Below are 55,605 nucleotides of genomic sequence, written 5' to 3'. Positions count from 1 at the left end.
GTTTTTCGCGCGTGTCGGCCGGCGGTAAGCTCCCAGGCTTCTCACATCAAGTGCCCAGGTCATTCCAGGTTCGGCCACTGTAGGCGTCGTGTCCGACGGAAGTGGCCGCGCCGGTCTTCCCATTTCAGTGTGGCCGGTTTAATATGCGAAGCGTGAGTACCTCAACGACCGAGTACGCCGTCCTGCTTTACAGCCATCGACCCGAAGTCATCGAACAGATGCGCTCGGCTATCGGTGATGAGCCGGTGGAGGGTGTGAAGATCGAGTATGCCGTCGCCGGCGAGTACGACGAGGCGGTGTCGCTGATCGACAAGTACGCCGTCGACCTCGTGCTCCTCGACGGGGAGGCGCAGCCCGCGGGCGGGCTGGGCATCGCCCGGCAGTTGCGCGACGAGTTCGACGAGCCGCCGACGCTGGCGGTCGTTGTGGCGCGGGCCGCCGACCGGTGGCTGGCGGCGTGGTCGCGGGCTGATGCGGTGCTGATGCACCCGCTTAACCCCGTGACAACGGGGAAGACGGTTGTAGACTTGCTGGTCAGCCGCGCAGAAGGCGTGGCGCCGGCGCAGCGCGCCGCCTGAACCTCCCCCAACAGGAGTCCTTATGTCTAGTGCGACCTGGCCTGACGTCCTCGGCCGCCTTTCGCAGGGCGACCATCTCGACGAGGCCAGCGCCGACTGGGCGATGGCTGAGATCATGGCGGGCAACGCCGATCCGGCGCAGTTGGCGGCGTTCGCGGTGCTGCTGCGTTCAAAGGGTGAGACGCCCGAGGAGATCGGCGCGATCGCGGGGCGGATGCTGGCCGAGACCACTCGTCTGGACCTGACGGACCTGGGTGTCGCGGTCGACATCGTGGGCACGGGCGGCGACGGCTCGAACTCGGTGAACATCTCGACGATGGCGGCGATCGTTGCGGCGGCCGCGGGCGTGCCGGTCATCAAACACGGCAACCGTTCCGCGTCTTCGAACGTCGGGTCGGCGGATCTGCTCGAGGCGCTGGGCGTGGATCTCGAGGCGACGGCCGAGCGGGTCGAGGCTTCGGTGCGGGAGATCGGCATCGGGTTCTGCTTCGCGCGGACGTTCCACCCCGGGATGCGCCATGCGGGTCCGGTGCGGGCGGCGCTGGGGATTCCGACGGTGTTCAACCTGTTGGGGCCGTTGACGAACCCGGGCCAACCGGCGGCGGGCCTGATCGGTTGCGCGGACCCGGTGAAGGCGCCCCTGATGGCGCAGGTCTTCGCGGCGCGCGGCGCTTCGGTGTTCGTGGTGCGCGGTGACGACGGACTGGACGAGATCTCGACGTCGTCGACGACGTCGGAGTGGATCGCCTCGGGTGGCCGGGTCTCGCAGGGTTCGATCGACATCGAGGAGTTCGGCCTGGTCAAGGCCGGTCCTGAGGCGCTCAAGGGCGGGGACATCGAGTTCAACACGCGGGTCGCTCGCGAGGTGTTCGCGGGTGGGAACCGGCCGGTTCGGGACGCGGTGCTCATCAACGCGGCCGCGGCGCTGGCGTCGAGGCAGGGCCTGATCGAGGGCGTGGACTTGCACGACGAGAAGATCCGTCGCGGCCTGCTGGAGTCGAACTTGATTCTGGCGGCGCAGGCCGTCGATGACGGCAAGGCGACGGAACTGGTCGAGCGCTGGGCCGCGTTCAGCAAGGCTTAGTGCGAGCGGGTTCCGCCCGAAAGCGTGAGCCGCAAGGGCTACAACCTGTCACACGCGCGACCTGGTTTTAAGCCCTGCAAGTTTACGGCTCGCAAGCTTCGCCGAGGCCGGATCCCCGGGCGGACATATCGCTTATTACGGACTTGAATGGAAAGGGGCGGAACGCTATGCGTTCCGCCCCTTTCATGTTCGTGGCCTAGGTGTACTTCTTGAGCTCGTCCTCAGACGGAAGCGTGGTCGGCTTCGATTGGGGCAGTTCGGTTCTGATGAGGATGCAGTTGCATTCCTCGCAGCGGATCACTTCGTCGATGGGGGCGGACTTGATCGGGATCATGTCGGCCGGGGACTTCTCGATCCGGCAGGAGCCGCAGCGGCGGCCGACGAGTTCGGCGGCGGCGATGGGCTGCTTGGCGTGGATGCGCTCGTAGAGCTCGACGAGCCGGTCGGGGATGTTGATGGCGAGCGCTTCGCGGGTGGAGGTCGCGTCGGCGGTCTCGGTCTCGATCACGCCGAGCTGGCGTCCGCGGTCGGCCTCGGCGTCGGCGAGGACCTGGCGCGATTCCTCGACCTGGCGGCGGGTCTCGTTGAGTTCGGCTTCGAGGCCTTCGCGACGCTCCATGAGCTCGAGCTCGTCGTCCTCGAGGCTGCCTTGGCGGCGGGCGAGGGATTCGAGCTCGCTCTGGAGCCCTTCGAGTTCCTTCGCGGTGGCGGAGCCGGAGGCCATGCGGGCGCGGTCGGCGTCGGCGCGCTTGGTGACGAGCTCGACCTCGCGTTCGACGCGTTCGATGTCGCGGTCGAGGTCGGCGAGGTCGCCGGTGAGGTTCGCGGCCTTGTCGGCGAGGGCTCGCTGGCGCTGGACCGCGGTCGCGTAGGCGGGGTCGGCGTCGAGCTTCTTGCGGCGCTGGCCCAGCTGGGTGAGCTGGGTGTCGACCGCCTGGAGTTCGAGCAGTCGGCGCTGATCGAAAAGGTCGGCTTTCAACCTAGTTCACCCCGGGTTTCTGGTGGATGGTCCACGGATCGGTGTCGAGGTCGGAGACGAGGACGTCGTCGACCAGACGGGACAGTTGCTCGGCAACGATATCGAGCCAGGGTCGCTCGGTCGCCCAGTGGGCGGCGTCGATGAGTGCCGGGCCGCTCCGGGCGAGGTGTTCGCTGGCGGGGTGGTGGCGCAGATCGGCGGTGAGGTACGCGTTCGCGCCGGCCGCGGTGGCCGCGGCGAGGTAGGAGTCGCCGGCGCCGCCGCAGACGGCGACGGTGCTGATCTGTCGGTCGGGGTCGCCGGCGGCGCGGAGGCCGCTGACGGTGGGCGGGAGGGCTTTCGCGGCGCGTTCGACCAGCGCGGTGAGCGTGAGCGGTGCGGGGAGGCGGCCGATGCGGCCGATGCCGCGGCCGGAGCCGTGGTGCTCGGGTTCGGTGAGGGGGCGCAGGGGCCTGAGGTCGACGAGGCCGAGCCGGTCGGCGAGGGCGTCGGAGACGCCGGGGTTGGCGACGTCGGCGTTGGTGTGGGCGATGTAGAGGCCCATGCCGGACTCGATGAGGGTGTGGACGAGGTCGCCCTTGTAGTCGGCGGCGGGGTCGAGGCTGGAGACGCCGCGCAGGAGGAGGGGATGGTGGGCGACGATGAGGTCGCAGTCGTTCTCGATGGCTTCGATGACGGTGGCGGGGACGACGTCGACGACGCAGAGGATCTTGCGGACGGAGTTGCCGCCGCGGCCGCAGACGAGGCCTACTCGGTCCCATTCCTCGGCCCAGTGGCGCGGGTACAGGTCGTCGAGTGCAGCGGTGATCTCGCTGAGCGTGCGCATCTTTGCAGTTTAGGGCTTGTCCTGCGGGTTCGGGAGTGGCGGTGTCCGAGTCGATTCGACTCGAAGGCGGTGTCCGGAGCTCGAGCAGCGTGGCTCCGGACACCGACCCGCGCTCGGCAATGCTGATTTACGGCTCGCAAGCCTCGCCGAGGCTGCTTGCGAGCCGCAAATTTGGCTAGCGGTTTGCCGGTGCTGCCGATGGCGGCTAGTTCAGAGCGCCCACTTCCTCCGCGAGGCGGCGCAGGTCTTGGGCGGGCTCGCCCTTGGTGCGGTGCAGGATCTGGTCGATGAGTTCGATGGCGATCGGGCGGCAGCGCACCTCGGCGGGCGCGTGGCGGTCGGCGGTCACGAGGTGCCGACCGGCGTTCGCCATGTCCCCCACCTGCACGCATGCCCGTGTCATGTCGAGGTGGTGGTGCGCGCGCCGCTCGGCGACGAGGTCGGCGAGCGCGACGGGCGAGATCCTGTCGTGGACGGCGAGTGCGTCGGCGCCTTCGCCGAGTTCGACGAAGGCGGCGGCGCGGTGCAGCATGACGTTGGTCGGGCCGAAGGACGTGTAGTAGTAGTTGGCGTCGCGTCCGAGGATGTTGGCGGCCCGGGAGGCGCTGTCGAGGAGGTCGCCGCTGGTGGTGCTGTCTCCGGCGAGCGCGGCGGCCATGGCGCCTTGGAGGAGGAGGGCGCCGTAGACGCTGATCTCCGCTGGGCTTGAGGTCTCTCCGCCGGTTTCGGAGATGAGGCCGTGGGCGACTTGGACGTTGAGGTCGAGTGCGGCCTGGTGGCGTCCGAGTGCTCTGAGCGCGTTGGCGACGCGGGTGGTGGCGATGCCGGCGAGGAGCGGGTCGTTGCCGCGGTTGGCGGCGGAGATGGCGCGGTCGGCGGCGAGCCAGGCGAGTTGGGCCTCACCGAGTTTGCGCAGGACCGTGGAGGCGATCTGGTAGACCTGCGTCATGAGTTCGGCGGCGTCGGCGCTGCTGCCGCCGACGGGTCGGTCCTCGGCGACGGGTGTGTCGCGCAGGAGTTGGATGAGGGAGCGGGCGACGACCGGGTAGTGCCCTTTCTCGAAGGCGAGCCAGCAGTAGTTGACGGCGCCGCGGAGTTCGGGGATCGGCGTGGATTCGATCGGGGCGGCTTCGAGGAAGCGCCCGAGGCGTTCGTAGCGCTCCAGGGATTGGCGGATGGATTCGACCTCGCCCTGGTCGAGGCAGCCGCCGAAGCCCGGGCGGCGTTTGGGTTCGCGGCCGAGCAGCTGCCCGGCGTCGATGCTGAGCGCTTCGGCCAGTTCGGTGATGACCGAGTACTTGTCGAGGCGGCGGACGCCGCGTTCGATCTTGTCCACCCAGCTCTTGGACTTGCCGATCCTGTCGGCGAAGACCTGCTGGGACATGCCGCGACGTTGTCGCCAATAGGCGACGCGCCGCCCCATCGGTTGTGCTTCGGACTCCATGTCAGACCCCACCGTCTATATAGGAGTAATTCGTGAACTTCGGGACGTGCTCTGATGCTCGGGCCGTTGACGGTTGCGGCGGCCGCTCCTCCGGCCATTGAGTCACGGCCGCCGCGTCGGAACGCCGGCAGTTGTCCGCTGTGCTCGGTTGTCTCGACCCGCACGAGGTCCGGCGCCCCTTGAGGACTCCGGGTTTGTCGCCTTTGGCGTTCCGACACTATGTGTTTACCGCCTTTTGCCTTCCCGCACAACGGCCACCAGCTGCCAATATCACGCAGCGCTTGAACCCGCTTACAGTGTTGCTCGGGCCCGGCGGGTGAAGGCCGGTTATCTGGGCTTATGCCAGGTTTCAGTCGCCCGAACGCGGGAAATCTGCACATGCAACGTGTCGATTCAAGCGCCTGCGTCGTTGTGTCAGATATGAGACACAACCGAGTCACCGCGTGCCGCGAACATCGGCGCGCCCTCCGCAGGGCCTTCACGACGGCGGCCGTCGCGACCGCGGCGGCGGCCGCACTGGGCTACGCGATCGCCTTCTCGCCGCTCGCCGGGCGGGTGATGATGGGCATCGCCGGTGCCGTGGTGGTCGCCTTGTGGCTGGAGTCGCGGGCCGGCCGCGCCGGATCGGCCCCGCCGGTCACCCGCGTCTACTTCCTCGGCCAGTCCGGCAACGACTGAGACCGCGGTCGAGGGAGGTCGTTGGCTCAGTTGAGGCGGACGACCAGGCACTTGCCGCCCTGGTACACGCCGCCGTCGATGTTGAGCACGAGGCCCTCGCAGTAGCGGCGGGCCTGCGTCACCTGGCCCGGCTCCAGCTCGGTCGTGTCGGGGATCGTGGAGTGGCCGTGGATGAGCTCCTCGCCGCCGAACGAGCGGAGCATCCCCTTGACCCGCGCCGGCCCGTCGCCGCCCATGAACTCGTGGCGGCGGGTCAGCTCGCGGAACAGCTGCCACCACTCCTCGGGCTCGTCGCCGGCCATGATCTTGCGGACCGCCGAGTTCACCGCCTCTTCGCTGCGGCCGTAGCCGAGGTACGACTCGGTGTCGGCGTGCACGAGGAGGGCGCTGCCGGCCACGTGCAGCACGCGCCGGGTCTCGAGCCACTTCACCTCGTCGTCGGTGAGGTCGCCGAGCTCGTCTTCGAAGCCGCCGTTGAGGACCCACCAGTGGAGGAACTGGCGGTCCTGGCCGTCGACGTCGGTGAAGGCCACGTCGCCGAAGCGCCGCGAGCCGAGCACGAGCACCTCGTGGTTGCCGATGAGCGTGTCCACGAGCCCGCCTTCGGCCGCGGCCTGCCCGGCGAGCCTGCGCAGCAGCCGCACGACCGCCACGCCCTCTTCGCCGCGGTCGAACAGGTCGCCGAGGATCCACAGGCGAGCGTCGCCGCCGGCCCATTTGGCGTCCCCGTCCACCAGTCCTCGACCCCGCAGCGCCTCGACGAGCGCATCATAGTGGCCGTGGATGTCGCTGGCCACGAACAGCGGACTGGTATCAGACATGGCCTCGATATTAATGCGGAGCGGACCCATTCGGTGAAGTTGTCGGCCCCTCTCCTTTACCGAGGTGCGGGCGGCGGGCCTGGCCCCCAAACCCACTTGCCGGACGGCAAGTGCCCGGAATAGGATTCGGCCACCGCCATATTCGGCGTGCCCTCCGTCGGGCCCGCCGGTTCGACCGCAGCGAGGAGCCTCTGTGACCGCGAACCCGTTCCTGTCCCCCTCTGAACTCCCCTACCAGCTCCCGCCGTTCGCGGCCGTCAAGACCGAGCACTACCTGCCCGCATTCGAGCAGGGCATGGCCGAGCAGCTCAAGGCCGTCGAGGCCATCGCCGCGGACCCCGAGGCGCCGACGTTCGCGAACACCGTGGTGGCCCTGGAGCGGTCCGGACTCGGCACGCTCAAGCGGGTCAGCATCGCGTTCTTCAACAAGAACTCCTCGGACACCGACGACGACATCAACGCCATCGAGACCGAGATCAGCCCCAAGCTCGCCGCGCACGCCGACAAGATCCTGCTGAACGCCGAGCTGTTCGCCCGCATCAAGGCGATCTGGGAGCAGCGCGACCAGCTGGGCCTGGACGAGCAGGACGAGCGGCTCCTCGAGCGCTACCGCACCGAGTTCGTGCGCGGCGGCGCCGCGCTCGACGAGGACGGCAAGGCGCGCCTGTCGCAGATCAACACCGAGCTGGCCGAGCTCGCCTCCAAGTTCAACCAGCAGATCCTCGCCGACATCAACGACGCGGCCGTCCACGTCACCGACCTCAGTGAGCTCGACGGGCTCGGCGAGGACCAGATCGGCGCCGCCGCGGCGGCCGCGAAGGACCGCGAGCTCGACGGCTGGCTCATCACGCAGTCGAACTTCTCGCGCCACCCGCTGCTGGAGGACCTGCGGCACCGCGGCCTGCGCGAGCGGCTCTACAAGGCCACGATCGGGCGCGGCGCCGGCAACGCCGAGACCCTGCTGCGGATGGTGCGGCTGCGCGCCGAGAAGGCCCGCCTGCTCGGTTACGAGCACTTCGCCGCGTACATCGCCGCCGACCAGACCGCCGGGAACGCCGGGATCATCGCCGAGCGCCTCGCCGGGCTCGCCGAGGCCTCGGTGCGCAACGCCCGCCGCGAGGCCGCCGAACTGCAGGCGGTCATCGACACCGACGGCGGCGACTTCCAGCTCGCGGCGTGGGACTGGTCGTTCTACGCGAAGCAGGTGCGCCAAGCCAAGTTCGGCTTCGACGCCGAAGCGCTCAAGCCGTACCTCGAACTCGACCGGGTCCTCGTCGACGGCGTCTTCCACGCCGCCGAGAAGGAGTTCGGCCTGACCTTCGAGGAGCGCAAGGACCTGGAGGGCTACCACCCCGAGGCCCGCGTGTGGGAGGTCTTCGACGACGGCGAGCCGCTCGGACTCTTCCTGGGCGACTTCTTCACCCGCGACTCGAAGAAGGGCGGCGCGTGGATGAACCCGCTCGTCGTCCAGTCCGACCTCACCGGCGACAAGCCCGTGGTGGTCAACAACCTCAACATCGTCAAGCCCTCCGAGGGGCAGCCCGCGCTCGTCACCGTCGACAACGTGACGACGCTGTTCCACGAGTTCGGGCACGCCCTCCACGGGCTGCTCTCGGCCTGCCGCTACCCCAAGACCTCGATGACCTCGACCCCCCGCGACTTCGTGGAGTACCCGTCGCAGGTCAACGAGATGTGGGAGGACTGGCCCGAGGTCACCGCCAACTACATGCGCCACTACGAGACCGGCGAGGCCGCCCCGGCCGAGCTGATCGCGCAGTGGAAGGCCGCCGCGAAGTTCGGCGAGGGCTTCGCCTCCACCGAATACCTCGGCGCGGCCCTGCTCGACCAGGCCTGGCACCGGCTCACCCCGGAGGAGGTCCCCGACGGCGGCGACGACCCGTACGCGGTCGTGGAGGCCTTCGAGCGCAAGGCCCTCGAGGACGCCGGGATCCACATGGCCGAGATCGCCCCGCGCTACCGCTCGGGGTACTTCGCGCACATCTCGATCGGCTACGCCGCCGGGTACTACTCGTACATCTGGTCGGAGATCCTCGACGCCGACACCGTCGAATGGTTCAAGGACAACGGCGGTCTCACCCGCGAGAACGGCGACCACTTCCGCGCCACGCTGCTGAGCAAGGGCGGCTCGATCGACCCGATGGAGTCCTTCCGCCGCTTCAGGGGCCGGGACGCCGAGATCGACCCGCTGCTGGAACGCCGCGGCTTGAAGTAGACAGCGAGAGACCCGCACGACCTCCCCCGAGGTCGTGCGGGTCTCTTCGTGTCTACAGCGCCATGGCCTTCTCCCACGGGGACCGCACGGGGAAGTACGACTCCAGGAAGCGCCGCATCATGCCCGAGCGCTCCTCCACGAGGTCCTCGGGGAGTCCGGCGTCGTTGATGCAGAACGTCTCCCGGTCGCGCAGCTCCAGCAGCAGCTCGAGGCGCTCTGCCACGTCCGGCATCCCCAGCTCCACATAGGCGTCCCGGGCCTCGCCCGTGACGGCGCGCCCCGTGAAGTGCGCGTAGTAGTGCTGCAGGGTCACCGTCGAGACGTCGGTGACGTTGCGGAACGCGCTCTGCGCCGTGCGCGCCAGGTCCTCGCCGAACTCCTTCTCGACCTCCGCGAGCACGCTGCGCTGCAACGGGTACGGCACGTGCTTCATCATCCGCGAGATCGTCCGCCCGAAGGCCCGCTCCAGCAGCGCCCGGTCGTTCTTGAACGCCGCGTTGGGAGGCGAGTCGGCGGTGCTCACCGGGTCCATCCCGATGAACGTCTGCGCCGGGAAGAACCGCGCGATCCCGCTGGGCTCGAAGAACATCTGCGGGCCGATGGGCGTGCCGACGAACATGTCGTCGTTGAAGTACAGGAAGTGCTCCGAGAGGCCCTCGATGCGGTGCAGCTGCGTCTCGATCGCGTGCGAGTTGAACGTGGGCAGGCAGTCCGGGTCGTCGAACAGGTCGCGGTGGTCGACCACCGTGATCCCCGGCGCGTCGGCGTCCAGCCACTGCGGCCGCTGCCGGTCGGTGACCAGGTAGATGTGGCGCACCCACGGCGCGTTCAAGTGCAGGGACCGCAGCGAGAACCGCAGTTCCTCGCGGTCGTGGAAGCGCGACGCGTTCGCCGATTCGGCGTGGTACGGCGACTGCTCGGCCTCCGCGCGGCGGCGCAGCCAAGCGTGGTCGGCGCCGTCGACCCACGTGTAGACCACGTCGATCGGGAAGTCCACGTGGTCGGGCCCGGGCCGGGCGAACTCGGGCCGGGTCGACACGCTCGGCAGCGACGAGCGCGGCCCGGCCGCCAGCGCCGTGAAGAGGCGCCCGGGGGCGGAGACCCGAGCGCCGTCGTTGCGGACGACGGGACTGATGCGGTTGTGCCTGGGAGCCAGGAGGTGGCCGTCGCCGGTGTCGGTCCAGAACTCGACGTCGCAGCCGTTGTCGGCGCCGAACAGGAGGTCGCGTCCGGCGTCGGTCCAGAGCCAGGAGGCGCGGACCAGCGGCACGTCGCCCATGTCGGCGCTGCGGGCCCACTTGGGGCGGTTGAGGCCGAGTTCGGATTCGCGGAAGGCCGGTTCGGGTACGGAGAGGCGGCCGCCGGTGGAGTCGCAGAGGATCGCGAGGGCGGTGCAGGCGCGCTGGCGGTCGGCGGCGTCGACGGCGAGGACGGGCCGGGTGAGGCTGAAGCCGGGCACGGCGAAGGAGTCGACGCCGGCGGCGGTGAGGATCGCGGTGACGATCTCGAGGTTGCGGCGCCAGACTTCGAGGGGCGTGGGTTCGGCCAGGGTGTAAGCGGGCCGGATTTCCCCGTCGTGGAGGAGGTGGGCTGCGGCGAGGTCGGTGAAGTAGCCGTAGGGTTCGGTGACCTCGGTGCGGGCCTTCGCAGGAGGCGGCTCGACGGGACGGGGATCGGTCAGTTCCACCGCTTCGTCAAACGGGGGAAGGAATTCCGTAGCTCGGGTTGCGATGCGACGGTCATTGTCTGCGAACAAATCGACACCTCCTGACACTGACGGCTTTCGCCGTTTCGGGGTGGACCGGACTGGTACCGGCAGGGAGAGGGCAGGTCGTCACTGACCACGCCTGAACGTCACGTGGCCGGACATTGACACTGTTACCAACAGTAGGCCACATGCCAGTGACAGAATGGTGTCAGATTCGCGTCCTGGGCGTCAACAGCAACGGGCGCCGCCTGAGGCGACGCCCGTTCACAGATTGAGTTCCCTACTCCCCCAAGGGGATTCGCGCAACGTGCTCCCAGGTGTAGGTGGACGCGTCCTCGGATTGGATGACTCGGACGAGATCCACTCCACTGACGGTGATTTCGGTCCTACCGGGTCGAACGTCGCGGAGCTTGTTCTGGATGGCGCCGCGGCGCGGGTGCGCGACGACGTCCGCCGAGCGGTAGGAGAGCGAGACGTGGCCGGCTCCGCCGCAGGGGCGGCCGTAGTCGCCTTCGACGACTTCGTTGACGGCGTCGACGCAGACGTTCACCAGGTTTCTGAAGCTGTTGTCCGGGAAGGTGTCGAGCATGATCGCGCCGGTCGCGGCGAGCGCGGGGCCGATGGTGAGCGGGAAGGCCTTGATCTCGGCGGCCTTCTCTTGGAGGCGCCCGATGAGCTTCTCGCGGGTGGAGTCGTCGATCGTTGCGGCGTCGCATTCGACGGACGCGACGGTGGCGTGAAGCCATTCGAGCGGCACGGGCCGGTCGCCGTCGGCGCGGTCGATGACCTCGCGGTAGGACTGGGCGACCGCCTTGACCTGGTCGAGGTCGGTCAGGTACACGTGGAGTTTGGTCCACCCCTCGGGCCAGCGCTGCCCCGAGTTCGGGGCCTTGGGTCCGGTAGCGGGTGCAGATGTGTTCACGCGATCCCCTGTGGAACCCCGCGGCCCTCAGACCGCCGCGTGAATCGGGTCGAGCAACGACCCCAAGGCTTACACATGAACGTCCTTTCTGAAGGATGCAAAGTGTGCGAACGGCGTACAGGTGCCGGGCTTACCCGGGCCACGAACAGGCGGGCATGCTGGCCCGCACGTTCGGCTGTGTGCGGCTGGTGTGGAACAAGACGCTGACAGAGCGCCACCACGCCTGGCATACGGACGGCAAACGCACCACCTATCGCGAAACCGATGCGGCATTGACCGCTTGGAAGAAGACCGAGGACCTCGCCTTCTTGAACGAGGTCTCCAGCGTGCCGTTGCAACAGGTCCTGCGCCACCAGCACAGCGCCTTCGCGAACTTCTTCGCTGGACGGGCCGAGTACCCGCGATTCAAGAACCGCGATGCGCGCCAGTCCGCGCACTACACGCGCTCGGCGTTTCGCATGAGCGAAGGCGAGCTGCGCCTGGCGAAGACCGCGACGCCACTGGCATTCGTGCGGTCCTTCGGCGAGGTCGACCTCGACCTGGGTGTCAAGGACTTCGCCGTCACCAGCGATGGGGGGCGCATCGCCGACCCGCGACATCTGGAGCGCAAGGCCCGCAACCTCGCCCGATACCAGCGGCGCATGGCCCGCTGCAAGAAGGACTCGGCCAACCGGCGCAAAGCCAAGGCCAAAGTCGCCCGCGCCCACCGCAAGATCCGCAATGCTCGCGCCGACTTCCTCCACAAGACCACCACCAGGATCATCCGCGGCCACGACTTGATCGCCGTCGAAGACCTCGCGGTTGCGAACATGGTGAGAAACCGCAGGCTCGCCCAACCGATCAGCGATGCGGCGTGGGGCGAGTTCCGGCGCATGCTCGAATACAAGTCCGAGCGAGCCGGACGCACCCTCGCGGTCATCGACCGCTGGTACCCGTCCTCGAAGACCTGCTCGCACTGCGGGCACCTGCTCGACAGGCTCGACCTGTCGACCCGGGCATGGCGATGCCCGACCTGCCGCACCCGGCACGACCGGGACCTCAACGCGGCCAAGAACATTCTTGCGGCTGCTCGAGTCGCAGCCGGGCAACCGCCCGGCGAGGCCTGCGGAGCTGATGTCAGACGGCAAGGGTCCTCCCTTCCGCAATCGGCGATGAAACAGGAACCACCCCGGGCGCGAGCCAGGAAATCCCCTCCCGCTAGGGAAGGGAAGGAAGTCGATGCTGCATCAATGCCTTAGCGCGAATCAGGTACGACGGGCGCCCAGACGGGCGTCGTCGTCGGTCGTGTCCACCAGTTGAACTTGGTAGCACCGTTCGGGGAGTCTACCCAGCAGGGGCGACGCCCAACAGTCGGTTGTCCGGTGCGTCACGTCGGGGAGTCGGGACCGGGGGTCGCAGGTGCACGATCCGGTCGACGACGCCGTCGGGGAGCGGCCGATGGGTGATGACGATGGTGGTCTTGCCTTCAAGAGCGGCGGCGGCCGTGCGGAGTACGCGTTCGGCGGTGGAGGCGTCGAGATGGGCGTCGGGTTCGTCGAGGACGAGCACTTCACGGTCGGCGAGGAGGCAGCGGGCGAGCGCGATGCGTCCCCGTTCGCCGCCGGAGACGGCGCGGCCGTGCTCGCCGAGGCGGGTCTGCAGGCCGTCCTCGAGGCTTTCGAGCCAGTCGCGCAGGCCGGCCCAGCGCAGGGAGCGGGCGAGGTCCTCGTCGCCGGCCGAGGGCCGGGCGAGGCGGAGGTTCTCGGCGAGGGTGGTGTCGAAGACGTGGGCGTCCTGGGAGCACAGGCCGACGGTGCGGCGGATGTCGTCACCGTCGTATTCGGCGAGTTCGACGCCGCCGAAGCGCAGGCTCCCCTCGTAGGGCAGGAAGCCCATGAGGGCGGCGGCGAGCGTGGACTTGCCGGAGCCGGACGGGCCCATGATGGCGACGCGTTCGCCGGGCTGGATCTTGAGGTCGAAGCCGTGCAGCGCGGGGGTGTCGCTGCCGGGCCAGGTCACCGAGAGCCGTTTGATCTCGATGAAGGGCGGCCCGCCGAGCGGGTTCGGTTCGTAGTCCATGGGCTCGACGGGGTCGGGGCGGGGCTCGGGGGCCTGGGTGATCTCCAGGAGGCGGCGGCCGCAGGCCTTGGCGAGGGCGGACTGCTGGGCGGCGGCGGGCAGCGTGAGCACGGGTTCGAACGCGGCGAGCGGGACGAGCGCGACGACGGCGAGCAGGACGCCGTCCAGGGTCCCGGCGGCGACGGCCGGTATGCCGATCCACAGTGCGCCGATGACGGCGGCGGCCATCGCGAGGAGGCCGGCGGCTTCGCCGAGCCCGGCGGTCCAGGCGATGCGGGCGTGGGCGCGTCGCAGGCGGTCGTCGCCTTCCAGGACCCGTTCGAGCGCGACGGCGTCGGTGCCGGCGGCCACGAGTTCTTCGCGGCCGTGCAGGCAGGCCCGGACGCCTTCGGTGAGGTCGCCGCGCTCGGATGCGGTGGCGCGCACGGCGACCCGTGACGACCATGTGGCGAGCGCGGGGCCGATGAGCGATGCCGCGAGCAGGCTGGCGCCGAGGATGGTCCCGGCGGCGGGCAGGAGCGTCACTTGGAGGGCGACGGCGCAGACCGCGATGATGACCGCGCTCGCGAGCGGGAGCGCGCCGCGCAGCCAGCGGTCGCCCACGCCGTCGACGTCGTCGACGAGCCGGGACTGGAGGTCGCCGGAGCGCCACACCGGGACCCCGGCGGGCGCGAGGCGGACGAGTTTGCGCCACACGGCGATGCGCAGGCGCTCGAGTCCGCGGAAGGCCGCGTCGTGCGAGACGAGCCGTTCGGCGTAGCGGAGGACGCCGCGGCTGATGCCGAACAGCCGCACCGAGGTGATCGCCACCATCAGGTACAGGATCGGCGGCTGCTCCCAGGCGCGCGAGATGAGGTAGCCGGAGACGGCCAGGAGCGCGAGCGCGCTCAGTTGCGCGAGCGCCCCGAGGATCGCGCCGAGGCCGAGCCGCAGGGCAATCGTGTTGCGCCAGTTCGAAGACTTCACCAGTCCACCTCTCGGTCGGCGATCGCGCGCACCGCGGGGCGGTGGGAGGCGATCAGGACGGTCCGCTGGTCGCGGTAGGGCGCGAGCGAGTCGAGCACGGCCTGCTCGGTGTCGGCGTCGAGATGCGCGGTGGGCTCGTCGAGCAGCAGGATCGGCGGATCGAGCAGGTCGACGCGCAGCAGGAACCGGGCCAGACCGACCCGCGCGGCCTCACCGGCGGAGAGACCCGAGCCGTCGGCGGCCACGGTGCGTGTCGCGGCGGGCGCGTGCGCCGCCACGATCGCCTTCGCCACAGCAGGATCCGAGGCGCCATCCGGGACGGCCAGGCGCACGTTCTCGGCGACCGTGCCGTCGATGAGGACCGGCCGCTGCGGCAGCCACGCGATCGAGCGGCGCACCGCGGCGAGGTCGAGATCGGACAGTTCGGTGTCGTCGAACGCGATCGAGCCGGACACGGGCCGGCGGAAACCGACCAGCGCGGCCATCAGCGTCGACTTCCCGGCCCCGGACCGCGCGGTGAGCACCGTGGTCTGCCCGGCCGGCACGGTCAGGCTCAGCTCCGGGAGCGGCTGGCGTCCAGGGTAGGCGAAGACGGTGCGGCGGAACATGATCGTGGGCGCGCGGCCGAGTGGGGTTCGCAGCAGCGGCGAAGCCGTGATCGCCGCGGCCCCCGGGCGCGGCTCGCCGGGAGCCGGGGTCGGCACGTGGGCCTCGGCGTGTTCGGGCGTCTCGGCGAGGACCGCGAAGACCTTCTCGGCGGCGGCGAGTCCCTCGGCGCTGGCGTGGTACTGCGCGCCGACGTTCCGCAGCGGCAGGTACGCCTCCGGCGCGAGGATCAGGACCAGCAGCGCGGTCTGGAGCCCGGCCTCGCCGCTCAAACCGCCCTCGATGAGCTGGACGCCCACGGTGACCGCCACGACCGCGACCGACAGGCTCGCGGCCAGTTCGAGCACCAGCGCGGAGCAGAACGCGACGCGCAGCAGCGACATCGACCGCCGCCGGTACGCGCCCGTGGTGACCTCGATGGCCCCGGTCTGCTTCGCGGCGCGGCCGAAGGCCTTCAGCGTCGGCAGGCCCGCCACGAGGTCCGCGAAGTGGTGCGCGAGCTGGGACGTCGCCTCCCACTGGCGTTCGGCGCGCGAGCGCGTGTACAGGCCGATGAGGACGCCGAACAGCGGGATCAGCGGGAGCGTGACGAGGACGATCAGCGCCGCGGGCGGGTAGGCGATGAGCATGACCACGAGGACGCCGACGGGGACGACGGCCGCGAGGACGAGCTGCGGCAGGTAGCGCGCGAAGTAGCCGTCCAGCGCGTCGATCCCGCGGACGAGGAGCTGGGCGGTCTCGCCGCTGTGGCGCTTGCCCGAGGGCAGGCGCATGAGCTGCTCGAGCGCCTGGCGTCGCAGCCCGGACTTCACGCCCGCGCTCGCGCGGTGCGCGGCGGCCTCCTGCACCGAGGCGAGGAGTGCCCGCGCGGCGAGCACCGCTGCGAGGCCGACCAGTTGCGGGGCAAGGGCATCGAGGCCGCGGCCTCCGGCGAACGCGCCCGCGATGAGGCTCGCGGTGAGCCAGGCGCCGGCGACCACGCACGCCGTGCGGGCGACGCCGAGCGCGGCGCACACGACGATGAAGGCCGTCGCGCCGCGGGCGCGGTGCAGGAGGCGCCGGTCGGCGCCCGTGGGTTTCGGAGCGAGTGCGGTCATGAGGCCGGGATGCTCTCTACGGTGACGCGCTTGCGGAAGACCCAGTACGTCCAGCCCTGATAGAGCAGGACCACCGGCAGGAACACCACCGCGGCCCAGGTCATGATCCCGAGCGTCTTATCGGTGGCGGCGGCGTTCTCGCGCGTGAGGCTGTTCGCCGCGTCCGGAGTGGACGGCAGCACGTCCGGCCACAGGGCGCAGAACAGCGCCGCCGAGGCCAGGCCGATCGTCAGCGCCGTGGCCGCGAAGGCCCAGCCGCTGCGGCCGGTGTAGTCGAGCGCCAGGCCCGCCACGAGCGCGAGCACCGCGAGGATGATGAGCGCCAAGGTGATCCCGTTCCCGTACGCGATCTGCGTCCAGATCAGGAACGCCAGCGCCGGGACGGCGGTCGCGGCCCCGAGCTTGAGACCGAGGGAGCGGGCGCGTTCGGAGAGCTCACCGCCGGTCTTGAGGTGCAGGAAGTACGCGCCGTGGGTCGAGAAGAGCAGCAGGGTGGTCAGGCCGCCGAGGAGCGCGTAGCCGTTGAGCAGGCCCCACACCGAGCCGGTGTAGTCGAAGTTCGCGTCCAGCGGCACGCCGCGCACGATGTTGGCGACCACGACGCCCCACAGGAACGCGGGCACGACCGAGCCGACGACGATGCAGGCGTCCCAGCGGCGCCGCCACATGTCGGTGTCGCCCTTGCCGCGGTACTCGAAGGCGACGCCCCGGACGATGAGCCCGATGAGGATCGCGAAGAGCAGCAGGTAGAAGCCGGAGAACAGGCTCGCGTACCAGTGCGGGAAGGCCGCGAACATGGCCCCGCCGGCGGTGATGATCCAGACTTCGTTGCCGTCCCAGACCGGGCCGATCGTGTTGATCAGCGCCCGGCGCTCGCGGTCGTCGCGACCGAGCACCGGCAGCAGGGCCCCCACGCCGAAGTCGAAGCCCTCCAGGATGAAGTACCCGGTGAACAGGACCGCGACGGCTGTGAACCAGATCGTCGTCAATTCCATGAGCGTCCTCGGTCGGTGGTGGTCAGTAGGCGAAGGCCATGGGCTTGTCGGTGTCGTCGGACGGGCCGGAGGACGCGAGGGCGGCCTCCTCGCTCGGCGGTCCCGCCTTGGCGTACTTCAGGAAGAGTTTGAGGGCGACGACGGCCAGCACCAGGTAGACGAGTGTGAAGCCGAGAAATGAGACGGCGACGGTGGGCACGCCGACGCGCGGCGAGACCGCCTCGCTGGTCTGGTACAGGCTGAACACCACCCACGGCTGGCGGCCCATCTCGGTGAAGATCCAGCCGGCGCTGTTGGCGAGGAACGGGGTCACGGCCATCCACATCGCGATGGGCCAGAACAGCCTGTGCTCGGGCAGGCGGCCGCGGCGGGTGAACCACCAGACGATGACGGCCATGGCGATCGCGAGCATCCCGAAGCCGATCATCGCCCGGAAGGACCAGTAGGTGAGCGGGATGTACGGCGAGTAGTCCCCCGCGCCGTAGAGCGCGGAGTACTGGGCGTTGAGGTCGTTGACGCCCTCGACTTCCCCGTTGAACGAGCCGGTGGCGAGGAACGAGAGGAGCCCGGGGATCTCGATGATCGGCGTCCCGTGGCTGCCGTCGAGGCTGCCGATCGAGAGCACGGAGAACGGCGCGTTGAACGTGGTCTGGTAGAGCGCTTCGGCGGCGGCCATCTTCATCGGCTGCGTCGCGGTCATGACCTTGCCGAGCGAGTCGCCCGACAGGATCAGGCCGAGTCCGCCGACGAGGGTGGTGAGGATGCCCAGGCGCATCGCGGGGCGGTGCACGTCGAGGTCGCGGCGGTGCATGAAGTGGTAGCCGGAGACGGCGACGACCACGGTGCCGGCCGTCAGCCAGGCGGCGAAGACCGTGTGCGGGAAGGCCGCGAGCGCGACCGGGTTGGTCATGACCTCGCCGAAGTCGGTGAGCTCGGCGCGGCCGGCGGTCTCGTTGAGCTGGTAGCCGACCGGGTTCTGCATGAACGCGTTGGCGGCGAGGATGAAGTAGGCGCTGGCCATGGTGCCGAAGGCGACGAGCCAGATGCAGGTGAGGTGCAGAGCGGGTTTGAGGCGGTCCCAGCCGAAGATCCACACGCCGATGAACGTGGATTCGAGGAAGAACGCGACGAGCGCTTCGAAGGCGAGCGGTGCGCCGAAGACGTCGCCGACGAAGCGCGAATAGGCCGACCAGTTCATGCCGAACTGGAATTCCTGGACGATCCCGGTGACCACGCCCATGGCGAGGTTGATGAGGAAGAGCTTGCCCCAGAACTTGGTCGCGCGCAGATAGGAGGTCTTGTGGGTGGTGCGCCAGAGGGTCTGGAGGATCGCGACGAGGAGCGAGAGGCCGATGGTGACGGGCACGAACAGGAAGTGGTAGACGGTCGTGACACCGAACTGCATTCGGGCCAAGTCGAGAACGTCCATATCGCCCCAATCGCGCATTGAGTGCTTGAGTGTGATTATCGTGGCAGCTCGACCAGGCCCCAGGGGATGAAACGCGTGACAGGACAGGTTTTCGGATATCAGCGGAGCGAGGCACAATCGATGGGGCCTTCGAGCGAATTGGGGAGTGGCGATGCGGACAGTCGCGGTGCTGGGTGCGGGGAAGATGGGGCAGGCGATCGTGTCGGGCCTGCTGCGAGCGGGCTGGTCCGGGGACTCGGTGGTCGCCACCGCCCGCAGCGCCGAGCGGGCCGCGGAACTGCGGGAGGCCTACGGGATCCGGGTCGAGCCGAACGCCGAGGCCGTGCGGCACGCCGATGTCGTGGTCGTCGCGGTGAAACCGCAGGACGCCGGGGCACTTCTGGAGGAGCTGAGCGGGGCCTTCGACGGCGGCGCGCCCGTGGTGAGCATCTGCGCGGGCCTTCCCGTGGCGTTCTTCGAGAAGCGGCTGCCCGACGAGACCCCGGTCATCAGGGCGATGCCGAACACGCCTGCGCTCGTGGACGAGGCGATGACCGTGCTCTCTCCCGGGACCCATGCGAGCGAGTCGCATCTGGCGGCGGTCGAGGAGCTGTTCAAGCCGCTCGGGCGCACGCTCGTGGTCGACGAGAGGCACCAGGACGCGGTCACGGCGATCTCCGGTTCGGGGCCGGCGTACTTCTACTACCTGGCCGAGGCCATGACCGAGGCGGGCGTCCTCATGGGACTGCCGCGGGCGATCGCGAAGGAGCTGGTGACGCAGACGTCGCTCGGCGCGGCCCGGATGCTGCGCGAGAGCGGCAGCTCGCCGGTGGAGCTGCGCGAGGCCGTGGAGTCCCCGGCCGGGACGACGATCAGCGCGGTGCGGCAGTTGGAGAACCATCGGGCGCGGTCGGCGGTGACCGACGCGATCGAGGCGGCCCGGGACCGGGCGCGCGAGATCGCGGAGGAGTACGCGTAGGTGAGCGGTATCAAGCGGGGGAAGTTCGCCGAGCTGGACGGCGCGACGGTGTTCGCGCTGGGGCGGCTGCGGCAGGAGGTGTTCGTGGTCGAGCAGGAGTGCGCGTACCCGGACCTGGACGACTACGACCTCGACGCGGAGACGGTGCATTTCTGGGTCGAGGGCGAGGCGCCGACCGAGGCGGTCGCGTGCCTGCGGGTGCTGCGCGACGGGGAAGGCTGGAAGATCGGCCGGGTCTGCTGCGCGCTCTCGGCGCGGGGCACGGGCTTGAGCGCCGAGGTCTTCGGAGCGGCAGTGGACTTCCTCGGCCCGGAGGCGGAGGTGACGCTCGGCGCGCAGACGTACGCGGCGGGCTTCTACCGCAGGTTCGGCTTCGCCGAAGAGGGCGAGGAGTACGACGAGGACGGCATCATGCACATCCAGATGCGCCGTCCTGGAAGGTAAAAGCCCGGGAGCGGGATCCCGGATCTACACATCCCGCTCCCGGACGTCTTGTCCCCCTTAGGCCTCAGGCTGTGCCAATGCACGGCTCCGCAGGCTACGCCGTGGGTGGCTCGAGCTTCGAAGGGTCGACGACGCCCCAGTACGCGGACTTCGCCTGCAGGCGGTCGTCGAAGAACAGCGGTGCCTCGTGCGGGCGCCGCACGGGCCAGGTCCGCAGCCACGAGACCGCGTCGTACAGGCCCCACATCGTCACCGACTCCAAGTCGTCCGCGCGTTCGCGCAGCACGTCGAAGAGCTCCTTGTAGTACCAGCCCTGCGCGATCAGGCGCTCGGGCGGCGTCGCGGGGAGGCTCTCCTCCATGTAGTCGGAGACCGACACGTCGAGCTCGGTGATCGTCTGGAGCACCCCCAGCTCCCTGAACAGGTCGATCGTCTCGCCCAGCAGCTTCGGGTCGCGCTTGTAGTCCACGTGCGCCTGGTGCCCGACGCCGTCGACCGGCGCCCCTTCGCACTTGAGGTGCTGCACCAGGTTGAACATCGCCTCGCGCTTGTCCGGGAACTCCGTGTTGTAGTCGTTGATGAAGAGCTTCACCTTGCGCGGGAAGGCCTTCCGGGCGATCTTGAACGCCTTCTCGATGTACTTGGGGCCGTCGAAGATCTCGTACCAGCGCGAATGGCGCAGGCCGTCGGCCTGCTCGGGGTCGACCACCTCGTTCACCACGTCCCAGGCCCACACGCGGTCGCCGTAGTGCGCGGCGACGGCGTTCACGTGGGTCTCCAGGCGGCTGAGGATGAGCTGCTGGTGCGCGCGCGTGTTCTGGAGCGGTTCGCCGTCCGCGTCGAGGAACCACCAGGCCGGGGTCTGGTTGTGCCACAGAAGGGTGTGGCCCCAGATCCGCATCCCGTTGGCCTCGGCGAAGTCGACGATCTGGTCGGCCTTGCTGAAGTCGAAGACGCCTTCGGTGGGCTGGATCGATTCGGGCTTCATCTGGTTGCCGGTGGTCACCTGCGCGAAGTGCTTCGCGAGGAGCTCGGCGGGCTTGCCGACCACCTCGGGCGGTTCGACGGCGCAGCCGAGCGTGAAGTGGTCGGCGAGGAAGTCCTTGAGCGGCATGAGGTCCTGAATCTCCGGTTCGGTGATGCGGGTGAGCGTGAAGGCGTCGAGGAGGATCGGAGTGAGGCTCGAGGCGGACTCGACGTAGAACTGGAGCCGGTCGGCGGCCTGGCTGATCGAGTAGGTGCCGGAGAACTCGGTCCATTCGGCGTCGGTGACGGCGGTGTTCCAGACGACGCCGTCGTAGCTGGAGGCCCCGGCGGTGTCGCGCTGGACGGTGGTGCGCAGGTCCGCGGCGGTCTCGCCCGCGGGCAGGCGGAGGAAGACCTTGAGCTGGTAGCGGACCCCGACCTCGACGTGCGCCGTGATGTCGATGGCGGCGCCGTTCCAGGTGGCGGTGCGGCCGGTGATGAGGAGGCGCTGCTCGGGGTCGACGGCGACAGAGGCCGCGCCGCGGCCGGCCCAGCCTTCGGTGGTGCCCGTGGAGAAGTCGGTGGCGAGCAGCAGGTCGTCGGCGTGCGCCGGGCTCGCGGCGAGGGTGACGAACCCGGCCGGGATGAGTGCGGCGCCGCCGGCAGCGGCGGCCGCCGTGAGAACGGAACGGCGGCTCGCGGCCGGGCTGGAAGGGGTCGACATCGGTGGCGCTCCTTGAGGGTGAGGGGTCCGGCCGCTCCTACGGGGGGTCGTGGAGCGACCGGAGGTCGCGATCATTTCCGAAACTCTCGGAAACTTTCATTCAAAGTATTGATATGTTACGATCCTTTCGTCGGCGCTGTCAAGGCGCCGACATACCACTGTGGCGGAGATGTGAGGGGCTCTGCCGCAACAAGAAAGGGGACCGGCCTCACGGCCGGTCCCCTCAAAAGTCGTATGCGGCTACGCGCCTGTCCTATTCACCCTCGGGCTGCTCGATGAGGGACTGGATGTACAGGCCCTCGCCGATCTTCTCGAGGATCTCCAGCTGGGTGTCCAGGTAGTCGATGTGGTGCTCCTCGTCCTCGAGGATGCTCCTGAAGAGGTCCCGCGAGACGTAGTCCTTGACCGACTCCATGTGCTCGATGCCGCGCTTGAGGCGGTCGATCGCCTCGACCTCGATCAAGCGGTCGCACTCGAAGATCTCCTTGACCGTCTGCCCGATGCGCAGCGGGAACAGCCGCTGGTAGTTCGGCATGCCGTCAAGGAAGAGAATCCGGTCGGTCAGGATCTCGGCGTGGCGCATCTCGTCGATCGACTCGGACTTGGTGTACTTCGCCAGCTTGGTGTAGCCCCAGTTCTCCTGCAGCTTCGCGTGCAGGAAGTACTGGTTGATCGCGGTGAGCTCCGCGGTCAGCTGCTCGTTGAGGAATTCGATGACCTGCTTGTCGCCCTGCATTCCAATCCGTCCTTCCCGGTCCGTCAAGTGTCGATCCGATGACCGACGATCTCAGACTAGGACCAGGTAGGGGCCTATTTCCAGCCAGGAATACCTAAAATAGGACAACCTATCCTAACGCAGGACAACCTAAAGTGGCCGTCATTTCCGGTGAATCCGGCGATTGAGGAAGGGCTCAGGCGACCGCGGGGACGGCGCCGGTGAAATAACTCTCGATCATGTCGACCAGGCGCTCATGGCACGTGCCGCAGCTCGTGCCGGCGTCGCAGGCCTCGCCGATGGCCTCTTCGGTGTGCGCGCCCGCGCTGATGCAGTCACGGACTTCGTTCTCGTGAACTGCATGGCAGATGCAGGCGTACATGCACCGACCTCCAGAAAGGTTAGGGTCGACTAAAGAAGGCATGCCTAACCTACCCTGGATTTCGGGCCGTCGGCAACCCCCGTTCCGGTAGATCACTCGAACCCGATCGGACGACCCGCGCCCCGGTGGGCGCAGGCCGCCGCGGCACTAGCGGACCAGGTCGCTCACGACCTTCACGGCGTGCTCGATCCCGGCGTCGTCCACGTCGTAGTGCGTGAGCATCCGGCCCCAGTCCGGGCCGAGCACGGAGATCCGCACGCCCTGCTCGGCCGCCGCGGCGGCGACCTTCGCGATCCCGGGGATGCGGACGATCACGATGTTGGTCTCGACCTGGGAGGCGTCGCAGACGCCGAAGGGCTCGAGCGAGCGCGCGAGATGCTGCGCACGGGCGTGGTCCTCGACCAGGCGGTCGATGTGATTGGCGAGGGCGTACCGCCCGGCCGCGGCGAGGAACCCGGCCTGGCGCATACCGCCGCCGAGGCGCTTGCGGATGACGCGGGCGCGGGCGGCGCGCTCCGCGTCGGTGATGAGCAGCGACCCGACGGGCGCGCCGAGGCCCTTGGAAAGGCAGACCGAGACGGTGTCGAAGAGGCCGCCGTACTCGCTGAACGGGACGCCGGTGGCGGCGTGGGCGTTCCAGATGCGGGCGCCGTCGAGGTGGAGGCCGAGGTCGTAGACGTCGGCGAGCGCGCGCAGGGCGCGGAGCTCCTCGATGGGCTGGACGGTGCCGCCGCCGATGTTGTGGGTGTTCTCGACGGCGATCGCCCGCGTCGTGGTCGCGTACGGGTTGGGCAGGTTGATCATCGGTTCGATGAGCGCGGCGTCGAGGCGGCCGTTCGGGACGGTCCAGGTGCGGGTGGTGATGCCGCCGAGCGCGGCGGCGGCGCCCATCTCGAAGTTGACGACGTGCGCTTTGACGTCGCAGAGGAGTTCCTCGCCGGGGCGCACCAGGAGCTGCAGGCCGATCTGGTTGGCCATGGAGCCGGTCGGGGTGAAGACGGCGGCTTCCTTGCCGAAGAGGGCGGCGGCCTCGGCCTCGAGGGCGTTGACGGACGGGTCCTCCCCGTACACGTCGTCGCCGACGTCGGCGCTGGTCATGGCTTCGAGCATGGCCGGGGTCGGCCGGGTCACGGTGTCGGAGCGGAGATCGACGATCATGGGCCGACCCTACTGCGCGGCAAGCGCGGTCCGCGAGGCGGCGGAACGCGGTCAGGCGGACTCGGTCGACATGCCGTCGAGCACCAGGTCGAGGAGCAGCGCGCGGACGCGCTCGGAGCCCCACTGGTGGTGGAGGCGCAGGTGGACGTAGGGCCAGCAGACGGTGTTGAAGACGAGGACCCCGGCTTCCTCGGGGGCGGTCGGGGGTGCGAGCGAGCCGTCGGCCACACCGTCGAGGATGAGGCGCACGAGCGGGGCGACCACACTGTTTTCAGAAGCGCTGTCGCCGGGTTCCTCGAACAGGCCGGTCTCGTGGAAGGCCGTGTCGAACGCGGCCAGCAGCGCGAGGTGGCGGTCGAGGACGGCGCACATGGCCTCCAGCGCCAGGCGCAGGCGTTCGCGTCCGGTGCCGGCGGCGGTGAGCACCGGCCACATCGACTCGCGGTAGTCCAGGAGCAGGCGGCGCAGCAGCTCCTGGCGCAGCTCCTCCTTGCCGCCGACCTGGCGCCAGAGCGTGGCGCGCGAGACGCCGGCTCGGTCGGCCACGTCGCCCATGGTGAGGCGGTCCCAGCCGGTCGTCCCGAGCACGTCGGTGGCGGCGGCCAGCAGCTTCTCGTCCATCGTGGTCCTTCCCAGGGCGTTGACGCGGGCCATCATCCCATGAAACACAGTGTTGCATCAACTGGAACCGTCTGTATCATCGAGGCATGTCGCTTCGAGACCACTTGGTCGACACCACCCCACTGCGCGTCAGCCGCGATTTCCGCTGGCTCTACATCGGGCGCACCGGCCTCCTGTTGGGCGCCATGCTCACCGAGACCGCCCTGATCTGGCAGATCTACCAGATCAGCGGCTCGAACCTGGCCGTCGGCGCGGCCGCCGCCTCCGGCGGCATCGGCATCGTCGCCGGGCTCCTGCTCGGCGGCGTCCTCGCCGACCGCTTCGACCGGCGCCGGATCCTCCTCGCCGTCCGTGTGCCCGGCCTCCTGGTCGCAGTGGCGCTCTTGATGAACGCGCTCCAGGACGAACCGCTGCTGTGGTTTCTGTTCGCGGCCGTCGTCGCGGACACCTTCCTCGCCGGACTCAGCATCCCCGCCTCGTTCGCGGCCGTCCCGTCCCTCGTCGGCCAGGAGAACGTCGCCAGCGCCTCGGCGCTCAACGGCCTCACGGGCCAGCTCACGGGCGTCGCCGGTCCGGCCCTCGCGGGCGTGGTCATCGCCGCGGGCGGCACCGCGTGGTGCTACGGCCTGAACGTGCTCGGCTTCGTGGTGTTCGCCGTGGCGATGATCTTCGTCGGCCCGATGCCGCCCGACCGCGGGGACGGGGACGAGAAGGAGACGGACACGTATTCGCTCAAGGACGCGTTCGCGTTCGTGCGGCGCAACAAGGTCGTGGCCGGGGTGCTGCTCATCGACATCATGCCGATGCTGTTCGCGTACCCGAAGGGCCTGTTCCCGGCGCTGGCGACCGAGCAGTTCCACGGCGGGGCGGTGGCGTTCGGCCTGCTGTCGGCGGCGGCCGGCGTCGGCGCGTTCCTCGCGGCGGCGTTGAGCGGCAAGGTCACGAAGGCCGCCAAGCCCGGCGTGGTGGTCATCATCGCGGCGGGGCTGTGGGGCGCGGCGATGGTGGGCGTGGCGCTGTCGCCTTGGCTCGTGCTGGGTCTGGTGTTCCTGGCGCTGTCGGGGGCGAGCGACCTCGTCTCGGAAGTACTGCGGACGGGCCTCTTGCAGAACCACACGCCGGACCGGCTGCGCGGGCGCGTCACGAGCCTGTGGCTGGCGCAGGCGACCGTGTCGCCGGCGCTCGGCAACCTCCAGGCCGGGGCGCTCGCGGGACCGTTGGGACTCAGCGGCGCGATCCTCGCCGGCGGCGTGGCGTGCGTCGCCGGAGTGGCGGTCGTGGGCTGGAAGCTCCCGGCCTTCCGCAACGCGACGATGGAAGCACCGCAGCCGCAGCCCGCGGCGGTTTAGTACGGGTTGTCGCCGTTGCCGATGCCGAGGACGGGGAGGTACATCCGCTCGCCGTCGGCGGTGAAGCCGTCGTAGACGATGTCGAACAGGTCTTGGATGCCGAAGGCGCGCAGGGCGTCCACCATCATGTGGGCGGCCTGGTTGGTGGCGGTGCGGTCGGTCGAGTTGAAGCTGCGCGACCAGTTCGGCTGCGAGCCGCTGGGGGCGCGGAAGCCCATGCTCGGCAGGTTCGACAGGCCGGAGCGCCAGGCGCCGCTCACGGCGGCGCTGGCCTCGACGCGCAGGCCGCCGTCGACGAACGCGGCCACGTACCTCGCGGACCAGTCGCCGGTGCGCAGCAGCACGGTGCCGGCGGTGTCCACTACGGGCACGTCGGCGGACATGTCGGCCAGGAGCGAGGAGAGCCGCTCGGTGAACTCGCCCATGTCCTGGCAGGCGGGCTCGGGCGGGCGCTGGCCGGCGCGGGCGTAGGCGGCCCAGCCGGAGATGTCGCCCTTGCCGACGGCGTGGGCCTCGAGCTGCTCGAAGAGCTCGGGCGAGAGCAGGCGGAGGGTGACGCCGCCGTGGAAGCGGCGCAGGTGCAGTTCGAAGATGAGGCCGTCGCGGTACCAGCGGATCCAGGGGCCGCCGTCGCCGCCGCGGATCTCGGGGGCGCCGAGTTCGCTCATCATGGTGCGCAGGACTTCGCGGAAGATGAGGGTGCGGTGCTGCTCGCCTTGGCGGCCGCGTTCGGCCGAGCGCAGGACCATGACCTCGATCGAGTAGAAGTCGGCGCGTCCGGAGATCGGGGTCTGGGGCGGGACGGAGTCGGCGATCGCGTTGCCGGTGTCGTAGCCGGTCTCGGCGCGCCACATGCCGATGTCGACTTCAGCTGAGCGCACTTGCCAGCCGAGGTCGGTCATGCCGCGCTGCAGGTCCGCCTTGTTCCAGCGCCCGAAGTCGGTTTTCCTGGCACGACGGAGCAGGTCGACCAGCTGCGCTTCACTGATCCGATGTGTGCCGAGCATCCGGTACCGTGCCAATCCGTCCGTAGGTGGGGCTGCGGGCGACGCCCGGCGTGCCACTGCGGTTAGGGTAGCCTTGCCTGCGGTAGCGGGTCTGAGAGGTTAGGGTTGGCAGTTGTCCGATACTGTGCGGCAAGACACGCTCGTCAGCCTACTAGGCGGCAAGCGCGGCGCCTTCGACGCCACCGCCCCCCTCGTGGTGTTCATCCTCACTTGGATCCTCACCGGTAACTCGATCGCTTGGGCCGCAGGGGCTTCGCTTCTCTCCGCCGCCGTGATCGCGGCGGTCCGCCTCAAGCAGCGCCGCAAACCCCGCGCCGTCATCCTCGGCCTGCTCAGCGTCGCGGTCGCCTGCCTGATCGTCCTCTACACCGGACGCGCGCAGGACATCCTCCTCCCCCGCATCGTCTCCAACGCCGCCAGCGCCCTGGTCTGGACCGGCTTCATCGTCTTCCGCCGCCCCCTCCTCGGCCTCATCGTCGGCGGCCTCCTCGGCCAGAAGACCCGCTGGCGCCAGGACCCCGACCTGATGCGCGCTTACAGCGCCGCCTCCTGGGTCTGGGTCGCGATGTACACCGTCCGGGTCGCCATCCTCACCCCGTTCTGGAACAGCGACGAGGAACGCCTCGCAGTCGTCGCCGGCGGCATCGCCCAGGTGGCGCTCTCCTGGCCTCTGCTCGTCCTGTGCCTCATCGTCAGCGGCTGGGTCATCAGAGCGATCCTCCCGAAGGACCACCCGGGCATCCGCCACCCGGTGGACCCGGCAGCGACCTCCGAGCCGGAGAAGACCGCTTCGTAACACGGGCCTCCTTCCGCCCCAAGAGAAACAAGATCCGGTCAGATTGCCGACAGAGGGCTCTGCATCGCTTCTATATCGATGTGCGCACCAATACATTCGACAGCATGGAAGGCAACGCTCGCGGTCTCCGGAATCCGCTCCTCAGCGATGAGGAACAGGCCGCGCTCAAACCAGAGGCGCACGCCGTCTCGTACCCGAAGGGCGCGACCCTCACGCGGGCCGGCGAGCACTCGGACTACGTGCTCTATCTCCGCTCCGGCCATGTGAAGTCCTGCACGCATGACCCACTGGCGATTTTCGGCATCCACGGGCCCGGCTCGGTCATCGGCGAACTCGCGTCCCTCACGGGAGAGCCGAGGGGCACCGACCTGGTCGCGTTGACCCCGATCGACGTGCTCCACATTCCCGGCGACGTGTTCCTCAAACTCCTCCAGTCGAACCGGTAGATCCACCTGGAGTTGACGCGTCGACTGGCGAAGCGAGTCCGCGAACTGGGCGAGGTGCAGGAGGAGTCGTTCCTGACGAACGAACGGCGACTCGCCCGGGCGATCCTCAGGATCATCGACTCCGGCATCGGCACCGAGAGTGGGAGCGGCCTCACGATCGCCGGTCTCAGCCAATCCGACCTCGCCGACCTGGCCCGCATCTCTCGGGAAGCGGTATCGGGCGTGCTCAAGGAGTTCAAGGATCGCGGCACCGTCTCGACCGGGAGAGAGCGGTTCACCATCCACGACACCGCCGCGATCGAGGCGCTCGCCATGCGCCGCGACCGCCCCCTCATCTAGTCCTGAAACGGACGGAGCCAACATGTCAGGCATTGACTTCAGCCTTCTCCAGCCGATAACCGCGGTATTTGGCTCTGTCGCGGCAGTCGCCGCGGTTGTGGGTGCCGTGATCCAGTACAAGTCGGCCAAGCTCGAACTGCGAGCGAGGCGGCAGGACCGAATGCCCCCTTGGCCGCCAAATCAGCCGGAGCGATCGGACGATGGGGAGCCGCCGCGGTGAACCGCGTCCGGGGTGAGGTCTACAACGGCTTCAAGCTGATCGAATTGCTCCGCAGCCATGTGCCGTTGGACTTCGATCCTGATGACTTCCTGATCGCCGGGAGTGCCCGGCTTTGGGCAGGAGGCATCACATCGCGCTTGTCCGATCTTGATCTCGTTGCACGTCCCGGAAGCGATACCTGGCGGCGGGCACAGGAGCTCGCGTTCACGCATGCGCTGGTCTTCGACGCCGACCCGTTGCGGCTCAGCGATTACACCGGAGACAAGATCGCGCGCCTCTACAGCGGAGTGATAGAGGTCTCCGAGCACTGGATCTTGCCTGGGAGCGACACGGAGATGCTCCTCGAGAGGGCTGAGGTCATTGACGGACTGAAATACCTTCCACTCACTGAGGTCATCGCGTACAAACACATGCTGAGCCGCCCCAAGGATCTTTCCGACCTGCAGGCGATCGACGCGCATCTCGACCGCGCCGGCCCGCGACCCCACCTCCTTCCGAAAATATGCGACGCTGTTATCCAGCAGCACAACTGATGGAGCACACCATGGGAACCCCACCGTCCATGGCCGCGAAACACGCGCTTGATGAGGTCCACCGACAGATCGACCACGCGCGGGTCAATGTGGCCCATGCGGACACCAAGGCGGCTCTCCTCGCCGCTGGGGCCATTCCCATCACCGCGCTTCTGCTCGCCGCGCCCTCGTTAACGCAGCCGTTCGGCGTCTTCAGCGTTACGGCATGGGCCGCGGCCGCGTTCATGTCTGCCGGGATCGCCTTTCTCGGCGCTGCCGTGTGGCCGCGTCTCTCCGGGCATACAGGCATCCGCGTCGGTGCCCGCCACAGCCCGGACGAGATCATCAGGACAGTGCTGCGGCATTCCGCTGATTCGGAACGGCAGTTGCACCATGCCGCCGAGGAGTTGTCGATGCTCGCGACACTGGCATACGAGAAGTTCAAGCGGGTGCGGGCGGCGATGACGTGTTTCGCGGTCGCTGCTGTGCTCGTGCTGGTAACGGCACTCGCGTTCGTGGTGTCCGGCTGAACCGTGCCCAGGGCGGTCAGGCGATGAGGTCGGTGAGTTTCTCCGTGAAGAGGTCCGGGAACTGCAGGTTCCAGATGTGGCCGGCTTCGGGGATGACCTCGAGGCGGGCGTTGGGGATGGTTGCCGCCAGTTCTTCGGCGGGCTTGAGGTTTTCCTTGTCTCTTTCGCCGCAGAGGACCAGGGTCGGGATCTGGAGGTCGGTGAGGCGGGGGCGGAGGTCGAGGGCGGCGAGTTCGCCGAGGCCGTTGATGAAGGCCCGCTTGCCGGCGGTGCGCAGGTCTTCTTTGGCTTGGGTCTTGAGTTCGGGGCGGCCTCCGGCGTACATGCCCGACATCAGGGCGGTGATCATGCCGGTGGGCATGAGGCGCATCAGGTTGCGTTGGAGGGCGACGCCGGGGGCGTGGGCCGTGCCCCCGGAGAGGACCAGGTTCGCGACCCGGGACGGCTCGTCCAGAGCCGCGAGCATGGCGACCGTGGCGCCGACGGAGATGCCGACGAGGGTCACCGGGTCGGGTTCGGCGGCGATGAGTTCGGCGATCTCGAAGGCCGCGGGTTCGAGGCCGAAGGGGCCGGGGGTCCCGCCGTGGCCGGGGAGGTCGGGGGCCAGCACCTTGTGGCGGTCGCCGAGGGCCGCGACCTGGGGCTGCCAGGCGCGGCTGCTGGATCCGAGGGCGTGGACGAGGACGATCGTGGTCATCAGGGTCTCCTCCGTGGGTGCTTGTGGGGGCCCTGTGACCCTAGTCGACCCGTGCGACATCAGGCCTCGCGAATCACCGCGCTCTCGCCGGGCCTCAGGGAGAGTGCGGGAGCCCATGGCGTTCCGGTGAGGAGGTTCGTGCCCTTGGCCGGGACCTTGACGGGTTCCTCGCCGTGGTTGATCGCGAAGAGGTAGCTGCGGCCGTCCTCGTGGCTTCGGCGGACCAGTTCCAGGTCGGCGGGGGTGTCGGGGAAGTCGCCCGCGACGCCGAGGCTCGCCAGGAACGGGTCCAGGTCGGCGAGGCGGGTGGCGAGGTACCAGACTTCGCCGCGGCCCACCTTGCGGCGGAAGACGGCTCCGGTCTCCGGATAGTCCTTGAAGGTCGCCAGCGTCTCGGCGTCCACGGCGTGGGTCACCTCGGACCAGGTCTCGCCTTCCCAGCCGTTGTCAAGAGCCGCCTTGTCGCCCTTGGGGATCGGGACGAACTCCTCGACGCGGACGCCCATGAGGTCGCCGAGGGCGCCGGGGAGCCCGGGGTGGACGTGCTCGTTGCTGTCCACGATGCCGGAGTACGGGCCGACGACGAGGGCGCCGCCGCCTTCGACGTAGGCGCGCAGGTGCGCGTCGTCGTCGAGGAGGTACAGGTGCGGTGCGAAGACGTACTCGTAGCCGCTGAGGTCCCATTCGGGGTTCACCAGGTCGGTGGTGACGCCGCGCTTCCAAAGGGCCGCATGCCAGCGCCGCAGTTCCGGGTACGTGTCCATGTCGGCGGAGGGCTGGCCGGGGGTGTCGGCGGCCCAGGCCGAGTTGAAGTCGAGGAGGATCGCGGCGCGGGAGTCCACGGTGGATCCTTTGATCTCGGCGAGGTCCCGCAGCCAGGCGCCGAGCTGCTTGACTTCGCGGAAGACCTTGGAGTCGGTGCCGCCGTGGGGCACCATCGCGGAGTGGTAGCGCTCGGCGCCGTAGCGGGAGGCGCGCCATTGGAAGTACATGGCGCCTTCGGAGCCTCGCGCCACATAGGAGAGTGAGTGGCGCAGGAGGTCCCCTGGCCGTTTGGCGAAGTAGCCGCGGCGCCAGGCGGAGGAGTTGGAGGACTGCTCCAGGAGCAGCCAGGGGCTGCCGGCGGCGAGGCCGCGGGAGGCGTCGGCGCCGAACGCGACCTGCGCGGGCCAGCCGATCGCGTCGTCGGGCAACAGGTAGTGGTCGGTGGCGATCAGGCGGTTCGGGCCGGTCGCGTGCTCGCCCCAGCGGTGGTAGTCGAGGCCGGCGAAGTTGCCGCTGACCATGAGGTTGGTGGTGATGGGCTTGTCGGGGCCGTGGGCTTCGATGGCTTCGGCTTCGGAGCGGAAGAGCTTCAGGAGCGCATCGGAGGAGAAGCGCCGGAAGTCGAGCACGAGCCCTGGGTTCGGGGTCTCGGCGCAGATGCGCGGGGGCAGGACTTGGGACCAGTCGCCGTAGGTCTGGGACCAGAACGTGGTGCCCCACGCGTGGTTGAGGCCGTCGAGGTCGCCGTGGCGTTCTTGGAGCCAGGCGCGGAAGGCGTCCGCAGCGAAGTCGCACGTGCAGGAGCGGTAGTACTCGTTGCCGACGTGCCACATGGCGAGGGCGGGGTGCCGCGCATAGCGTTCGGCGAGCCGGGTGGCCATTTCCACCACGGCCGCTTGGAAGACCGGGGCGTGCGGGCAGTATTCGGCGCGGGCGCCGGAGTTCAGCGTGAGGCCTTCGGGATTCACCGGGAGGGTCTCAGGGTGCGCCTGGGAGAACCACGGCGGCGGCGAGGCGGTGGAGGTGGCGAGGTCGGCTTGGATGCCGCCTGCGGCGAGGAGGTCCATGATGGCGTCGAGTTGGGTGAAGTCCCACTCCCCCGGACCGGGATTGACGCTGGCCCAGGCGAAGATGTTGACGCTGACCAGGTTGACCCCGGCTTCCCGCATGAGGCGGATGTCCTCGTCCCAGACCTCGCGGGGCCACTGCTCGGGGTTGTAGTCGCCGCCGTAGGCCAGGCCTTCGACAGTGGGGATGATGTCGGTGTTCCTATGTGCCACAGGTGATCCTTCGGCGTTCGGCACGGTCGGGAGACGTTGCTCGGCGCTGGGCTTGACAGCGCTTTCCAGTTGGGGACTCGTGGATTCTGCCTCTACGATCCCCTGCAAGTCAAGCTCTGCCCGGCGCACGCAGCGCGCGCCGTCCAGCAGCGGGATCTCACCGGTCGCGCAGCGGTGCCAGTGACGCCGGTCGATGCCGCTAGGGGCGCTGGCGCGAGCGCGGGAGGCCGCGCTTGTAGGCGTCCCAGATGCTGCGCATCACGAAGATCTTCTCGTCGAGCCCGTCGTCGACCGAGAGCCCGCGCCCCGAGTACGGCGCCTGGAGTCGCCACGGCTTCTGCTCGGGGTCGAGGAGGTAGACCACGGGCACCGTACGGCTCGCGCGCCGCTCGGCCCGGATGTCGGCGACGTCCGTCCAGGCGGCGTACCGCTCGGTGTGCTTCTGGGACGCAACGGCTTTGAGCGGATGGATCCCGCGTTCGTCGAGCACCACCCCGCGGTTGCGGGCGCCCGCGTAGGCCACCCCGAGCGCGACGGCGATCGCGACGAGGAAGAGCGCGAGCAGCGTGTAGTGGTACCAGTGGCCGACCGAGAGCATGTAGGCGACGGCCGGGACGAGGGCGGCGACGAGCGAGAGGGAGGAGAGGAACAGCGCGCGGCCGAGCACCTGGCGCGTCGTCGGACGGAATGTGATCTTGACGGCCACGTCCACCCCCACCAGGCTTGTGCCGCTGCTGTTGAGGTGATCGTGCCACGTTCAGCGTGCGCGTCAAGCGACAATCCGACAGAAACCGGACCGGCCACTTTGCGCCACCCGCGTCCGGGTGTGTCAGGCTGGTGCCATGACGAGTCCCGATGCCTCCACCGGTCCCGAATCCGGCACCTCGGCGTCGCCGCGCAGCAGGCGACGGCTGCGGGTCCGCCGCCCGGCGGCGATCACCGGCGCGGCCTTCGTGGCCTGGCTGACGGTGACCCCGCTTTCGTTGGCGCTCATGATCGAGCAGCCGCTGTGGGGCCCGTTCTCGGTGGCGCTGGGCTTCGTGCTCCTCCTCGCGCCGGTCGGGGTCTCGATGTGGGCCTGGCGCTCGGGCGTGGACGTGACGAGCGAGGGCATCGCGGTCCGCGGCCTGTTCACGAGCCGCACCATCGCGTGGAAGCACATCGACGGCTTCGCCACCGGCAACGAGGGTGTGGCGGCCATATTGGATGACCAGTCCCAGGTCCGCCTGGACCCGCTGAAGCCCGAGAACCTCCCCCAGGTCCTCGCGATCGGCGGCCAGGAGCTCCGGACCGCGGACGAGGGCTAGTAGCCGTCGACCACGACGTTGTCGAGGGGCTCGCCCGCCGCGAAGCGACGGATCTGGGCCCCGATCGGGGCGTAAGCGCGGTCGAGGGTGCCGTCCACTGAGGCTCCGGCGTGCGGGGTGATGAGCGCGCCTTCGAGGTCCCAGAGCGGGTGGTCCGCGGGCAGCGGTTCGGGGTCGACGACGTCCACGGCGCAGCGCAGGCGGCCGGAGGCGACCTCGGCGACGAGGGCGTCGGTGTCGACGATCGGGCCGCGCGCGGCGTTGACCAGGAGCGCGCCGTCCTTCATGTGCGACAGGAACTTCGCGTCCACGAGGCCGCGCGTGGCGTCGGTGAGCGGCAGGATCAGGATCACCACGTCGCAATCGGGCAGCAGCCCTTCGATCCCGTCGATGGCATGGACGCCGGGCCGTTCGCGGCGGGCCACCTTCTCCACTTCCGCGCCGAGGACGGTGAGGACTTCGGCGACCTTCTCGCCGATATCGCCCGCGCCGACGACGAGGGCGCGCTTGCCGACGACGGTGGTGGTCCACTCGACCTTCCACTCGTGTCGGGTCTGCTTGCGCGCGAAGACGTCGAAGCCGCGCATCGAGGCGATGACCGCGCCGATGGTCCATTCGGCGGTGACGCCGGTGTGCACGCCGCGGGCGTCGCAGAGGGTCACGCCGCTCGGGACGGCCGGGACCCAGACCTCGGCTCCGGCGCTGAGCAGCTGGATCGCCTTCAGCGAGGTCATGTCACGCAGCGGGGTCGTGACCTTCGACCGGGCGAGGAACGGCGGGACCCAGAAGTCGAGGGTCGCCGGATCGGACGGGTAATCGCCGCGCCCGTCGTAGACCTCGACGTCGACGCCTTCGGGCAGCGGACCGAGCATCGCGCGGCCCTCCTCGTGCGCGATCCAAACCTTCACGGCCACAGCCTCTTCCCCCGCTCGTCGTCCTCGGCTCCGCGCGCTCGCGCCAATCTCGGGATTGATCCTATAGGATCCTGGATTCGGCGCCGCGGGGGTTAGCGCGGCCCGAGTCGGGGAACAAAGAGGCGTGGAAAACCGCACGTCCGCATCGTCGGGCTTGACCTATAGTCTTGGGGCCATGCGCAGGTTGCTCCAGGCCGCGGCGGCCACCGCCGCCGCACTCACGCTCGCGTCGTGCTCCTTCGGCGAGCCGCCCGAGCCCGAGACCGGCGAGCCGCCGAACCTCCCCACGCCCTCCGGCGCCCCCGAAGAGCCCGCCACGTACATGGACGTCGTCGCCCAGAACCTCGACGTCCCCTGGGGCCTCGACTTCCTGCCCGACGGCACCGCGATCGTCGGCGAGCGCACCACCGGCCGCATCCTCGCCCTCTCCGTCGCCGAAGACGGCACCGTCGGCGAGCCCGAAGAACTGCGCACCGTCGACATCGCCGACACCGGCGAAGGCGGCCTCCTCGGCCTCGCCGTCTCCCCCGAATACGACACCGACTCCACGGTCTACGCGTACTACACCACCGGCGACGACAACCGGATCGCCAAGATCAACCTCGAGACCGAAGCCGCCCCCGAACCGATCCTCACCGGGATCCCCTCCGGGCCCAACCACAACGGCGGCGCCCTCGAATTCGGCCCGGACGGCTTCCTCTACGCCGCCACCGGCGACGGCGGCGACGGCGACAACGCCCAGAACCCCGACTCCCTGGGCGGCAAGATCCTCCGCATCACCACCGAAGGCGAACCCGCCGGAGGCAACCCCGACCCCGACTCCCCCGTCTACACCTTCGGGCACCGCAACGTCGAAGGCCTCGCCTGGAACGCCGCCGGGCAGCTCTACGCCACCGAGTTCGGCCAGGACATCGCCGACGAGCTCAACCTCATCGAACCCGGCGCCAACTACGGCTGGCCCTACTTCGAGGGCAACGACACCGAGGACGCCTACACCGACCCGGTGGTCGTCTGGGAGCCGTTCGAGGCCTCCTGCGCCGGCGCGATCTTCCTCGAGGACGCACTCGTGACCGCCTGCCTGCGAGGACAGCGCCTCTGGATCGTTCAATTCGACCAGTCCGGTGCGCCCGCCGAGCCGCAACCGATCGTGGTGAACGAGTTCGGTCGTCTACGATCGGTCGCCATGGGCCCCGACGGGATGCTCTGGGTGACGACCTCCAACCGCGACGGCCGCTGCACCGATGAGCGCGGCTGCACCGCCAACGAGGCCGACGACCGGATCATCCGGTTCGCCACCAGCTCCTCGGCTCAGGGAAGAACCTGAACCGCATGCCCGAGAACGATCCCGCCGCAACCGAAAGGATCTCGATGAACGACCGGCTCGCCGCCGCCCTGCACCGCATCGAGCATGCCGCCCGCACCACCGGGAGGCATGCGACATCCTTGTGGCGCAGATCGAGAGCGAGCTGGACGCGGCTGCGGCGATCGAAACGGGCGAAGCGGGTCGCGGTGGTGGCCGCGATCCTGTTCCTCGGCACCGGCGCGGCCGCCGGAGGCCTCGCGCTCGTGGGCGGCACCAAGGCCGACATCGGGCCGTTCGACACCACGATGTCGCTGCACCCCGACCTCAGCGGCGAGACCGTCGTGACCATCCCCCCGCTCGGCGACGTCATCTTCGACAGCCACGACGGGCCGATCGGCCTCAACCTCAAACTCGACTCGGTCGACCCGGTCGAGGCCCAGACCATCATCAACACCCCCGGCGGCGTCACCTCCGCCTCCGAGAGCCTCGCCACGGACGTCACCGACGCGGTGGTCCGCGTCGTCATCGAGGCGCTGGCGATCGTGACGCTCTGCGGGCTGCTCGTCGGCGCGCTCGCGTTCCGGACCATGCGCCGCGCCCTGCTCACCGGGGTCACCTCGCTCGCGGTCACCGCCGCGCTCATGGGGTACGCGGCCACGACGCTGCGCGCCGAGTCGATCTCGCAGCCGCGCTATGAGGGCCTGCTCGCGTATGCGCCCAGCGTGGTCGGCAACGCCGAGGACATCGCCGTGAACTACGAGGAGTACGTGGCGAACCTCCAGAAGTTCGTCACGAACATCTCCGAGTTCTACGCGCTCGCGATGGACATGCCGCAGCTGGGCATCCAGGACGACTCGATCAAGGTCCTCCACGTCTCCGACATCCACCTCAACCCCTCGGCCTGGCACCTCATGGAGTCGGTCGTCGAGCAGTTCGACATCGACGCGGTGGCCGACACCGGGGACATCAACGACTGGGGCTCCGAGCAGGAGGCGGAGATCTTCTCGCGGGGCGTGGAGCAGATCAACTGCCCGTACGTGTTCGTCAAGGGCAACCACGACTCGGTGACGACGGTGGCCGCGCTCGCGTCCTACGACAACGTGGTCGTGCTCGACGGCGAGGTCCAAGAGGTGGCCGGCCTCCGGTTCGGCGGGGTCCCCGACCCCAGGTTCACGCCCGACAAGGGCGCCCAGCCCTCCAGCGAGTACGCGCAGCAGATGCTCACCGAGTCCGGCGAGCGCCTCAATGAAGCCATCCTGGCGGCGGGCGGTGCCGACCTCGCGATGGTCCACGAGCCTCCGATGGCGGTGCCGCTGACCGGGACGGTGCCGCTCGTGCTGGCCGGGCACACGCACGAACGGGCGGTGCAGGACCTCGGCGAGGGCACGACGCTCATGGTCGAGGGCTCCACCGGCGCGGCCGGGCTGCGGAACTTCCAGTCCGACGAGCCGATGAGGATGGAGATGGACGTCCTCTACTTCGACCCGGTCACGAAGGCGCTCACCGCGTACGACTCGATCTCGGTCGGCTCGGGCACCGAGACGGACGTGACCCTCGACCGCACGGTGATCCCGACCGAGGACCAGGTCGACGAGGGCGATATCCAGAGCGGCACGGAATCGACCGCACCGCAGCAGGACTGAAACCGTTCCCGGTTCTCGGATACACCGTGAGGTCAGTTTGGGCCGAGGCCGGGGCCTCTTCTCATGCCGTTCAGCCGGTCAGGGCGGGGCCGAGGACCACTGCCGCGACCGAGAAGTAGATGAGCAGGCCCGTCGCATCGCAGAGGGTCGAGACCATCGGGGCCGAGACCAGGGCCGGGTCGATGCCCACTTTCTTTGCCAGCAGCGGCAGCAGTGAGCCCACGAACGTGGACCAGGTGCAGATCAGCAGCAGTGTCAATCCGATGATGAAGCCGATGTCCCAGCCGTAGATGAAGCCGACCGCCGGGGCGCCGACGGCCGCGAGCATCGCGCCGAGCAGGAAGCCCACGCGCGATTCGCGCCAGGTGATGCGGAAGGCGTCGGAGAAGCGGACCTCGCCGACGGCCATGGCGCGGATGATCGTCACCGACGCCTGCGACCCGGAGTTGCCGCCGGTGCCGGTGAGCAGCGAGATGAACACCGCCAGGACCGTGACGTTCGCGAGGTAGCTCTCGTAGTAGTTGAGCACGGTCACGGTGAGCGAGGCGGAGACGGCGAGGATGAGCAGCCACACCGCGCGCTTGCGCGCGAGCATGAACACGCCCGCCGAGAGGTAGGGGCGTTCGAGCGGCTCGGCGGCACCGGCGCGGGCGGCGTCCTCGGTGTCCTCGGCTTCGAGGATCTCCATGGCGTCGTCCCAGGTGATGAGGCCGACGAGGCGGTCCTCGTGGTCGACCACCGAGAGCGCGATGAGGTTGGCCTCCTGGATGAGGCGGGCCGCCTCTTCCTGGTCGGTGTCGGTGGAGACCTGGTAGTGCTCGTCCGCGATGAGGTCGTGCACCAGCGAGTCGGGGTCGGCGCTCACCAGGTCGGCGAGGGTCACGGTGCCGAGGAGCTTGCGGTGCCCGTCCGTCACCGGGAGCACGTCGAGGTGCCGGGGACGTTCGCGCAGGTGGCGGATGCGCTCGATCGCGGCGGCGGCCGTCATCGACGCGCGCAGCGACACGTAGTCGGGCGTCATGATGCGCCCGGCCGACTCGGGCTCGTAGCCGAGGAGCTGCGCGGTCATGTGCCGCTCAGATGGGCTGAGCTGGCTCTGGAAGCGGGTCGCGACCTTCGCGGGCATCTCTTCGAAGAGCTTGGCCCGGTCGTCGGGCTCCATCGAGTCGAGCAGTTCGCGGACGGTGTCGGTCTTGAGGCCGTCGAGGAGTTCCTGCTGGTGGACGGTGTCGAACTCTTCGAAGACGGCGAGTGCGCGGTCTTTGGGGAGGAGCCGGAACCGGAGGGCCTGTTCGGCCAGATCCATACGGGGCAGCTCTTCGGCGAGTTCGACGGTCGAGGTGTCGGCGAGTTCCAGGCGGAGCGCCGCGAGCTCGTCTACCGCCGCGGGCGAAATAGGCTGGATGACTTGAGCCATGTCAGCCACCTCCAGTACATGAGGAAAGGGCCGTGCCCCCAACTCACGCAGCGGATCGATCGCCGTAGGTCAGGCTGCCCGCTTCAATGTAAGAGGACGCGGGGCACGGTAAAAGGAAAATGGGAAGAACGCGTCGGTATCTCGACTAGATCCGGGGTCATCACCCATGGCCCTCACCTCCTCCGGTCGGCCTGAAGCTTGCGCGGTCAAGGGTACCAATCGTCTGTGAATAACATCGCTCTCTGGGGTGCCCAAAGACTCGCGGCTCACACTGGGATTGAACGGACAGCGAACGCAAAAGGGCCGGACGGCTTCGGTGAAGCCTGCGAGCCGTCAATCGACTCAGTCCGGCCCTTCGCTATGTCTCGCTAACTCAGTTTGTCCAGGATGATCTGGCGGACCGTGCCGGCGTCGGCCTGGCCCTTGGTGGCCTTCATGACCGCGCCGATGAGGACGCCGGCGGCGGCGTGGGTGCCGCCGCGGATCTTGTCGGCGACGGCCGGGTTGGCGGCGATGGCCTCGTCGACGGCCTTCTCGAGCGCACCGGTGTCGGAGACGACCTCGAGGCCGCGCTTCGCGGCGACGTCGGCGGGGTCGCCTTCACCGGCGAGCACGCCGTCGATGACCTGGCGGGCCAGCTTGTCGTTCAGGCGGCCGTCGTCGACCATGCCCTGGAGCTGGGCGACCTGGGTCGGCGTGATGGCCAGCGCGGCGAGTTCCTCGCCGGACTCGTTGGCGCGGCGGGAGAGTTCACCGAGCCACCACTTGACGGCGCCGGACGGGCTGGTCCCGGCGGCGACGGTGGATTCGATGAGTTGGAGGGCGTCGGCGTTGACGACCGACTGCATCTCCTTGTCGCCCAGGGACCAGTCGGCCTGGAGGCGTTCGCGGCGCTTGCGCGGGGGCTCCGGGAGCTCGGATCGGAGCTGCTCGACCCATTCGCGGCTGGGCTCCATGACGGCCAGGTCGGGCTCGGGGAAGTACCGGTAGTCGGTGGCTTCCTCTTTGGAGCGTCCGGCGCGGGTCTCGCCGGTGGCCTCCTGGAAGTGGCGGGTCTCCTGGAAGATCCGCTCCCCCGCGTCGAGGAGCGCGGACTGGCGGCGCACTTCGTAGCGGACGGCGCGTTCGACCGAGCGCAGGGAGTTGACGTTCTTGGTCTCGGTGCGGGTGCCCCACTCGTCGCCGGGCAGGTTGAGCGAGAGGTTGACGTCGCATCGGAGCGACCCCTGCTCCATGCGGACGTCGGAGACGCCGAGGGCGCGGACGATGTCGCGCAGTTCGGCGGTGTAGGCGCGGGCGACCTCGGGGGCGAGGGCGCCGGTGCCCGGGACGGGCTTGGTGACGATCTCCACGAGGGGGATGCCGGCGCGGTTGTAGTCCACGAGGGATTCGGTGGCGCCGTGGATGCGGCCGGTGGCGCCGCCCATGTGGAGGGTCTTGCCGGTGTCCTCTTCGAGGTGGACCCGCTCGATCTCGACGCGGTACTCCTTGCCGTCGACGGTGACGTCGACGTAGCCCTCTTCGCAGAGGGGCTCCTCGTACTGGCTGGTCTGGAAGTTCTTCGGCATGTCCGGGTAGAAGTAGTTCTTCCGGGCGAAGCGGGTCCATTCGGCGATGCGGCAGTTCAGGGCCAGGCCGATCTTGATGGTCGCTTCGATCGCGGCCTTGTTGGCGACCGGGAGGGCGCCGGGCAGGGCCAGGCACACGGGGCAGACCTGCGTGTTCGGTTCGGCGCCGAAGGTGGTGGAGCAGCCGCAGAACATCTTGGTGTTGGTGTCGAGCTCGATGTGGGTCTCGAGGCCGAGGACGGGCTCGTAGGTCTCGACGGCCTTGTCGTAGTCGTTCAGCTTCGTCATGACGCTAGTTCCCTTCGATCTCGGGCGCGGTGTCGGCGAGCAGGGTGTCCTGGGTGGACTCCAGGGCGGCCGCGACGCGGTAGGTGATGTCGTCGCCCATGACCGGGCCCATGACCTGGAGGCCGACGGGCATGCCCTCGGAGAGGCCGACCGGGACGGAGACGCCGGGGCCGCCGTAGAGGTTGGTCGGGATCGTGTAGAGGTCGGCGAGGTACATCTGGTACGGGTCGCCGGTGCGCTCGCCGAACTTGAAGGCGATGAACGGCGTGGTCGGGCTGATGATCGCGTCGACCTGCTCGAAGGCCTTCTCGAAGTCCTGCTTGATGAGCGTGCGGACGAGCTGGGCCTTGCCGTAGAACGCGTCCACGTACCCGGCGCTGAGCGCGTAGGTGCCGAGGATGATGCGGCGCTTGACCTCCGGGCCGAATCCGGCTTCGCGGGTGAGGCTCATGACCTCTTCGAGCGAGTGCTTGCCGTCGTCGCCGGCGCGCAGGCCGTAGCGAACGCCGTCGTAGCGGGCCAGGTTGGAGGAGGCCTCGGACGGGGCGATGAGGTAGTAGGTCGGCAGCGCGTAGGTGAAGGACGGGCAGGAGACCTCGACGATCTCGGCCCCGAGCTTCACGAGCTGTTCGACGCCGGCCTCGTAGGCGGCGATGACGCCGGGTTCGGCGGCGTCGGTGCCTTCGGCGAACTCCTTGACGACGCCGAGCTTGACGCCGCTGAGGTCCCCGGTGGCGCCGGCTTTGGCGGCGGCGACCACGGGCGGGACGGGCGCGTCGATCGCGGTGGAGTCGCGCGGGTCGTAGCCGGAGATGATCTCGTGGAGCAGTGCCGCGTCGAACGCGTTGCGGGCCACCGGACCCGGGGTGTCCAGTGAGGACGAGAAGGCGATCAGGCCGTAGCGGGAGTTGGACCCGTAGGTGGGCTTGGCGCCGAAGGTGCCGGTGACGGCGCCGGGCTGGCGGATGGAACCGCCGGTGTCGGTGCCGATGGCGAGCGGGGCCATCTTGGCGGCGACGGCCGCGGCCGAGCCGCCGCCGGAGCCGCCGGGGATGCGCCCGATGTCCCACGGGTTCAGGGTCGCGCCGAACGCGGAGTATTCGGTAGAAGAGCCCATGGCGAACTCGTCCATGTTGGTCTTGCCGAGGATCGGCATCTTCGCGGCCTTGATGCGCTCGACGATGGTGGCGTCGTAGGGCGGGATCCAGCCTTCGAGGATCTTGGAGGCGGCGGTGGTCGGCATGCCCTTGGTGACCACGACGTCCTTGACGGCGATCGGGACGCCGGCGAGCGGGCCGAGCTTCTCGCCACGGGCGATGGCCTCGTCGACCTCGCGGGCGGTGGCGAGCGCGCCTTCGCGGTCGACGTGGAGGAAGGCCTTCACAGTGCCGTCGATCGCGTCGATGCGGTCGAGGTGGGCCTCGGTGATCTCGTAAGAAGTGGCGCGGCCCGTGCGGATGGCGTCGGCCATGTGGGCGGCGGTCTGGTCGATTGCGCGGTGTCCGGTCATGGCTAGGCCTCCTCGTCCAGGATGCGCGGGACGCGGAAGCGGTCCTCGAACGTGTCGGGGCCGCCGGCGAGGGCGGCTTCGCGGGGCAGGGACGGCTGAGGCTGGTCTTCCCGGAAGACGTTCACCAGCGGCACCGCGTGCGAGGTCGGCTGGACGCCGTCCGTGTTCACTTCGGCGAGCGTCTTCATCGATTCGAGGATGACGTCGAGTTGGCCGGCGAAGGCGTCGAGCTCGTCATCGGTGACTTCGAGGCGGGCCAGTCGCGCCAGGTGCGCGACTTCCTCGCGTGAAATCGTACTCACGACAGGTGTTTCCTAACGGTTACTAGCTGCGGGAAGACCAGTCGAGTCTAGGCCGTGCGCGGCGCGGACCCGCGCTGGGCACCCGTGGAATGTGGGCTTGCCGCAGAGTGTGACGGACGCATCCCGAAAACCACTTGGCATCGATAGAGCAGGGTGGATATGACCCCCTAGCCAGTGCGCATGTGACGTGATACTCTTTCGTCACTGGTTCGGAACGGGTTTCCTGGTTTCCTTTCTGTTTCCTTGCTAATAACGAGTCGGTGGGTGTTCCGACTTGTGGTGGTGTTCTCGAGCCAGTGCAGGCCCCGGGCGAAAGCCCGGGGCCTGGTTTTGTTTGGGCTACAAAGTATTCGCGCTCGAAGCGAGTGCGCCCTCCGGAGCCGGCTCAGCCGCTTCGATATCCCCGTGCCAGGCCCGCCAGAGAGCGGCGTAGTGGCCGTCGAGCGCGATCAACTCGTCGTGATTCCCCAATTCGGCGACCCTTCCGTCTTCGACCACCGCGATGCGGTCCGCGTCGTGCGCGGTGTGGAGCCGGTGCGCGATCGCGATCACGGTGCGGCCCTCCAGGACCGCCCCGAGCGCCCGCTCGGTGTCGCGGGCCGCGCGCGGGTCGAGCATCGCCGTGGCCTCGTCGAGGATCACCACATCGGGGTCGGCCAGGATGATCCGCGCCAGCGCGATCTGCTGGGCGCTCGCCGCGTCCAGCTCCCGGTTCTTGCCGCCCAGCGGCGTGTCGAGGCCTTCGGGCAGGTCGAAGACCCAGTCCGCGCCGACCGCGGCGAGGGCCTCGTTCAGCTCCTCGTCCGTGGCTTCGGCTTTGGCGAGGACCAGGTTGTCCCGCAAGGAAGCCGTGAAGACGTGGTGCTCCTGGGTCACCAGGGTGACGCGCTTGCGGCGCTCGTCGAGCGGCAGCGCGGCGACGTCGACGCCGCCGATCGCGGCGCGGCCTTCGCGGGGCACGTCGGACCCGGAGATGAGCCGCGCCAGCGTCGACTTGCCTGCGCCGGAAGGGCCGACCACGGCGAGGCGCTGCCCGGCGGGGACGTTCAGGGTGACGCCGTGGAGCACGTCGCGGGGGCTGGTCGGGTAGGCGTAGCGGACCTCGGTGAGGTCCACGGTGCCGTCGACCGGGCGGGCGGTCGTGGCTCCCGATTCGGTGTCCTCGGCTTCCGCGACGCCTTCGATGCGGGACATGGCCGCGAAGCCGCGCTGGACCTTCTCGACCCACATGAGGAGGTGGTCGATCGGGAACATGATCTGGCGGGTGAGCACCGCGCAGGCGGCGACGGTGCCGAGGGTGACCGTGCCGTTGAAGTAGAACGCGCCGCCCACGAGCAGCACGGTCGCGGTCGGCAGGGCGTACGCGCCGTCGAGGAACGGGAAGAAGACGCTGCGCAGGAACAGGGTGTAGCGGGCGGCTTTCCAGTGCTTGGCGACCGTGTCGTCCCCGGCGCCGTCGCGCTGGGAGCGAAGGCGGTAGGCCTCGGTGGTGCGGGCGCCGTCGGCGGAGGCGCCGATGGTGTCGCCGATGGCGGATTCGGCATGGCGTTCGGCTAGGTAGCCGTTGCGGCCGCGCTTGAGGTACCAGCGGGTGCCGATGTACAGCGGCGGGACGACGACGAGCATGCACAGGCCGAGCAGCGGGCTCGCGATGAGCATGGCGCCGAAGAAGACCAGGACCTTCAGAAGCGAGACGGTGATCTGCGGCAGGCCGTCGCGGAACAGCACCCCGGCCTCGGGCACGTCGGCCGAGGAGCGGGTCATGAGGTCGCCGGAGCCGGCCTGTTCGACCACGGGCATCGGCAGGCGCAGGGCGCGTTCGACGAACTGGACGCGCATCCGCGCCGAGAGGCGTTCGCCGAGGCGGTAGGACACGAAGGTTCCGGCCCAGGTGAAGGCCACGACGACGACGATCGCGGCCACGATGCCGAGCGCGAGCCGGTCGATCTCGGCCGCGCCTGAACCGGCGGCCAGCTGGTCGAGCATGTCCCCCAGCAGGATCGGGGCGACGGCCGCGGCGACGGCGGCGACCAGGTGCAGGCTGACCGCGACGACGGCGCGGCGCTTCTCGGTGCCGAGGAGCCTGAAGAACGCGCGGCGGACCGTAGGGCTGTCGGCGATCGGCAGCTGGTTCGTGCTCTTGTCGCTCATAGTGCTCTCACTCATTCAGATCCCCTGGTGACGAGTGCGCGGTAGTCGGCGTGCTCGGCGACCAGTTCGCGGTGCGTGCCGTGGGCGATGACCTTGCCGCCCCTGACGAACGCGACCCGGTCGGCGCGGCCGAGCCACAGCGGCGAGGTGGTCGCGATGGCGGTGGCGCGGCCACCGCGGGTCTCGGCGAGGCGGTCGACGATGCGGGCCTCGGTGTGCGAGTCGACCGCGGAGGTCGGCTCGTGCAGCAGCAGCGCTTCAGGGTCGGCGGCGATCGCGCGGGCCAGGCGCAGGCGCTGGCGCTGGCCGCCCGACAGGGTGCGGGCCTGGTTGTCGACCTCGGTGTCGAGTCCGTCGGGGAGGGCCTCGATGACGTCGTGGGCCGAGGCCGCCTCGATGGCGGCTTCCACGCGGTCGTGCCCGTCGCGCGCCCCGACCGCCGCTGCGACCGTGCCGGCGAACAGGTACGCGTCGTGGTCGGCGACGAGGACGCGCTTCCGCAGTTCGTCGCGGTCCAGTTGCGCCACAGGCACAGTGCCGAAACGGGCTTCGGACTCGGTGTAGCCGCCGAGCCGGTCGAACACGGCGGCGACCTGCTCGGAGTCGGAGGAGGCCACGGCGAGCAGCTCGCCGCCGGCAACCGTGAGGCCGGACTCCGGGTCGTGCAGCTCGGCGCCCGTGCGGGGCCCGGGCAGGATCTCGGCGGGAGCTTCGCGTTCGGGGGTGTTGAGCAGTTCGCAGACCTTGCCGGCGGCGACGCGGCCTTCGATGATGCGGTACGTGCAGCCGATGAGCCAGTGCACGGGCAGCAGCAGCGCGCCGGTGTAGCCGAACGCGGCGACCATCTGGCCCGGCGTCAGGTCACCGGAGGCGACCTGACGGGCGGCGATCCAGATGACGACGCCGAGCAGGATCGCGGGCGTGCCCTCCCCGAGGGAGTTCAGCCAGGCGGTGGGCCCGGCGACCTTGTATCCGGCGGAACGGAGGGCGTCGGAGTCGCGCCGGTAGGAGGCGTTGAACCGGGCCTCGCCGCCGATGCCGCGCAGGACGCGGAGGCCCGAGACGATGTCGGAGGCGCGCTCGGTGATGTCGCCGACGCGCTCGCGGTACTGCTCTTGGCGGTCTTGGAGGCGCTTGAGCAGCGGCCCGGTGACGAGGCCGACGACGAACACGCCGATGAAGATGGTGAGGCCCAGGGCGACCGAGGTGTTGAACAGGAGCACGCCGACGGCGACGAGCCCCACGAGGCAGCCTGCGGTGGGTGCCAGCGAGTCGACGGCCCAGGAGATCCGGTTGATGTCGGTGGCGCCGACGCTCACGACCTCGCCGGTGGTGAGCCGGCGCCGCAGGTCGTCGCCGAGCCGGTTGACTTTCCGGGTGGCGAGCTGCAGGACCCGGTAGGAGGCGTCCGCCCGCCAGTACACGGTCAGGCGGTGCGACCAGACGATCATCGCGGCGGTGACGAACCCGGCGAGGACCATCCCGAGCGACCAGAAGGTCAGCGCGCTCCAGTCCCGTTCGCGCAGACCGTTGTCGACCGCGCCGGTGAGGAAGAACGGGAGCACCGGAAGCGCCCCGAGGGCGATGCCGGAGGTGACGAGCGCCGAGGTCATGAGGCCCTTGCGGCGGGTGGCGATCCACACGAGGAACCGCCAGGGAGTCCCTGGCGGCGGTGTCGATGCACGGGGCGACGAAGCGCCCCTCGAGCCTTCGGGTCTCAGGGGGTCGTCGAGCGGGAGTTCGGGAGCGCGGAGGAACCTCACTAGCCGAGCGTAAAGGCAGGGTCCGACGGCAGGCAATCCATTAACCCCCCGAACGGGTGCCGACCAGCGCCATCACCGCGATCGCCGGTTTCTGGGGAGACCAAGGTCGCACTGATCAGAAGGGACGAAACGGACCCACCGAGAATTTACCTCACATCGACTCGTAGACTCTGCGCGCCGCAGTCGATGCGGCGAACCCATGAACTGCCCGGCCCGGCCGACGACACCGCCCAGACCTTTTCGCCGACCACCCGACAGGAGCTCCGCCATGCCGGCGCTGCGTTTCGATCACCTCCTCCACCACTCCGACCGCGAACGGGACGGCGAACGGTGGGGCGCCGACGGCCGTCCCGTGCTGCTGCTCAACGATCCCGGGTGCGACCGCTCGGCCTGGTGGCCGGTGGCCGCTCGCCTCGCCGACGAACACGCGGTCGCGGTCCTGGACCTTCCCGAGGGCCACTCGATCGGCGACCAGGCCGAGATCCTCGCCGAGTACGTCGCCCGGATGGGCACCCGCGCGCCGGTCGTCGCAGGCCACGGCGCAGCAGCCTTGGTCGCCTCCCTCTTCGCGGCTCGCTATGTCGCCCATGCAGTGGTCACTATCGAACAGCGCCTTGACGAATCGCAGCCGGAGCCCGAAGCCGAACGGGCACTACAGGAGATCATCGCCGGGCCCCGCAGACTGAAGTGCCGGTATCTGTCGATCTTCGCCAGCGCGCCGCAAACGGGCTACGAGACCTGGCTGGAAGAGCGGATCCCCGGAGCGATCTGCACGGCCTACCGAACCGAGGGCAACTTCCCGCACCTCAGCGACCCCAAGCGCTTCACCGACGACATCCGCGAAATCGCCACCTGATCAGCCGAAGCCGTCAGAACGCTTCTTGAGGAAATCGGCCAGAGCCGCATCGAGCGCGAACGGGTCGAGCGCGACCTGATTCGCGAGGGCGATGCCGGTCGGGCGACGGATCGCGAGCGTGCCCTTCGGCTCGGGCGCAGTGCGATGGAGCCAGAAGACCTCATAGGACAGTGTCCGGCTGCGCAGTGATTCGACCTCAACGGTCATCCCGTCGAAGTCGAAGGCGCCCAGGGAAGTCACGAGTGCTCCGAGAAGTAGAGGAACTCGGCCCGAACGCGTTGGGCGTTGAGCCAGGTTCGGTCTCGAGTGGTGATCGGTCCTCGCCAGGTGGTGCACATGCGGTCGCCGACGAACAGGACCTCGGCGGCGAGTTCGGCGGGCTGGTCGCCGATGGCGAGGATGATGCCGTCGCCGACTTCGACGTCGATCCACAACTCGAAGTTGACACGTTCGGGTGTCGTCCACTCGGCGACGAGGTCCATGCGCTGCGGTACGAGTTCGTCTTGTTCGGTGGGCGCGCTCGCGCGTACTCTGGTCTGCGCCATCGGAGTCTCCATCTCTGGTGAGACGGGCCGCTGGGAGATGCCAAGTCGAACCAGCGGCCCGTCAGTCTTCACGGGAAGGCCGTGCCCGCCACGGGTCAGCGACGGCGGAATCTCGGCCTCTTCGACCGTAAGCCGCGCAATGCCGCAGATGAAAGAGCCACCACTGTGGTCGTTCTGCACCGGGGCGCGACGAACACGGAGGTTGCGCCCTATGCCTTCCGTATGCATACTGCAACGATGAGTGAGCAGCCGACACTCGCCCGTCGGGCGATGGGACTCCGATTCAAGCTCCTTCGAGAAGCCAAGGGAGAGAGGCCAGCTCAAGTTGGTGCCGGTATCGGCATGGGCCGCAACACTATCGAGCGGATCGAAAAGGGCACTCAAGGCACGAAGCGACCGGTGATCGATGCGATGTGCCGATACTTCGAGCTGGACGAGAGGGAAACCAGTTACCTGCTCTCGCTGTGGGCGAAGAGCAGCCAGCGCGGCTGGTGGGAAGCGTACTTCGACGCGTATAGCGAGGAGGAGATCAATCCCGACTTCCCGCTGTTCCTCGAATCGGAACAGGTCGCCACCCACATTCGGGTATACGAAGCCGAACTCATTCCTGGCCTCCTCCAGCTCCTGGAATATCTCCTCGAGCTGCAGAAAGTGCAGCTGCCCATCCCTCCAGCGGTTGCAAAGCAGATCCAAGAACTTCGTGCGCAGCGGCAGAAACTCATCTTCGGTCGAAGGCTCCTTCCACATATGGAATTCCTGATCGGCGAAGGTGCCATGCGGTACCTCGACAAGCTCCCGCAGCCGGTTCGTGAGGCCCAGATCGCGCGGCTCCGGGAGGTGAACTCACTCCCGAACGTCACGGTTCGGGTCGTGACCGGCCTTCATGCAGCGGCCGGAACTTCGTTCAAGCTCTTGACAACTACGCCCGAAATGCCGCCCATCGCATACATCGAGTCCAGGGACGGCTGCCGGTATATCGAGCGAGCGGAAGTAGTGTTCTTCTACGAGCGGCTCTTCGCGAGCGCTGAAAGCAAGTCGGAGGAACTGGAGGAGTATCTGGCATGACTACTGAGTGGCGGAAATCGTCCCGCAGCCAGGGTGACCAGCAGTCGGACTGCGTGGAGGCCCGGGCGAGCGAGGGTGCGTTCCAGGTGCGCGACTCGAAACTCGGTGAGACCTCGCCCGTCTTCGACCTCGCCTCCTCGGACTTCACCAGCCTGCTCAGCGCCGCCCAGCGATGACCTGTCGGCCCCGCCGACACGAACCCTGAACGGCGCCAGCAACTTGGCATCGACAACCAGAGCAGCGGCTCATCCCAACCCTGGGAGGAGCCGCTGCTTCGTGCCTGTCTCATGTGAGCATGCCGATCCGGTTCGCCAACGGCATTCCGCCGGTATCTCGCCGGAGTTTCGCCTCGGAAGGCGTCAAGGCTGAGAAAACCGGCTCAAGGCTTTAAGGTCAGCACCGGATGTACTTCGATTGCTCGTCGTAGGAGTCGAATCCGTCGCCGAGGATCTGCAGGATGAGCTTGTAGGTTCCGGTCCGGCACGGCGCGCTGAGAAGGACCGAGTAGCTGCGGTCGCCCCTGTAGGTCACCGTACGTCCGTCGTTCGTGGGGCCGTTGAGGTAGCTGTACTCCGTCCAGTACCGGCCTGAGCAACCGGACACCTTGATGTTCAAGATGCCGTTGACGTTCGACCCGACCTTGTGCGGTCCGCTGATACTGGTGGTGAGGGTGCAGCCGGCGGCTGATGCGGACGAGGCTGGTATGACCGCGCTGACCGCGCCGATCCCGATGATCATCAGCGCCACCGCCATCTTGGCGATCCATCGTCGATACTTCATGGTTTGCTCCTCTCGGCCGTTCAGCACGAGGTCACCTCCAGGACGTTGCTTCTCATGTACCTAACCGAGCTGCCGTCCTTCAGGAGGTTGATCTCGGTGGTCCAGCCCCCCTTCTTGCAGGGCGTGCTGATGCTGGGCTCGCCACTGATCGGGGGGTAGGTCAGGAAGTCCCATGAGTGCATTGACAGCCAGTTGCCGTTGACATAAACCTCGATGCTGATGATGACCTCATATGGGCTGCTGCCGCACCCTGAGATGCTGTAGTAGCCGCTGCCGCGGATGCGTGACGAGGACTTCGTGGGCTTGTTCGCGCGCACAGTCCTCTCGCAATCTGCTGCGACCATCGTGATTTCAGTGGCCTTCTCGTACTCGGTGATCTCGATATAGCCGTCCGGTTGCGGCACAACCTCGACATCGAGCAGCGCGCCGAGCTCGGCAGCGTCTGCCGCGGCGAGATCGCCTGTGCCGGAATCGGCTGCAGCGGGCCCGGCGACGCCCAGTCCGGCCGCGAGAATCATTGCGAGCGCCACAGCCAGCGAAGCCCACAGTCTCGATCTGATGGTCATGAACTACCCCTCTTCCTTGCGGGTTCTTTGGAGGCTCATCTGACAATGACCGGTCCGATCGCTTCAACTATCTGGGAATGCGACTGGATCGATCGTGTAATGGGCCTTCGAGACCATCCTTCCGGCACAAGGGACCTATTGACAGGCGGAACACCGGCGGGGGACCGGCGGGAGACTGGCAGGAATGCCGAATTCAGCCCTTCCGGGCAAGGTGATCGGAACCGAGGGCGCCTGGAAGTGGTTGGGACAGAAGTCAACCTCGTGGTGGAGACTGGAGTTGCTACAGATTCAGTTCCAGCACAGAAGGTTTCGTGTCTTCGATGGTGACACACTCCGCCATGCTCCCGGTAGACCGGGCTGCCGCGCAGGGCGGCTGCGTGTGTCGCGGGTGGGATGCGGACGGGCATGGAGCGTCGTTGATCATGAAGGTGTTGAGTCCCTTGATCATTGACAGGATCCATGCAGCCCGCCACCCTCCGGCTCCTCGGAACCACACCACCACAATAGACCTGACAGGACACACACGGCCGCCCTGAGTGGAGGTCCGCGATCATCATCCAGCGTGGAGGCGAAGACGCGGCCTCGAGAAGCAGCATCCTGAACGTGACCTCATGCTGATGAGCGGATTGGAGAAGACCATGAGGTTTCGACGATGGTTCGCCAAGTTGGCGGTGGCCCTGATGTAGTTCGGTGCTGAGGCGCTCGCTGCGGTCGCACCGGCATCGCACGCGACCGCCGCGCCGGTCGAGACCGCTTCTTGCTACATCACTCCGATCACCAGCGCCATAGCAAGAAACAGCACCAGTTGATAGGCGCTGTTCAGGAGGGTCAGCTTCGGAGGTTTCAGCTCGAAAGCGTTGTGCTGAAGCAGCGTGGTCGCCGAGAGCGTCAACCACGCCATGAAACCGACCAGCAGTGCCGGCCACGCCGAATCATCTCCGAAGGCCTCCGCCGCGAGCCCGATACCGACCGCCAACCCGAACGCCGTCACGCCGTTCGCGATGAGGAGCAGGATCATGTTCCGCCTGCCGGCCCTCTTCAAGTCCTCCGGAGCCACGCCCGCCAGCGCCGCCCACAAGGTTGCAAAAGCTTTGGCGTACCAGACCCACGCCACGACCATGCCGACCGCGAACGCGACTACGGCTGCCAACCAGTTGATTTCCATGATGCTGATGATGGCAGGTCGGTACGACAGGCTGTCGCCGCTGAATGCGGCGGCCCGCCGGCCCTTGCGGGTCGGCGGGCCGGATTCGACTCAGACTCGGGTCCTCCACCAGTCGGAGTAGTTCCATCCGTTGGCGGAGTTCCAGCCGACGGACCACATGATGTCGTGGCCCTCGGGGAAGTCCTTGTTGCAGACGGTCCACGCCTTGGCCTGGCCGAGGGTGTCGATGCACTCGCCGGAGCGGTCACCGTCCTCGTCGAACCAGCGGAGCTTGACGGCGTAGCCGTTGGCTACGTTGTCCTTGACCCACAGGATGTCACCGTTGGGTTCGACGCAGCCGTCGACCTGAGGGAGGTAGCGGCGGTCCGTGCAGTCGCCGTTCCAGTCGGCGTCCACTGCGTAGTTGATCTCGTCGGCGGCTGCGGCCGGGGAGGCGATTCCCAGGGCCACGGTCAGAGCAAGGGAGAGCGCTCCCAATAGAGCGACGATCCGTTTTCGCATCATTGCGTTCCTTTCTGAGCTAAGGCGCCCGCGCCAGTCCACTACGGAGCGGGTTGTCTATGACACGCTGCGCATCAGGGGGATCCGCATCACACGACGACGCCACACTGTGTACGCACGGAAGCCGCCGTGCGGTTGCATGCACCTTCAGAATTCTTGGGACCGGTCCCACGGCTGGCATTCGGGCTGCCAGGGACCCGCCGAGCGATGTTAGGCTTCCCACGTTGCACTCGCTGGAAAACGATTGGAGGCGGTAACAGTGGACATTTCTCGCGCCCTGCGTTTCCGCACCATCGGGAGGACAACCCTCGCCTGAGCGGAAACGACGCTTCGTTTCCCAAAGGTAGGAATATCTGTTGTCCCAAGGGATCAGCACTGCCGATCGGTCGACGCCCCGACTTGATCGCCCATTCTGGAAACTGTTCACCGCATCCGCCGCAGCCACCTGCGCCGACGGCATCAGCAAAGTGTCGCTGCCTTTGCTCGCCGTATCGCTGACCGACAATCCGGTCCTCATCTCCGGCCTCACCGCGTTCGCGTTCCTCCCGTGGCTGCTGTTCGGCCTGCCGGGCGGGGCGCTCGTGGACCGGCTCGATCGCAAGCGCGCCATGTCGACCGTCAATATCATGCGGGCCGCCCTGCTCAGCGTCCTCATACTGCTCATCACCCTTGGCGCGGAAAGCATCCTGGTGCTGTACGCCGCCGCGTTCGCGCTCGGGCTCTGCCAAGTCGTCTACGACTCGGCGGCCCGCGCCATCCTGCCCCAAATCGTCGACCGCCGGAACCTCGACAAGGCCAACAGCTGGCTCACAGTCGAAGAGACCGTCGGGCAGAGCTTCATCGGACCACCGGTGGGCGCGGCGCTCTTCGGCTGGCTCCGCGCGGTCCCGTTCATCGGCAGCGCGATCGGGTTCCTGGTGGCCGCGCTCCTCGTTCTCGCCGTCCCCGGGCGGTTCCGGACCGAGCGCTCCGAGCCCACGACCTTGCGCGCGGACATCCGCGAAGGGCTGCAATGGCTTTGGCGCCACCCGCTGCTGCGGCACCTGACGATCCTCAGCGGACTGATCGCCGCGTTCCTGTCCATGGCAACGTCCCTCAACGTCCTGTACGCGCTGCACACATTGCACCTCAGCCCCTCGATGTACGGCATCCTGTTCGTCGCCATGGGGATCGGCGGCCTCGCCGGATCCGCCGAGGTCGGGCCACTGGCTGCTCGTGTAGGCCGACCGCGGACGATCGCCCTTGCCGTGGCCATCTCGCCGGTGATGTGCGTTCTGCTCGGCAGCTTCACGAACCTCTGGACGGCGGGCGTGTGCTTCTTCGGCATGGCAGCGGGAGTGACCATGTGGAACGTACTGTCGATGTCGCTCCGGCAGGCGATGATCCCCGCCGAGCTACTCGGCCGGGTCCTCGGCGCCCACCGCGTGGCGTTGTGGGGCGGCATTCCTTTGGGAGCCTTGACCGGTGGCGCGCTGGCCGAACTGACCAGCGTGCCGGTGGCGTTCATCGTGTCCGGCATCGCCCAAATCGCGGTCGCGTTCCTGATCTACCGGCTGATCAACCGACACCGACAACTCATCGCCGACTCCTACGAATCCTGACCGGGCACGCCGGTCAGGCGTTCCCGCACCGCCGTGAGGTGGTGCGGGGACACCCCACCGTTGGCGAGGTAGGCGGGTACTCCCCCGTGCTCGCTGTCGAAGTGGTCGAGCAAGTCCTGCATTGTTTTCGCTTCTGCGCCTTCGGTGGCGGTGTAATCGGCGACGATGGCCTCGTGGGACGCACCTGCGACCGCCAGGGCAATCGCGGTCATGATGCCAGCGCGGTCGCGGCCCGCGTGGCAGTGGACGAGGACGGGCCCGGGAGGGGCTTCGGCGAAGGCAGTGAACGCGGCGGCGACGCGTTCCGGCGCGTGGTCGACCTCGGGCCGGTAGTCGTCGGGTGCGGTCGGGTCGAAACCCGGGTAGACGCCGAGCAACGGCAGATTGCGGTAGATCTCGTCATCCACGAACGGACTCGGGAACTCCCGGGCCTCCCATCCATGCCGAAGGTCGATGATCCGGCCCACGCCGAGTTCACGCACGGCGGCGATCCCGGCTTCGGTGAGGAGGTCATGGTTGTCGGAGCGCAGCAGCGCTCGCATTCGGATAGTGGCACCACCGGCGAGAGGGGTGCCGCCAAGATCGCGGGCATTCACGCAGTCGGGCAGATCCATAAACGGCATGGCGCTCCAAGGGAGTCGGGCTATTGGGGAAGCCGCCGACGATACCAAGGAAGCGGTGTCGTGTTTATCAGCGGCGAACCGACTCTGCCGGCCTCGTCGCGTCAGAGATCGAGGTATTTGACTGGCGGGCCGAATTGGGGCCTGGTTCAGGCGGGCAGCGACAACGAGGCCGCTACTTCCCTGGCTCGTTCTTCGGCTGCCGGCAGTGCCTGTTCCGGGTTGTGCCGGGGCTGGTTTCTTCCCTGGACATGGTGAGGGGCCCGATCCCATTTGGGTGTCGGGCTGCGCTGCTGGTGTTGCGGCGCTTCCCCTCAGCAGTCGCCCGCTGAGGGCACAGTAAGAACGGTGGTTCCCCGTAGTCGACTTCACCGGTCACGCCAGCCATCACCTTCTGGGTCCTGGGTGCTTCGATCGGTTCGGAAGGCTTGGGGGCCTGGATGATCGGCGGCGTGATCGGTGGTGTCGGTGTCGGTGTCGGTGTCGATGCCGTTGGCGGTGGTGGTGTTGCCTGGTTGGGTGTCGTGAACTTCGCTCGGCATTTCGCTCTCGCTGCCTTCATGGCTTTGAGGGCGCGGTCCCGGTCGATGGCCTCGGCCAGGGCATCGAGGTCGGGTTTCATGGCCTCGGACCATTCCGACCGGTAGAGCCCGGTGGGGAACACGTCCCAGTCGGTGCCGGTGTGCTCAATGTCCATGTCGTGGTCGGTGCGCCAGTCGGAGCAGCCACACCCGGTGTTGCCACCGGGGGCGCTCGCGATGCTGGAGGTGTGGTGGCCGTCGTGGTGGGTGATGACGGCTTGTCCGGGGCCGGTCTTCTCCACGGTCCAGCCGGTGGTGTGGATGCGGCCGTGGTGGAACCGGCAGAGCAGGATCAGGTTCTCCGCGATCGTGGGGCCGCCGTCGGCCCAGTGTTGGATGTGGTGGGCTTCGGTCCAGGCGACCGGGCGCCCGCACCCGGACCAGGCGCAACCTCCTGGCTGCTCAAGCTCCAGCTTCCTGCGCAGGGCCGTGTTCGGCAGGCGCAGTGCCCGGCCGAGTTCGACTGCTTCGCCTGTGGCGTAGTTGAACACCGAGGGGATCACCACGCCCTCGCAAGCCAGCAGGCGCGCCCTGGGAACCGAGATCGGGTCGCCCTCCAGCAACGGGAGGCGGCCGGTGTCCTTGCCCTGCAACGTCTCGATATCGACCGTGAGATCGAGGGTGGCGGTGTGGCCATGCCTTGTCGCGGCTTGCGGGGAAGACCCGTAGCCCGCGAGGAGCTGGTGGAGGGCTTCAGCGTGCCGGTGCTCCTGCGGGGGCAGGAGACCGTCGCTGTCTTGGTCTTCTTGACGCGGGGGCGGGCAGGCGGTCTGCAGGTACTTGTCCAACAACCGGCCCGTGGTGTCGGAGAGCTCCGCCGAGAGGC

General features: G+C 68.6%; 54 protein-coding genes. 20 read left to right on the top strand and 34 right to left on the bottom strand.

All coding sequences use genetic code 11. The features are described 5' to 3' along the window. The first annotated feature begins 218 nt into the window (after positions 1 to 218). Both ACFO8M_RS17515 and trpD read left to right on the top strand, forming a co-directional pair. A complete protein-coding gene (locus tag ACFO8M_RS17515; RefSeq protein ID WP_387978122.1) occupies positions 219 to 578 on the top strand; it encodes a hypothetical protein in 360 nt (119 codons plus the stop codon). Between the two features lie 22 nt (positions 579 to 600). Continuing rightward, on the top strand, positions 601 to 1,662 hold the full coding sequence (gene trpD / locus ACFO8M_RS17510; protein WP_387977896.1) for an anthranilate phosphoribosyltransferase: 1,062 nt from the start codon (positions 601 to 603) through the stop codon (positions 1,660 to 1,662). A gap of 196 nt (positions 1,663 to 1,858) precedes the next feature. Here the strand turns inward: trpD and ACFO8M_RS17505 are convergent, their stop codons facing one another. The 3 genes from ACFO8M_RS17505 to ACFO8M_RS17495 form a co-directional block, all read right to left on the bottom strand. Continuing rightward, on the bottom strand, positions 1,859 to 2,641 hold the full coding sequence (locus tag ACFO8M_RS17505; RefSeq protein WP_387977895.1) for a zinc ribbon domain-containing protein: 783 nt from the start codon (positions 2,639 to 2,641) through the stop codon (positions 1,859 to 1,861). Position 2,642: 1 nt separating this feature from the next. After that, positions 2,643 to 3,467 carry a Nif3-like dinuclear metal center hexameric protein gene (locus ACFO8M_RS17500; RefSeq protein ID WP_387977893.1) on the bottom strand — a complete coding sequence of 275 codons (825 nt, stop codon included), beginning with the start codon at positions 3,465 to 3,467 and terminating at the stop codon, positions 2,643 to 2,645. A 205-nt stretch (positions 3,468 to 3,672) separates the two neighbouring features. Further along, on the bottom strand, positions 3,673 to 4,911 hold the full coding sequence (locus ACFO8M_RS17495) for a helix-turn-helix domain-containing protein (RefSeq protein WP_387977892.1): 1,239 nt from the start codon (positions 4,909 to 4,911) through the stop codon (positions 3,673 to 3,675). Between the two features lie 420 nt (positions 4,912 to 5,331). Here ACFO8M_RS17495 and ACFO8M_RS17490 point away from each other — a divergent pair, with 420 nt between their 5' ends. Next, complete coding sequence (locus ACFO8M_RS17490; RefSeq protein WP_387977890.1) at positions 5,332 to 5,589, top strand: hypothetical protein; 258 nt, start codon at positions 5,332 to 5,334, stop codon at positions 5,587 to 5,589. A gap of 26 nt (positions 5,590 to 5,615) precedes the next feature. Here the strand turns inward: ACFO8M_RS17490 and ACFO8M_RS17485 are convergent, their stop codons facing one another. Next, positions 5,616 to 6,410, bottom strand: coding sequence for a metallophosphoesterase (locus tag ACFO8M_RS17485; protein WP_387977889.1), 795 nt, complete (start codon positions 6,408 to 6,410; stop codon positions 5,616 to 5,618). Positions 6,411 to 6,603: 193 nt separating this feature from the next. Between ACFO8M_RS17485 and ACFO8M_RS17480 the strand changes: the two genes are divergently transcribed. Then, positions 6,604 to 8,643, top strand: coding sequence for a M3 family metallopeptidase (locus tag ACFO8M_RS17480; RefSeq protein WP_387977887.1), 2,040 nt, complete (start codon positions 6,604 to 6,606; stop codon positions 8,641 to 8,643). 52 nt (positions 8,644 to 8,695) lie between these two features. Here the strand turns inward: ACFO8M_RS17480 and ACFO8M_RS17475 are convergent, their stop codons facing one another. Both ACFO8M_RS17475 and ACFO8M_RS17470 read right to left on the bottom strand, forming a co-directional pair. After that, on the bottom strand, positions 8,696 to 10,330 hold the full coding sequence (locus ACFO8M_RS17475) for a stealth family protein (RefSeq protein ID WP_387977885.1): 1,635 nt from the start codon (positions 10,328 to 10,330) through the stop codon (positions 8,696 to 8,698). Positions 10,331 to 10,631: 301 nt separating this feature from the next. Beyond that, entirely contained in the window at positions 10,632 to 11,273 is a 642-nt protein-coding gene (locus ACFO8M_RS17470) for a 2'-5' RNA ligase family protein (RefSeq protein WP_387977883.1), read from the bottom strand. A gap of 104 nt (positions 11,274 to 11,377) precedes the next feature. Between ACFO8M_RS17470 and ACFO8M_RS17465 the strand changes: the two genes are divergently transcribed. After that, on the top strand, positions 11,378 to 12,511 hold the full coding sequence (locus ACFO8M_RS17465) for an RNA-guided endonuclease InsQ/TnpB family protein (RefSeq protein ID WP_387977881.1): 1,134 nt from the start codon (positions 11,378 to 11,380) through the stop codon (positions 12,509 to 12,511). 85 nt (positions 12,512 to 12,596) lie between these two features. Here ACFO8M_RS17465 and cydC read toward each other — a convergent pair whose 3' ends face one another. The 4 genes from cydC to ACFO8M_RS17445 are packed head-to-tail and all read right to left on the bottom strand — an operon-like array spanning position 12,597 to position 18,424. Continuing rightward, on the bottom strand, positions 12,597 to 14,297 hold the full coding sequence (gene cydC / locus ACFO8M_RS17460) for a thiol reductant ABC exporter subunit CydC (RefSeq protein ID WP_387977879.1): 1,701 nt from the start codon (positions 14,295 to 14,297) through the stop codon (positions 12,597 to 12,599). After that, positions 14,294 to 16,000, bottom strand: a complete 1,707-nt coding sequence (gene cydD, locus ACFO8M_RS17455) for a thiol reductant ABC exporter subunit CydD (protein WP_387977877.1) — start codon at positions 15,998 to 16,000, stop codon at positions 14,294 to 14,296. Before cydD ends, cydC begins: the two co-directional genes overlap by 4 nt. Continuing rightward, positions 15,997 to 16,995 (bottom strand): cytochrome d ubiquinol oxidase subunit II, encoded by a 999-nt coding sequence (gene cydB, locus ACFO8M_RS17450; RefSeq protein WP_387977875.1) that lies wholly within the window; start codon positions 16,993 to 16,995, stop codon positions 15,997 to 15,999. The genes cydD and cydB overlap by 4 nt, the downstream gene beginning before the upstream one ends. A gap of 22 nt (positions 16,996 to 17,017) precedes the next feature. Continuing rightward, positions 17,018 to 18,424, bottom strand: coding sequence for a cytochrome ubiquinol oxidase subunit I (locus ACFO8M_RS17445; protein WP_387977873.1), 1,407 nt, complete (start codon positions 18,422 to 18,424; stop codon positions 17,018 to 17,020). Positions 18,425 to 18,575: 151 nt separating this feature from the next. Between ACFO8M_RS17445 and proC the strand changes: the two genes are divergently transcribed. Both proC and ACFO8M_RS17435 read left to right on the top strand, forming a co-directional pair. Beyond that, positions 18,576 to 19,382, top strand: coding sequence for a pyrroline-5-carboxylate reductase (gene proC, locus ACFO8M_RS17440; protein WP_387977871.1), 807 nt, complete (start codon positions 18,576 to 18,578; stop codon positions 19,380 to 19,382). Further along, positions 19,383 to 19,826 (top strand): GNAT family N-acetyltransferase, encoded by a 444-nt coding sequence (locus ACFO8M_RS17435; protein WP_387977869.1) that lies wholly within the window; start codon positions 19,383 to 19,385, stop codon positions 19,824 to 19,826. It begins immediately after the preceding gene. Between the two features lie 94 nt (positions 19,827 to 19,920). Here the strand turns inward: ACFO8M_RS17435 and ACFO8M_RS17430 are convergent, their stop codons facing one another. The 5 genes from ACFO8M_RS17430 to ACFO8M_RS17410 form a co-directional block, all read right to left on the bottom strand. Then, positions 19,921 to 21,516 (bottom strand): endo-1,4-beta-xylanase, encoded by a 1,596-nt coding sequence (locus ACFO8M_RS17430; RefSeq protein WP_387977867.1) that lies wholly within the window; start codon positions 21,514 to 21,516, stop codon positions 19,921 to 19,923. Between the two features lie 253 nt (positions 21,517 to 21,769). Beyond that, positions 21,770 to 22,252 carry a bacterioferritin gene (gene bfr, locus ACFO8M_RS17425; protein ID WP_387977865.1) on the bottom strand — a complete coding sequence of 161 codons (483 nt, stop codon included), beginning with the start codon at positions 22,250 to 22,252 and terminating at the stop codon, positions 21,770 to 21,772. Between the two features lie 175 nt (positions 22,253 to 22,427). Beyond that, positions 22,428 to 22,613, bottom strand: a complete 186-nt coding sequence (locus tag ACFO8M_RS17420) for a (2Fe-2S)-binding protein (RefSeq protein ID WP_387977863.1) — start codon at positions 22,611 to 22,613, stop codon at positions 22,428 to 22,430. A 147-nt stretch (positions 22,614 to 22,760) separates the two neighbouring features. Beyond that, on the bottom strand, positions 22,761 to 23,768 hold the full coding sequence (locus tag ACFO8M_RS17415) for a threonine aldolase family protein (RefSeq protein WP_387978120.1): 1,008 nt from the start codon (positions 23,766 to 23,768) through the stop codon (positions 22,761 to 22,763). 54 nt (positions 23,769 to 23,822) lie between these two features. Then, the gene (locus ACFO8M_RS17410; RefSeq protein WP_387977861.1) at positions 23,823 to 24,425 is read right to left on the bottom strand and encodes a TetR/AcrR family transcriptional regulator; all 603 of its coding nucleotides are present in this window, start codon (positions 24,423 to 24,425) and stop codon (positions 23,823 to 23,825) included. A 53-nt stretch (positions 24,426 to 24,478) separates the two neighbouring features. Between ACFO8M_RS17410 and ACFO8M_RS17405 the strand changes: the two genes are divergently transcribed. Beyond that, positions 24,479 to 25,741, top strand: a complete 1,263-nt coding sequence (locus ACFO8M_RS17405) for an MFS transporter (RefSeq protein ID WP_387977859.1) — start codon at positions 24,479 to 24,481, stop codon at positions 25,739 to 25,741. Here the strand turns inward: ACFO8M_RS17405 and ACFO8M_RS17400 are convergent. Beyond that, positions 25,738 to 26,748 carry a TY-Chap domain-containing protein gene (locus tag ACFO8M_RS17400; RefSeq protein ID WP_387977858.1) on the bottom strand — a complete coding sequence of 337 codons (1,011 nt, stop codon included), beginning with the start codon at positions 26,746 to 26,748 and terminating at the stop codon, positions 25,738 to 25,740. The genes ACFO8M_RS17405 and ACFO8M_RS17400 overlap by 4 nt on opposite strands. A 112-nt stretch (positions 26,749 to 26,860) precedes the next feature. On the opposite strand from ACFO8M_RS17400, the gene ACFO8M_RS17395 reads away from it, so the two are divergent. From ACFO8M_RS17395 to ACFO8M_RS17375, 5 genes are all read left to right on the top strand, one after another. Continuing rightward, positions 26,861 to 27,544 carry a DUF3159 domain-containing protein gene (locus ACFO8M_RS17395; protein ID WP_387977856.1) on the top strand — a complete coding sequence of 228 codons (684 nt, stop codon included), beginning with the start codon at positions 26,861 to 26,863 and terminating at the stop codon, positions 27,542 to 27,544. Positions 27,545 to 27,648: 104 nt separating this feature from the next. Continuing rightward, complete coding sequence (locus ACFO8M_RS17390; protein ID WP_387977854.1) at positions 27,649 to 27,990, top strand: Crp/Fnr family transcriptional regulator; 342 nt, start codon at positions 27,649 to 27,651, stop codon at positions 27,988 to 27,990. A gap of 12 nt (positions 27,991 to 28,002) precedes the next feature. Then, complete coding sequence (locus tag ACFO8M_RS17385; RefSeq protein ID WP_387977852.1) at positions 28,003 to 28,329, top strand: helix-turn-helix domain-containing protein; 327 nt, start codon at positions 28,003 to 28,005, stop codon at positions 28,327 to 28,329. A 168-nt stretch (positions 28,330 to 28,497) separates the two neighbouring features. Then, complete coding sequence (locus ACFO8M_RS17380) at positions 28,498 to 29,082, top strand: hypothetical protein (RefSeq protein WP_387977850.1); 585 nt, start codon at positions 28,498 to 28,500, stop codon at positions 29,080 to 29,082. A gap of 11 nt (positions 29,083 to 29,093) precedes the next feature. Further along, on the top strand, positions 29,094 to 29,591 hold the full coding sequence (locus ACFO8M_RS17375; RefSeq protein WP_387977848.1) for a Pycsar system effector family protein: 498 nt from the start codon (positions 29,094 to 29,096) through the stop codon (positions 29,589 to 29,591). A gap of 16 nt (positions 29,592 to 29,607) precedes the next feature. Here ACFO8M_RS17375 and ACFO8M_RS17370 read toward each other — a convergent pair whose 3' ends face one another. From ACFO8M_RS17370 to ACFO8M_RS17360, 3 genes are all read right to left on the bottom strand, one after another. After that, complete coding sequence (locus ACFO8M_RS17370; protein ID WP_387977846.1) at positions 29,608 to 30,288, bottom strand: alpha/beta fold hydrolase; 681 nt, start codon at positions 30,286 to 30,288, stop codon at positions 29,608 to 29,610. Positions 30,289 to 30,347: 59 nt separating this feature from the next. Then, the gene (locus ACFO8M_RS17365) at positions 30,348 to 32,333 is read right to left on the bottom strand and encodes a beta-galactosidase (protein ID WP_387977844.1); all 1,986 of its coding nucleotides are present in this window, start codon (positions 32,331 to 32,333) and stop codon (positions 30,348 to 30,350) included. A 199-nt stretch (positions 32,334 to 32,532) separates the two neighbouring features. After that, on the bottom strand, positions 32,533 to 33,039 hold the full coding sequence (locus tag ACFO8M_RS17360; protein ID WP_387977843.1) for a hypothetical protein: 507 nt from the start codon (positions 33,037 to 33,039) through the stop codon (positions 32,533 to 32,535). Between the two features lie 136 nt (positions 33,040 to 33,175). Between ACFO8M_RS17360 and ACFO8M_RS17355 the strand changes: the two genes are divergently transcribed. Further along, entirely contained in the window at positions 33,176 to 33,640 is a 465-nt protein-coding gene (locus ACFO8M_RS17355; RefSeq protein ID WP_387977841.1) for a PH domain-containing protein, read from the top strand. Here ACFO8M_RS17355 and ACFO8M_RS17350 read toward each other — a convergent pair. After that, complete coding sequence (locus ACFO8M_RS17350) at positions 33,637 to 34,548, bottom strand: 2-hydroxyacid dehydrogenase (RefSeq protein ID WP_387977840.1); 912 nt, start codon at positions 34,546 to 34,548, stop codon at positions 33,637 to 33,639. The two genes, ACFO8M_RS17355 and ACFO8M_RS17350, sit on opposite strands and share 4 nt — an antisense overlap. Positions 34,549 to 34,729: 181 nt before the next feature. Here ACFO8M_RS17350 and ACFO8M_RS17345 point away from each other — a divergent pair, with 181 nt between their 5' ends. Both ACFO8M_RS17345 and ACFO8M_RS17340 read left to right on the top strand, forming a co-directional pair. Then, entirely contained in the window at positions 34,730 to 35,878 is a 1,149-nt protein-coding gene (locus tag ACFO8M_RS17345) for a PQQ-dependent sugar dehydrogenase (protein WP_387977838.1), read from the top strand. A gap of 5 nt (positions 35,879 to 35,883) precedes the next feature. Next, on the top strand, positions 35,884 to 37,500 hold the full coding sequence (locus ACFO8M_RS17340) for a metallophosphoesterase family protein (protein WP_387977836.1): 1,617 nt from the start codon (positions 35,884 to 35,886) through the stop codon (positions 37,498 to 37,500). A 70-nt stretch (positions 37,501 to 37,570) separates the two neighbouring features. On the opposite strand, the gene mgtE is transcribed toward ACFO8M_RS17340, so the two are convergent. From mgtE to ACFO8M_RS17310, 6 genes are all read right to left on the bottom strand, one after another. After that, positions 37,571 to 38,917 carry a magnesium transporter gene (gene mgtE, locus ACFO8M_RS17335; protein WP_387977834.1) on the bottom strand — a complete coding sequence of 449 codons (1,347 nt, stop codon included), beginning with the start codon at positions 38,915 to 38,917 and terminating at the stop codon, positions 37,571 to 37,573. Positions 38,918 to 39,285: 368 nt separating this feature from the next. Then, the gene (gatB, locus tag ACFO8M_RS17330) at positions 39,286 to 40,773 is read right to left on the bottom strand and encodes an Asp-tRNA(Asn)/Glu-tRNA(Gln) amidotransferase subunit GatB (RefSeq protein ID WP_387977832.1); all 1,488 of its coding nucleotides are present in this window, start codon (positions 40,771 to 40,773) and stop codon (positions 39,286 to 39,288) included. A gap of 4 nt (positions 40,774 to 40,777) precedes the next feature. After that, positions 40,778 to 42,244, bottom strand: coding sequence for an Asp-tRNA(Asn)/Glu-tRNA(Gln) amidotransferase subunit GatA (gene gatA, locus ACFO8M_RS17325; RefSeq protein WP_387978118.1), 1,467 nt, complete (start codon positions 42,242 to 42,244; stop codon positions 40,778 to 40,780). Positions 42,245 to 42,285: 41 nt separating this feature from the next. Then, positions 42,286 to 42,585 carry an Asp-tRNA(Asn)/Glu-tRNA(Gln) amidotransferase subunit GatC gene (gene gatC, locus ACFO8M_RS17320; protein WP_387977830.1) on the bottom strand — a complete coding sequence of 100 codons (300 nt, stop codon included), beginning with the start codon at positions 42,583 to 42,585 and terminating at the stop codon, positions 42,286 to 42,288. Between the two features lie 339 nt (positions 42,586 to 42,924). Continuing rightward, entirely contained in the window at positions 42,925 to 44,751 is a 1,827-nt protein-coding gene (locus ACFO8M_RS17315; RefSeq protein ID WP_387977828.1) for an ABC transporter ATP-binding protein, read from the bottom strand. After that, complete coding sequence (locus ACFO8M_RS17310) at positions 44,748 to 46,379, bottom strand: ABC transporter ATP-binding protein (RefSeq protein WP_387977826.1); 1,632 nt, start codon at positions 46,377 to 46,379, stop codon at positions 44,748 to 44,750. The genes ACFO8M_RS17315 and ACFO8M_RS17310 overlap by 4 nt, the downstream gene beginning before the upstream one ends. Before the next feature lie 388 nt (positions 46,380 to 46,767). On the opposite strand from ACFO8M_RS17310, the gene ACFO8M_RS17305 reads away from it, so the two are divergent. Next, positions 46,768 to 47,355, top strand: a complete 588-nt coding sequence (locus tag ACFO8M_RS17305) for an alpha/beta fold hydrolase (RefSeq protein WP_387977824.1) — start codon at positions 46,768 to 46,770, stop codon at positions 47,353 to 47,355. Here ACFO8M_RS17305 and ACFO8M_RS17300 read toward each other — a convergent pair whose 3' ends face one another. Both ACFO8M_RS17300 and ACFO8M_RS17295 read right to left on the bottom strand, forming a co-directional pair. Then, positions 47,356 to 47,595: a hypothetical protein gene (locus ACFO8M_RS17300; protein WP_387977822.1), complete on the bottom strand. Its 240-nt coding sequence runs from the start codon at positions 47,593 to 47,595 to the stop codon at positions 47,356 to 47,358. Continuing rightward, on the bottom strand, positions 47,592 to 47,900 hold the full coding sequence (locus ACFO8M_RS17295) for a hypothetical protein (protein ID WP_387977821.1): 309 nt from the start codon (positions 47,898 to 47,900) through the stop codon (positions 47,592 to 47,594). Before ACFO8M_RS17295 ends, ACFO8M_RS17300 begins: the two co-directional genes overlap by 4 nt. Positions 47,901 to 48,137: 237 nt before the next feature. Between ACFO8M_RS17295 and ACFO8M_RS17290 the strand changes: the two genes are divergently transcribed. Continuing rightward, on the top strand, positions 48,138 to 48,965 hold the full coding sequence (locus ACFO8M_RS17290) for a Scr1 family TA system antitoxin-like transcriptional regulator (protein ID WP_387977819.1): 828 nt from the start codon (positions 48,138 to 48,140) through the stop codon (positions 48,963 to 48,965). Then, positions 48,962 to 49,141 carry a DUF397 domain-containing protein gene (locus ACFO8M_RS17285; RefSeq protein ID WP_387977817.1) on the top strand — a complete coding sequence of 60 codons (180 nt, stop codon included), beginning with the start codon at positions 48,962 to 48,964 and terminating at the stop codon, positions 49,139 to 49,141. The genes ACFO8M_RS17290 and ACFO8M_RS17285 overlap by 4 nt, the downstream gene beginning before the upstream one ends. 217 nt (positions 49,142 to 49,358) lie before the next feature. Here ACFO8M_RS17285 and ACFO8M_RS17280 read toward each other — a convergent pair whose 3' ends face one another. From ACFO8M_RS17280 to ACFO8M_RS17265, 4 genes are all read right to left on the bottom strand, one after another. Beyond that, positions 49,359 to 49,745 carry a hypothetical protein gene (locus ACFO8M_RS17280; protein WP_387977815.1) on the bottom strand — a complete coding sequence of 129 codons (387 nt, stop codon included), beginning with the start codon at positions 49,743 to 49,745 and terminating at the stop codon, positions 49,359 to 49,361. A gap of 20 nt (positions 49,746 to 49,765) precedes the next feature. After that, positions 49,766 to 50,311, bottom strand: a complete 546-nt coding sequence (locus ACFO8M_RS17275) for a hypothetical protein (RefSeq protein WP_387977813.1) — start codon at positions 50,309 to 50,311, stop codon at positions 49,766 to 49,768. A gap of 760 nt (positions 50,312 to 51,071) precedes the next feature. Then, positions 51,072 to 51,476 (bottom strand): DUF1761 domain-containing protein, encoded by a 405-nt coding sequence (locus ACFO8M_RS17270; protein ID WP_387977811.1) that lies wholly within the window; start codon positions 51,474 to 51,476, stop codon positions 51,072 to 51,074. 90 nt (positions 51,477 to 51,566) lie between these two features. Further along, positions 51,567 to 51,977, bottom strand: a complete 411-nt coding sequence (locus ACFO8M_RS17265; RefSeq protein ID WP_387977809.1) for a hypothetical protein — start codon at positions 51,975 to 51,977, stop codon at positions 51,567 to 51,569. Positions 51,978 to 52,333: 356 nt separating this feature from the next. On the opposite strand from ACFO8M_RS17265, the gene ACFO8M_RS17260 reads away from it, so the two are divergent. After that, on the top strand, positions 52,334 to 53,578 hold the full coding sequence (locus ACFO8M_RS17260) for an MFS transporter (RefSeq protein WP_387977807.1): 1,245 nt from the start codon (positions 52,334 to 52,336) through the stop codon (positions 53,576 to 53,578). Here the strand turns inward: ACFO8M_RS17260 and ACFO8M_RS17255 are convergent. Together ACFO8M_RS17255 and ACFO8M_RS17250 are read right to left on the bottom strand one after the other, a co-directional pair. Continuing rightward, positions 53,566 to 54,192, bottom strand: a complete 627-nt coding sequence (locus tag ACFO8M_RS17255; RefSeq protein ID WP_387978116.1) for a tyrosine-protein phosphatase — start codon at positions 54,190 to 54,192, stop codon at positions 53,566 to 53,568. The two genes, ACFO8M_RS17260 and ACFO8M_RS17255, sit on opposite strands and share 13 nt — an antisense overlap. A gap of 181 nt (positions 54,193 to 54,373) precedes the next feature. Continuing rightward, positions 54,374 to 55,605 (bottom strand): HNH endonuclease signature motif containing protein (locus ACFO8M_RS17250; protein ID WP_387977806.1); only part of this gene is annotated, 1,232 nt, incomplete at its 5' end.

This window comes from Glycomyces rhizosphaerae, from assembly GCF_042647865.1.
In the GTDB taxonomy this organism is placed as follows: Bacteria; Actinomycetota; Actinomycetes; order Mycobacteriales; family Micromonosporaceae; genus Glycomyces; species Glycomyces rhizosphaerae.
The sequence above is the reverse complement of the archived record's forward strand: the minus strand, read 5'-3'. Positions and strand labels throughout refer to the sequence as shown.

Coding starts and splice junctions, on each gene's coding strand:
- cydB (WP_387977875.1), bottom strand. CDS start 16,995: ATGGAATTGACGACGATCTGGTTCACAGCCGTCGCGGTCCTGTTCACC.
- ACFO8M_RS17355 (WP_387977841.1), top strand. CDS start 33,176: ATGACGAGTCCCGATGCCTCCACCGGTCCCGAATCCGGCACCTCGGCG.
- ACFO8M_RS17370 (WP_387977846.1), bottom strand. CDS start 30,288: ATGACCACGATCGTCCTCGTCCACGCCCTCGGATCCAGCAGCCGCGCC.
- ACFO8M_RS17290 (WP_387977819.1), top strand. CDS start 48,138: ATGAGTGAGCAGCCGACACTCGCCCGTCGGGCGATGGGACTCCGATTC.
- ACFO8M_RS17490 (WP_387977890.1), top strand. CDS start 5,332: ATGAGACACAACCGAGTCACCGCGTGCCGCGAACATCGGCGCGCCCTC.
- ACFO8M_RS17485 (WP_387977889.1), bottom strand. CDS start 6,410: ATGTCTGATACCAGTCCGCTGTTCGTGGCCAGCGACATCCACGGCCAC.
- ACFO8M_RS17285 (WP_387977817.1), top strand. CDS start 48,962: ATGACTACTGAGTGGCGGAAATCGTCCCGCAGCCAGGGTGACCAGCAG.
- ACFO8M_RS17515 (WP_387978122.1), top strand. CDS start 219: ATGCGCTCGGCTATCGGTGATGAGCCGGTGGAGGGTGTGAAGATCGAG.
- trpD (WP_387977896.1), top strand. CDS start 601: ATGTCTAGTGCGACCTGGCCTGACGTCCTCGGCCGCCTTTCGCAGGGC.
- ACFO8M_RS17275 (WP_387977813.1), bottom strand. CDS start 50,311: ATGACCATCAGATCGAGACTGTGGGCTTCGCTGGCTGTGGCGCTCGCA.
- ACFO8M_RS17445 (WP_387977873.1), bottom strand. CDS start 18,424: ATGGACGTTCTCGACTTGGCCCGAATGCAGTTCGGTGTCACGACCGTC.
- ACFO8M_RS17410 (WP_387977861.1), bottom strand. CDS start 24,425: ATGGCCCGCGTCAACGCCCTGGGAAGGACCACGATGGACGAGAAGCTG.
- gatB (WP_387977832.1), bottom strand. CDS start 40,773: ATGACGAAGCTGAACGACTACGACAAGGCCGTCGAGACCTACGAGCCC.
- gatA (WP_387978118.1), bottom strand. CDS start 42,244: ATGGCCGACGCCATCCGCACGGGCCGCGCCACTTCTTACGAGATCACC.
- ACFO8M_RS17280 (WP_387977815.1), bottom strand. CDS start 49,745: ATGAAGTATCGACGATGGATCGCCAAGATGGCGGTGGCGCTGATGATC.
- ACFO8M_RS17345 (WP_387977838.1), top strand. CDS start 34,730: ATGCGCAGGTTGCTCCAGGCCGCGGCGGCCACCGCCGCCGCACTCACG.
- ACFO8M_RS17405 (WP_387977859.1), top strand. CDS start 24,479: ATGTCGCTTCGAGACCACTTGGTCGACACCACCCCACTGCGCGTCAGC.
- ACFO8M_RS17340 (WP_387977836.1), top strand. CDS start 35,884: ATGCCCGAGAACGATCCCGCCGCAACCGAAAGGATCTCGATGAACGAC.
- ACFO8M_RS17295 (WP_387977821.1), bottom strand. CDS start 47,900: ATGGCGCAGACCAGAGTACGCGCGAGCGCGCCCACCGAACAAGACGAA.
- ACFO8M_RS17430 (WP_387977867.1), bottom strand. CDS start 21,516: ATGTCGACCCCTTCCAGCCCGGCCGCGAGCCGCCGTTCCGTTCTCACG.
- ACFO8M_RS17500 (WP_387977893.1), bottom strand. CDS start 3,467: ATGCGCACGCTCAGCGAGATCACCGCTGCACTCGACGACCTGTACCCG.
- ACFO8M_RS17315 (WP_387977828.1), bottom strand. CDS start 44,751: ATGAGTGAGAGCACTATGAGCGACAAGAGCACGAACCAGCTGCCGATC.
- ACFO8M_RS17305 (WP_387977824.1), top strand. CDS start 46,768: ATGCCGGCGCTGCGTTTCGATCACCTCCTCCACCACTCCGACCGCGAA.
- ACFO8M_RS17420 (WP_387977863.1), bottom strand. CDS start 22,613: ATGTACGCCTGCATCTGCCATGCAGTTCACGAGAACGAAGTCCGTGAC.
- ACFO8M_RS17375 (WP_387977848.1), top strand. CDS start 29,094: ATGGGAACCCCACCGTCCATGGCCGCGAAACACGCGCTTGATGAGGTC.
- ACFO8M_RS17265 (WP_387977809.1), bottom strand. CDS start 51,977: ATGCGAAAACGGATCGTCGCTCTATTGGGAGCGCTCTCCCTTGCTCTG.
- ACFO8M_RS17390 (WP_387977854.1), top strand. CDS start 27,649: ATGGAAGGCAACGCTCGCGGTCTCCGGAATCCGCTCCTCAGCGATGAG.
- ACFO8M_RS17255 (WP_387978116.1), bottom strand. CDS start 54,192: ATGGATCTGCCCGACTGCGTGAATGCCCGCGATCTTGGCGGCACCCCT.
- proC (WP_387977871.1), top strand. CDS start 18,576: ATGCGGACAGTCGCGGTGCTGGGTGCGGGGAAGATGGGGCAGGCGATC.
- bfr (WP_387977865.1), bottom strand. CDS start 22,252: ATGCAGGGCGACAAGCAGGTCATCGAATTCCTCAACGAGCAGCTGACC.
- mgtE (WP_387977834.1), bottom strand. CDS start 38,917: ATGGCTCAAGTCATCCAGCCTATTTCGCCCGCGGCGGTAGACGAGCTC.
- cydD (WP_387977877.1), bottom strand. CDS start 16,000: ATGACCGCACTCGCTCCGAAACCCACGGGCGCCGACCGGCGCCTCCTG.
- ACFO8M_RS17270 (WP_387977811.1), bottom strand. CDS start 51,476: ATGGAAATCAACTGGTTGGCAGCCGTAGTCGCGTTCGCGGTCGGCATG.
- ACFO8M_RS17495 (WP_387977892.1), bottom strand. CDS start 4,911: ATGGAGTCCGAAGCACAACCGATGGGGCGGCGCGTCGCCTATTGGCGA.
- ACFO8M_RS17400 (WP_387977858.1), bottom strand. CDS start 26,748: ATGCTCGGCACACATCGGATCAGTGAAGCGCAGCTGGTCGACCTGCTC.